The 54,641-nt window shown below is 67.6% G+C and carries 56 protein-coding genes and 4 tRNA genes (1 of these 60 running past the window's edge); 28 read left to right on the top strand and 32 right to left on the bottom strand.

Annotated elements, in window-relative coordinates; translation table 11 throughout:
* Positions 1-10, top strand: the 3' portion of a protein-coding gene (gene gloA / locus ACIPRI_RS19445) for a lactoylglutathione lyase (RefSeq protein ID WP_446623120.1). 401 nt of this gene lie to the left of the window's left edge; 10 of the gene's 411 nt are visible here — the last part of the coding sequence; its start codon lies beyond the left edge, outside the window; the stop codon is at positions 8-10.
* A gap of 447 nt (positions 11-457) precedes the next feature.
* On the opposite strand, the gene ACIPRI_RS19440 is transcribed toward gloA, so the two are convergent.
* The 4 genes from ACIPRI_RS19440 to ACIPRI_RS19425 form a co-directional block, all read right to left on the bottom strand.
* Positions 458-1,198: a haloacid dehalogenase type II gene (locus ACIPRI_RS19440; protein ID WP_446623119.1), complete on the bottom strand. Its 741-nt coding sequence runs from the start codon at positions 1,196-1,198 to the stop codon at positions 458-460.
* A gap of 21 nt (positions 1,199-1,219) precedes the next feature.
* Positions 1,220-1,879, bottom strand: a complete 660-nt coding sequence (gene eda / locus ACIPRI_RS19435) for a bifunctional 4-hydroxy-2-oxoglutarate aldolase/2-dehydro-3-deoxy-phosphogluconate aldolase (protein ID WP_446623118.1) — start codon at positions 1,877-1,879, stop codon at positions 1,220-1,222.
* Positions 1,870-3,705: a phosphogluconate dehydratase gene (gene edd, locus ACIPRI_RS19430; protein ID WP_446623117.1), complete on the bottom strand. Its 1,836-nt coding sequence runs from the start codon at positions 3,703-3,705 to the stop codon at positions 1,870-1,872. Before edd ends, eda begins: the two co-directional genes overlap by 10 nt.
* A gap of 158 nt (positions 3,706-3,863) precedes the next feature.
* Positions 3,864-4,427: an OmpA family protein gene (locus tag ACIPRI_RS19425; protein WP_446623116.1), complete on the bottom strand. Its 564-nt coding sequence runs from the start codon at positions 4,425-4,427 to the stop codon at positions 3,864-3,866.
* Positions 4,428-4,547: 120 nt separating this feature from the next.
* On the opposite strand from ACIPRI_RS19425, the gene ACIPRI_RS19420 reads away from it, so the two are divergent.
* Positions 4,548-5,222, top strand: a complete 675-nt coding sequence (locus tag ACIPRI_RS19420; protein ID WP_446623115.1) for a gamma-glutamylcyclotransferase — start codon at positions 4,548-4,550, stop codon at positions 5,220-5,222.
* A complete protein-coding gene (locus ACIPRI_RS19415; protein ID WP_446623114.1) occupies positions 5,219-5,764 on the top strand; it encodes a superoxide dismutase family protein in 546 nt (181 codons plus the stop codon). The genes ACIPRI_RS19420 and ACIPRI_RS19415 overlap by 4 nt, the downstream gene beginning before the upstream one ends.
* Here ACIPRI_RS19415 and ACIPRI_RS19410 read toward each other — a convergent pair.
* Positions 5,751-6,317: a nucleotidyltransferase family protein gene (locus ACIPRI_RS19410; RefSeq protein WP_446623113.1), complete on the bottom strand. Its 567-nt coding sequence runs from the start codon at positions 6,315-6,317 to the stop codon at positions 5,751-5,753. The two genes, ACIPRI_RS19415 and ACIPRI_RS19410, sit on opposite strands and share 14 nt — an antisense overlap.
* Before the next feature lie 38 nt (positions 6,318-6,355).
* On the opposite strand from ACIPRI_RS19410, the gene pdxH reads away from it, so the two are divergent.
* Positions 6,356-7,003 (top strand): pyridoxamine 5'-phosphate oxidase, encoded by a 648-nt coding sequence (gene pdxH, locus ACIPRI_RS19405; RefSeq protein WP_446623112.1) that lies wholly within the window; start codon positions 6,356-6,358, stop codon positions 7,001-7,003.
* A gap of 4 nt (positions 7,004-7,007) precedes the next feature.
* Here the strand turns inward: pdxH and ACIPRI_RS19400 are convergent, their stop codons facing one another.
* From ACIPRI_RS19400 to ACIPRI_RS19380, 5 genes are all read right to left on the bottom strand, one after another.
* Positions 7,008-7,856: an isocitrate lyase/PEP mutase family protein gene (locus ACIPRI_RS19400; protein ID WP_446623111.1), complete on the bottom strand. Its 849-nt coding sequence runs from the start codon at positions 7,854-7,856 to the stop codon at positions 7,008-7,010.
* 52 nt (positions 7,857-7,908) lie between these two features.
* A complete protein-coding gene (locus tag ACIPRI_RS19395; protein ID WP_446623110.1) occupies positions 7,909-8,544 on the bottom strand; it encodes a TetR/AcrR family transcriptional regulator in 636 nt (211 codons plus the stop codon).
* Positions 8,545-8,573: 29 nt separating this feature from the next.
* The gene (locus tag ACIPRI_RS19390; protein WP_446623109.1) at positions 8,574-9,035 is read right to left on the bottom strand and encodes a phasin family protein; all 462 of its coding nucleotides are present in this window, start codon (positions 9,033-9,035) and stop codon (positions 8,574-8,576) included.
* Positions 9,036-9,137: 102 nt separating this feature from the next.
* Complete coding sequence (locus ACIPRI_RS19385; protein ID WP_446623108.1) at positions 9,138-9,686, bottom strand: hypothetical protein; 549 nt, start codon at positions 9,684-9,686, stop codon at positions 9,138-9,140.
* A 110-nt stretch (positions 9,687-9,796) separates the two neighbouring features.
* The gene (locus ACIPRI_RS19380) at positions 9,797-10,747 is read right to left on the bottom strand and encodes an AEC family transporter (RefSeq protein ID WP_446623329.1); all 951 of its coding nucleotides are present in this window, start codon (positions 10,745-10,747) and stop codon (positions 9,797-9,799) included.
* A gap of 162 nt (positions 10,748-10,909) precedes the next feature.
* Between ACIPRI_RS19380 and ACIPRI_RS19375 the strand changes: the two genes are divergently transcribed.
* The 6 genes from ACIPRI_RS19375 to ACIPRI_RS19350 are packed head-to-tail and all read left to right on the top strand — an operon-like array spanning position 10,910 to position 18,525.
* Positions 10,910-11,602 (top strand): TetR/AcrR family transcriptional regulator, encoded by a 693-nt coding sequence (locus ACIPRI_RS19375; RefSeq protein WP_446623107.1) that lies wholly within the window; start codon positions 10,910-10,912, stop codon positions 11,600-11,602.
* Positions 11,599-12,759, top strand: a complete 1,161-nt coding sequence (locus ACIPRI_RS19370; protein ID WP_446623106.1) for an efflux RND transporter periplasmic adaptor subunit — start codon at positions 11,599-11,601, stop codon at positions 12,757-12,759. Before ACIPRI_RS19375 ends, ACIPRI_RS19370 begins: the two co-directional genes overlap by 4 nt.
* 16 nt (positions 12,760-12,775) lie before the next feature.
* Complete coding sequence (locus ACIPRI_RS19365) at positions 12,776-15,973, top strand: efflux RND transporter permease subunit (protein WP_446623105.1); 3,198 nt, start codon at positions 12,776-12,778, stop codon at positions 15,971-15,973.
* A 31-nt stretch (positions 15,974-16,004) separates the two neighbouring features.
* Complete coding sequence (locus tag ACIPRI_RS19360) at positions 16,005-16,676, top strand: protein-L-isoaspartate O-methyltransferase family protein (protein WP_446623104.1); 672 nt, start codon at positions 16,005-16,007, stop codon at positions 16,674-16,676.
* A gap of 5 nt (positions 16,677-16,681) precedes the next feature.
* Positions 16,682-17,020 carry a rhodanese-like domain-containing protein gene (locus ACIPRI_RS19355; RefSeq protein ID WP_446623103.1) on the top strand — a complete coding sequence of 113 codons (339 nt, stop codon included), beginning with the start codon at positions 16,682-16,684 and terminating at the stop codon, positions 17,018-17,020.
* Positions 17,021-17,043: 23 nt separating this feature from the next.
* Positions 17,044-18,525, top strand: coding sequence for a TolC family outer membrane protein (locus ACIPRI_RS19350; protein WP_446623102.1), 1,482 nt, complete (start codon positions 17,044-17,046; stop codon positions 18,523-18,525).
* On the opposite strand, the gene ACIPRI_RS19345 is transcribed toward ACIPRI_RS19350, so the two are convergent.
* Positions 18,488-19,843, bottom strand: coding sequence for a 3-deoxy-D-manno-octulosonic acid transferase (locus ACIPRI_RS19345; RefSeq protein ID WP_446623101.1), 1,356 nt, complete (start codon positions 19,841-19,843; stop codon positions 18,488-18,490). The genes ACIPRI_RS19350 and ACIPRI_RS19345 overlap by 38 nt on opposite strands.
* Entirely contained in the window at positions 19,843-21,225 is a 1,383-nt protein-coding gene (locus ACIPRI_RS19340) for a phosphomannomutase/phosphoglucomutase (RefSeq protein WP_446623100.1), read from the bottom strand. The genes ACIPRI_RS19345 and ACIPRI_RS19340 overlap by 1 nt, the downstream gene beginning before the upstream one ends.
* Before the next feature lie 112 nt (positions 21,226-21,337).
* Here ACIPRI_RS19340 and ACIPRI_RS19335 point away from each other — a divergent pair, with 112 nt between their 5' ends.
* Genes ACIPRI_RS19335 through ACIPRI_RS19315 form a run of 5 tightly spaced genes read left to right on the top strand, consistent with a single transcriptional unit; the run spans position 21,338 to position 26,457 of the window.
* Entirely contained in the window at positions 21,338-22,885 is a 1,548-nt protein-coding gene (locus ACIPRI_RS19335) for a DNA-3-methyladenine glycosylase 2 family protein (protein WP_446623099.1), read from the top strand.
* Positions 22,886-22,901: 16 nt separating this feature from the next.
* A complete protein-coding gene (locus ACIPRI_RS19330; protein ID WP_446623098.1) occupies positions 22,902-23,408 on the top strand; it encodes a methylated-DNA--[protein]-cysteine S-methyltransferase in 507 nt (168 codons plus the stop codon).
* On the top strand, positions 23,405-24,391 hold the full coding sequence (locus ACIPRI_RS19325; protein ID WP_446623097.1) for a DMT family transporter: 987 nt from the start codon (positions 23,405-23,407) through the stop codon (positions 24,389-24,391). Before ACIPRI_RS19330 ends, ACIPRI_RS19325 begins: the two co-directional genes overlap by 4 nt.
* A 49-nt stretch (positions 24,392-24,440) precedes the next feature.
* The gene (locus ACIPRI_RS19320) at positions 24,441-25,172 is read left to right on the top strand and encodes a c-type cytochrome (RefSeq protein WP_446623096.1); all 732 of its coding nucleotides are present in this window, start codon (positions 24,441-24,443) and stop codon (positions 25,170-25,172) included.
* Positions 25,173-25,185: 13 nt separating this feature from the next.
* The gene (locus ACIPRI_RS19315) at positions 25,186-26,457 is read left to right on the top strand and encodes a c-type cytochrome (protein ID WP_446623095.1); all 1,272 of its coding nucleotides are present in this window, start codon (positions 25,186-25,188) and stop codon (positions 26,455-26,457) included.
* A 24-nt stretch (positions 26,458-26,481) separates the two neighbouring features.
* On the opposite strand, the gene ACIPRI_RS19310 is transcribed toward ACIPRI_RS19315, so the two are convergent.
* The 15 genes from ACIPRI_RS19310 to folC form a co-directional block, all read right to left on the bottom strand.
* Complete coding sequence (locus ACIPRI_RS19310) at positions 26,482-27,402, bottom strand: JmjC domain-containing protein (protein WP_446623094.1); 921 nt, start codon at positions 27,400-27,402, stop codon at positions 26,482-26,484.
* A 92-nt stretch (positions 27,403-27,494) separates the two neighbouring features.
* Positions 27,495-27,917 carry an arsenate reductase (glutaredoxin) gene (gene arsC, locus ACIPRI_RS19305; protein WP_446623093.1) on the bottom strand — a complete coding sequence of 141 codons (423 nt, stop codon included), beginning with the start codon at positions 27,915-27,917 and terminating at the stop codon, positions 27,495-27,497.
* Positions 27,910-28,623, bottom strand: a complete 714-nt coding sequence (locus tag ACIPRI_RS19300; RefSeq protein ID WP_446623092.1) for an aquaporin — start codon at positions 28,621-28,623, stop codon at positions 27,910-27,912. The genes arsC and ACIPRI_RS19300 overlap by 8 nt, the downstream gene beginning before the upstream one ends.
* Positions 28,624-28,651: 28 nt before the next feature.
* Entirely contained in the window at positions 28,652-29,146 is a 495-nt protein-coding gene (locus ACIPRI_RS19295; protein ID WP_446623091.1) for an arsenate reductase ArsC, read from the bottom strand.
* Positions 29,147-29,160: 14 nt separating this feature from the next.
* Positions 29,161-29,637, bottom strand: a complete 477-nt coding sequence (locus ACIPRI_RS19290; protein ID WP_446623090.1) for an ArsI/CadI family heavy metal resistance metalloenzyme — start codon at positions 29,635-29,637, stop codon at positions 29,161-29,163.
* 23 nt (positions 29,638-29,660) lie between these two features.
* Positions 29,661-29,990 (bottom strand): ArsR/SmtB family transcription factor, encoded by a 330-nt coding sequence (locus ACIPRI_RS19285; protein WP_446623089.1) that lies wholly within the window; start codon positions 29,988-29,990, stop codon positions 29,661-29,663.
* A gap of 142 nt (positions 29,991-30,132) precedes the next feature.
* A tRNA-Asp gene (locus ACIPRI_RS19280) sits at positions 30,133-30,209 on the bottom strand.
* 69 nt (positions 30,210-30,278) lie between these two features.
* A tRNA-Glu gene (locus tag ACIPRI_RS19275) sits at positions 30,279-30,354 on the bottom strand.
* Positions 30,355-30,419: 65 nt separating this feature from the next.
* Positions 30,420-30,495: transfer RNA gene (locus ACIPRI_RS19270), tRNA-Ala, on the bottom strand.
* A 33-nt stretch (positions 30,496-30,528) separates the two neighbouring features.
* A complete protein-coding gene (gene gltX / locus ACIPRI_RS19265) occupies positions 30,529-31,923 on the bottom strand; it encodes a glutamate--tRNA ligase (RefSeq protein ID WP_446623088.1) in 1,395 nt (464 codons plus the stop codon).
* Positions 31,920-33,134, bottom strand: coding sequence for an O-succinylhomoserine sulfhydrylase (locus ACIPRI_RS19260; protein WP_446623087.1), 1,215 nt, complete (start codon positions 33,132-33,134; stop codon positions 31,920-31,922). Before ACIPRI_RS19260 ends, gltX begins: the two co-directional genes overlap by 4 nt.
* Before the next feature lie 4 nt (positions 33,135-33,138).
* A complete protein-coding gene (gene purF, locus ACIPRI_RS19255) occupies positions 33,139-34,662 on the bottom strand; it encodes an amidophosphoribosyltransferase (RefSeq protein WP_446623086.1) in 1,524 nt (507 codons plus the stop codon).
* A 27-nt stretch (positions 34,663-34,689) separates the two neighbouring features.
* On the bottom strand, positions 34,690-35,187 hold the full coding sequence (locus ACIPRI_RS19250) for a CvpA family protein (protein WP_446623085.1): 498 nt from the start codon (positions 35,185-35,187) through the stop codon (positions 34,690-34,692).
* 4 nt (positions 35,188-35,191) lie between these two features.
* Positions 35,192-36,001, bottom strand: coding sequence for an SPOR domain-containing protein (locus ACIPRI_RS19245; RefSeq protein ID WP_446623084.1), 810 nt, complete (start codon positions 35,999-36,001; stop codon positions 35,192-35,194).
* A gap of 75 nt (positions 36,002-36,076) precedes the next feature.
* Positions 36,077-37,372, bottom strand: a complete 1,296-nt coding sequence (gene folC / locus ACIPRI_RS19240; RefSeq protein ID WP_446623083.1) for a bifunctional tetrahydrofolate synthase/dihydrofolate synthase — start codon at positions 37,370-37,372, stop codon at positions 36,077-36,079.
* Positions 37,373-37,419: 47 nt separating this feature from the next.
* Between folC and ACIPRI_RS19235 the strand changes: the two genes are divergently transcribed.
* The 3 genes from ACIPRI_RS19235 to ppnP are packed head-to-tail and all read left to right on the top strand — an operon-like array spanning position 37,420 to position 38,834.
* Positions 37,420-37,800 carry an arsenate reductase gene (locus tag ACIPRI_RS19235; protein ID WP_446623082.1) on the top strand — a complete coding sequence of 127 codons (381 nt, stop codon included), beginning with the start codon at positions 37,420-37,422 and terminating at the stop codon, positions 37,798-37,800.
* A gap of 49 nt (positions 37,801-37,849) precedes the next feature.
* Positions 37,850-38,464 carry a hypothetical protein gene (locus ACIPRI_RS19230; protein WP_446623081.1) on the top strand — a complete coding sequence of 205 codons (615 nt, stop codon included), beginning with the start codon at positions 37,850-37,852 and terminating at the stop codon, positions 38,462-38,464.
* Between the two features lie 34 nt (positions 38,465-38,498).
* Positions 38,499-38,834: a pyrimidine/purine nucleoside phosphorylase gene (gene ppnP, locus ACIPRI_RS19225; protein WP_446623080.1), complete on the top strand. Its 336-nt coding sequence runs from the start codon at positions 38,499-38,501 to the stop codon at positions 38,832-38,834.
* A 10-nt stretch (positions 38,835-38,844) separates the two neighbouring features.
* On the opposite strand, the gene murB is transcribed toward ppnP, so the two are convergent.
* On the bottom strand, positions 38,845-39,897 hold the full coding sequence (gene murB / locus ACIPRI_RS19220; RefSeq protein WP_446623079.1) for a UDP-N-acetylmuramate dehydrogenase: 1,053 nt from the start codon (positions 39,895-39,897) through the stop codon (positions 38,845-38,847).
* Between the two features lie 53 nt (positions 39,898-39,950).
* Here murB and ACIPRI_RS19215 point away from each other — a divergent pair, with 53 nt between their 5' ends.
* Positions 39,951-40,436, top strand: coding sequence for a YajQ family cyclic di-GMP-binding protein (locus ACIPRI_RS19215; RefSeq protein ID WP_446623078.1), 486 nt, complete (start codon positions 39,951-39,953; stop codon positions 40,434-40,436).
* 16 nt (positions 40,437-40,452) lie between these two features.
* Entirely contained in the window at positions 40,453-41,103 is a 651-nt protein-coding gene (locus tag ACIPRI_RS19210; protein WP_446623077.1) for a TIGR02281 family clan AA aspartic protease, read from the top strand.
* A 24-nt stretch (positions 41,104-41,127) separates the two neighbouring features.
* Here ACIPRI_RS19210 and ACIPRI_RS19205 read toward each other — a convergent pair whose 3' ends face one another.
* From ACIPRI_RS19205 to ACIPRI_RS19190, 4 genes are read right to left on the bottom strand one after another with little or no spacing between them, the layout of a single operon-like run.
* The gene (locus tag ACIPRI_RS19205; protein WP_446623076.1) at positions 41,128-41,484 is read right to left on the bottom strand and encodes a RidA family protein; all 357 of its coding nucleotides are present in this window, start codon (positions 41,482-41,484) and stop codon (positions 41,128-41,130) included.
* Positions 41,485-41,486: 2 nt separating this feature from the next.
* Positions 41,487-42,143, bottom strand: a complete 657-nt coding sequence (plsY, locus tag ACIPRI_RS19200; protein ID WP_446623075.1) for a glycerol-3-phosphate 1-O-acyltransferase PlsY — start codon at positions 42,141-42,143, stop codon at positions 41,487-41,489.
* Positions 42,144-42,177: 34 nt separating this feature from the next.
* On the bottom strand, positions 42,178-42,672 hold the full coding sequence (locus tag ACIPRI_RS19195) for an aminoacyl-tRNA deacylase (protein WP_446623074.1): 495 nt from the start codon (positions 42,670-42,672) through the stop codon (positions 42,178-42,180).
* 13 nt (positions 42,673-42,685) lie between these two features.
* Positions 42,686-43,759: an aldo/keto reductase gene (locus ACIPRI_RS19190; protein ID WP_446623073.1), complete on the bottom strand. Its 1,074-nt coding sequence runs from the start codon at positions 43,757-43,759 to the stop codon at positions 42,686-42,688.
* A gap of 57 nt (positions 43,760-43,816) precedes the next feature.
* Between ACIPRI_RS19190 and ACIPRI_RS19185 the strand changes: the two genes are divergently transcribed.
* The 8 genes from ACIPRI_RS19185 to ACIPRI_RS19150 all read left to right on the top strand — a co-directional run bounded on the left by ACIPRI_RS19185 (position 43,817) and on the right by ACIPRI_RS19150 (position 54,515).
* Positions 43,817-44,734: an alpha/beta fold hydrolase gene (locus ACIPRI_RS19185; RefSeq protein WP_446623072.1), complete on the top strand. Its 918-nt coding sequence runs from the start codon at positions 43,817-43,819 to the stop codon at positions 44,732-44,734.
* Positions 44,735-44,792: 58 nt separating this feature from the next.
* Positions 44,793-45,314, top strand: coding sequence for a hypothetical protein (locus tag ACIPRI_RS19180; RefSeq protein ID WP_446623071.1), 522 nt, complete (start codon positions 44,793-44,795; stop codon positions 45,312-45,314).
* A gap of 81 nt (positions 45,315-45,395) precedes the next feature.
* Positions 45,396-46,500, top strand: a protein-coding gene (prfB, locus tag ACIPRI_RS19175) for a peptide chain release factor 2 (RefSeq protein ID WP_446623070.1) whose coding sequence is annotated in 2 segments (ribosomal slippage) — positions 45,396-45,476 and positions 45,478-46,500 — 1,104 coding nt in all. Because the reading frame shifts where the segments join, the coding sequence is not laid out codon by codon here.
* Positions 46,501-46,573: 73 nt separating this feature from the next.
* Positions 46,574-49,234 (top strand): aminopeptidase N, encoded by a 2,661-nt coding sequence (pepN, locus tag ACIPRI_RS19170; RefSeq protein ID WP_446623069.1) that lies wholly within the window; start codon positions 46,574-46,576, stop codon positions 49,232-49,234.
* 19 nt (positions 49,235-49,253) lie between these two features.
* Complete coding sequence (locus tag ACIPRI_RS19165; protein ID WP_446623068.1) at positions 49,254-50,267, top strand: class 1 fructose-bisphosphatase; 1,014 nt, start codon at positions 49,254-49,256, stop codon at positions 50,265-50,267.
* Positions 50,268-50,278: 11 nt separating this feature from the next.
* Positions 50,279-50,354 (top strand) — tRNA-Thr (locus tag ACIPRI_RS19160).
* A gap of 283 nt (positions 50,355-50,637) precedes the next feature.
* Positions 50,638-51,720, top strand: a complete 1,083-nt coding sequence (locus ACIPRI_RS19155; protein WP_446623067.1) for an OmpA family protein — start codon at positions 50,638-50,640, stop codon at positions 51,718-51,720.
* 125 nt (positions 51,721-51,845) lie between these two features.
* Positions 51,846-54,515, top strand: coding sequence for an autotransporter family protein (locus ACIPRI_RS19150; RefSeq protein WP_446623066.1), 2,670 nt, complete (start codon positions 51,846-51,848; stop codon positions 54,513-54,515).
* Positions 54,516-54,641 lie beyond the last annotated feature (126 nt).

The raw sequence follows: 54,641 nt of genomic DNA, 5'->3' as shown, positions 1-54,641 counted from the left end.
CTTGCGCTGAGGCTCGGACGCCGCTTGTTGAGCGCCGGGGCGCGTCGGCGGGCGGTGTGTGCCGCGGGCCTTCGCTGTGTCGGCTCCCGACACACACCGCCCGCCGACGTGACAAGTTGGGGCTGAACGCTCCCCTCAACGGTCGCGGCAAGCGCGGTCGTTGATCACCCCCGGAGCCCGGCATGCGCTGCCCGCTGGCGGCCGCCTCTGTGGCGCCGAGCAGCGCAGTGGGCCCGGCCCGCACGCGTGCCGAAGGACACGCGTGCTTCAACATCTAGCTTGCGGCAGCTGTTTGAACGGAGCGAGCGAAGCTCGCGCAGTGAGTTCTGCCGCAGGGCCGGGCTCGCGAGCAGCGCAGGGCAGTCGCGAAGCGACCGGCACAGCGAAGGCCGACAGCGGGCAGCGCATGCCGGGCGGACGCCCCAGCAACAACGCGTCAACACGTCAACGCAACAACTCAACAGCCCAGCTGATCCGCCAGCGCGCCAATGTCCCGCGCATGAAAAGTGTTGGCCGGATCCGGCGACACATCCTTCAAGTGATCGGGCCCGAGTTCTTGAGGCCGCTCGATGTACGCCGTGCGCAAGCCGCAACCGCGCGCAGCGGCCAAGTCGTCCTGGTGCGCGGCCACCAGCATCAGCTGGCCGGGCGGCACCGCGAACACGCCGGCGGCGCCAAGGTAGACGCGCGGGTCGGGCTTGTAGGCCTTGAACACCTCGGCCGAGAGAATGCAATCCCAGGGCAGTCCGGCGCGCTTGGCCATCTCGGTCAGCAAACCGATGTTGCCGTTCGACAGCGTACAGATGGTGTATTTGGCCTTCAGACGCGTCAGCCCTTGCACCGCGTCCGGCCAGGCCGGCAGCCGGTGCCAGGCGGTGTTGAGCTCGCGCTTGCCTTCGCGGTCGAGCTTGTCTTCCAGGCCGAAGTCGCGCAGCACTTCGTCCAGGATGTGCAGGTGCAGTTCGTCGACCAGGGTGAAGCCGCCCTCGCCCGCTGCAATGCGCTCCATCACCGCGCGCATCGCCGGCTGGTAGCCGGCGCGCCAGGCCAGGGCGAAGGCGCTGCCGTCCACACCGGGCAGCATGCGCTGCGCTTCCGCGCGGATGCCGCCATGCCAGTCGACCACCGTGCCGAAGATGTCGAAGGCAATGACCTTCAGTTCGATCGCGTCATCTTGCTGCTCCAGCTGCGGCGCCATCGTCGCCTCCTCTTGCCTTGATCAGCGCGGCAGCTGGCTCGCGGCGCGCGCCAGCTCGGTGACCCGCGCCCAGTCGCCCGCTTGCACGGCGTCGTTGGGCACGATCCAGGAGCCGCCCACGCAAGCCACGTTGGCCAGCGCCAGGAATTCGTGCGCGTTGCCCGCATGGATGCCGCCGGTCGGGCAGAAGGTGATGTCGCCAAAAGGCCCTTGCCAGGCCTTGAGCATGGCCACGCCGCCGGCTTGCAGGGCCGGGAAGAATTTCAGTTCGGTGATGCCGTCTTCCTGCGCCATCATGATCTCGCTGCCGGTGGCCACGCCCGGCAGCAGCGGCAGGCCGATGTCGTGGCAAGCCTTGCCCACCGCGCGGGTGTAGCCGGGGCTGACGCCGAAGCGCGCGCCGGCCAGGGCCGCGGCCTGCGCATCGGCGGCGCTGCGGATGGTGCCGGCGCCGGCCACGGCGTCGGGCACTTCCTTGGCGATCAGCTCGATGCATTGCAGCGCCTCGGGCGTGCGCAGGGTCACTTCCAGCATGCGGATGCCGCCGGCCACCAGCGCGCGCGCCAACGGCACGGCATGCGCGACGTCGTTCAGCACGATCACAGGGATCACCGGCGCGTCGCGCATCACGTCGAGTGCGCTCAGTTGTCGTTGTTTGTTGGGCGTTGTGTTCACAGCCATGTGCAGGCTCCTTCTTCGGCAGTCAGTGCATTGCGGCGCATGCCGGCGAACAGTTCGCGGCCCAGGCCGTGGCCGTCGGCCATGCGTTGCTCGTCGGTCATCTGCGCGGCTTCGCGCGCGTCCCATTCGTCTTGCGGAAGCAGCACCTGCAAGGTGCCGTTCACCGAATCCAGGCGGATCAGGTCGCCGTCGCGCACCTTGGCGATGGCGCCGCCGGCCGCGCCCTCGGGCGACAGGTGGATGGCCGCCGGCACCTTGCCGGACGCGCCGCTCATGCGGCCATCGGTCACCAGCGCCACCTTGAAGCCCTTGCCCTGCAGCACCGACAGCGGCGGCGTCAGCTTGTGCAGCTCGGGCATGCCGTTGGCCTGCGGGCCCTGCCAGCGCACCACGCAGACCACGTCGCGATCCAGCTCGCCCGCGGCAAAGGCCTTTTGCAGCGCCGACTGCGAATCGAACACGCGGGCCGGCGCCTCCACCACATGGCGGTCGTCGGGCACCGAAGACACCTTTATCACGCTGCGCCCCAGGTTGCCGGTGAGCAGCTTCAGGCCGCCGGTGGTGCTGAAGGGCTTGGCCGCCGGGCGCGCCACCGCCTCGTTCTTCGAAGGCGCGGCCGGCTGCCACTTCAGCTGGCCGGGGGCGCCGTCGGTCTGCAGGACCGGAATGCCGGCGTATTCGGCGATGCCGCCGGCGCGCACAGTGGCCACGTCGGCGTGCATCAGGCCGGCGCCGACCAGCTCGCCGATCACGAAGCCGGGCCCGCCGGCGCTCTGGAACTCGTTGACGTCGGCACTGCCGTTGGGATAGACGCGCGTCAGCAGCGGCACCACTTCAGACAGCTGGGCGAAATCGTTCCAGTCGATCAGGATGCCGGCGGCGCGCGCCACCGCCACCCAGTGGATCAGGTGATTGGTGGACCCGCCGGTGGCCAGCAGCGCGGACATGGCGTTGACGATGGCCCGCTCGTCCACCATCTCGCCGATCGGCGGCGTGGCGTAGGGCTTGTCGCCGGCACGCCCGAGCACCGTGCGCACCGCCTCGCGCGTGAGCGCCTCGCGCATCGCGTCGCCTGGCTGGATGAAGGCGGTGCCGGGCACATGCAGGCCCATGGCCTCCAGCAGCATCTGGTTGCTGTTGGCGGTGCCGTAGAAGGTGCAGGTGCCTTGCGCATGGTAGGCGCCCATCTCGGCCTCGAGCAGGCCTTGGCGCCCGACCAGGCCCTGCGCCGCCTGCTCGCGCACCTTGGCCTTGGCAGTGTTCGACAGGCCCGAAGGCATCGGCCCGGCCGGCACGAAGACGGTGGGCAGGTGGCCGAAGTGCAGCGCGCCGATCAGGAGGCCCGGCACGATCTTGTCGCACACGCCCAGCAGCAGGGCGGCGTCGAACATGTCGTGCGTCAGCGCCACGGCGGTGCCCATGGCGATCACGTCGCGGCTGAACAGGCTCAGCTCCATGCCCGGCGTGCCCTGGGTCACGCCGTCGCACATGGCGGGCACGCCGCCGGCCACCTGGGCGGTGGCGCCGAGCTGGCGCGCCTCGTTCTTGATGATGTCGGGATAGCCCTGGTAAGGCGCGTGCGCCGACAGCATGTCGTTGTAGGCGGTGACGATGCCGATGTTGGGTGCACGCTCGGCCACGATCTTGAGCTTGTCGTTGGCCGGCACGCCGGCCACTGCGTGCGCCACGTTGGCGCAGCCCATGCGGTCGGAACCGCGGTCGCGCTGGCGCGTCTGGGCCAGGCGCTGCAGGTAGGCCTCGCGCGAGCCGCGGCTGCGCTCGCGGATGCGATCGGTCACGTCGCGTACGGTGGGGTGTGTGCTCATGGGGGTCGTGGGTGTCGCTCTTGTCCCTGGATGCCGCGACGGCGCCGCGGCGCGAAGGAGGTCCATGGTAGCAAGGTCATATGAATAAGCCCGGCATGGCCGGGCTTATCCAACTGGCGCACTGCGGATAGACGCAGATTAGGGCCTGTTAATAGGCCCTAGTCGATCAGCGTGACCTCGACCCGGCGTGCCTGCACATTGCTGCCGCTGCCGGTGGTGGCCTCGGGCTTCTTCAATGCCACCTGGCCGGGCGGCACGCCCAGGCCCAGCAGCACCTCGCGCACGGTCTGGGCACGGCGCTCCGCCAGCTCGGCATTGACCGCCGCGTCGCCGGTGGCGTCGTGAAAGCCCGAGATCTGCGCCTTCTTGCCGGCGCCCACGCCCTGGATCACGGCCGCCAGCGCCTCGGCGGCGCCCGGTGCCAGGTCGGCGCTGCCGGTGGCGAAGTAGAACTTCACCACGCCGCCCTCCACCCGGATGCTGGCGCCCTCGGGCACCACCACGACCACCGATTCGGTGACGACGGCAGCGGCCGGTGCGCCCTGCACGGGTGCGGCCGAGGTGACCGACACGGTGGTCGGAAACGGCCCCTGCGCCGGCCGGGCATCGCCGCCCTTGTGGATCGCCACGCCCACCACCAGCAGGATCACCAGGGCAATGATGCCCACGGCGAGTCCCAGGATGAAGTAGGTCTGGCTGTCGTCTTCGGTGCTGGCTGCCATCGGGCGAACTCCTTGAATGGAAATGGGCCGGTGAATAATGGGGTCGTGAACCATGACCGCGAAATTGTAGGCGCCGGGTTTTTGCAGCACGCCGACCCGGGACCGCCGGGCCTCGACCCCATGCCCCGCCCCCTGCGCGATCCGCAGCCCCTGCTGGACCGGGCCATCCACGAGTGGGGCGGACACGAAGACCTCTGGGTGTTCGGCTACGGTTCGCTGATCTGGCGGCCGGAATTCGACTTCAGTGAACGCCGGTCGGCACATCTGCATGGCTGGCACCGGGCGCTGAAGATGTGGAGCCGGGTCAACCGCGGCACGCCGCAATGCCCAGGCCTGGTGTTCGGGCTGCTCTCGGGCGGCAGTTGCCGCGGCATGGTGTTTCGCATTCCGCAGGCCGACGGCCTGGAGACACTGGGCCGGCTGTGGCTGCGCGAGATGCCGACCGGCGTCTACGACCCGCGCTGGCTCGACTGCGTGACGCCCCATGGCCGCGTGCGGGCCCTGGCCTTCACCCTGTCGCGGCGCAGCCCCAACTTCACCGGTGAGCTGAGCGACGCGCGCTACCGCGAGATCTTCTCCAGTGCCTGCGGCCGCTACGGCACCTCGCTCGACTACGCGCGCCTGACCTTTCACGAGTTGCAGCGCCACGGCATCCACGACGCCGCGTTGGCCCGCCTGGTGCGGCTGGCGGAAGAAGAGATGTCGGCCGGCGCTGATTGCGGCGCCGCACCGGGTGGGCTATACCAGACTTCGCATTCCTCCCCTCCAACCAACAAGCAACAGGAGAATTCATGAACCATCGCCTTGCGGCCCTGTCCCTTCTTCTGGCGACGGCCGGCCTGCTTTCCGCCTGCAGCGGCATGCGCATGGGCCCCGGCAAGCCGGGCGCAACCGCCAGCCTGGTGCCCACCGCGGCGATTTCGCCGAACCCGACGGTCGGCAACGTGAGCTTCACCGCGCTGGACCATGGCGTGCGCGTGGCCGGCGAGGTGCGCGGCCTGCCGCCGAACACCGAGCATGGCTTTCACATTCACGAGAAAGGCGATTGCGGCGACAACGGCAACGCCTCCGGCGGCCACTTCAACCCTGCCGGCGGCCAGCATGGCAAGTTCGGCGCGCCCGGCGCCCATGCCGGCGAACTGCCCAGCCTGGTGGCCGATGCGAATGGCACGGCGCGCTTCAGCGTCGACAACCATGCCATCTCGCTCAACACGGGTGCCGCCAACAACGTGATCGGACGGGCACTTGTCGTGCACCGCGATCGCGACGACTTCACCACGCAGCCGGCCGGCAATTCGGGCCCGCGCGTTGCCTGCGCGGTGATCACGAAGAGCTGAGCGAACTCAAGAGCTGCGCCTGCGCGCGGGCCAGGTCGGCCAGCGTGTCGATGTCGGCGAGGATGCCGGCATCGTCCACATCCAGCTCGACCACGGCGCCGACCTCGCGCAGCGCGCGCAGCACCGGCGCCGCGCCGAGCGGCCCCGACAGGGCAGTCAGCGCCGCCGCATTCTTTGCGCCAAAGCCGACCGGATGGCCGCGCTGCCCTTGGTAGACAGGCTGCGCGGCACGCGCCCCTTCTGCCAGCGCCTGCGCCACTGCTCGCAAGGTGGCCGGCTTCACCAGCGGCAGATCGGCCGGCAGGATCAGCCAGCCCGCCGCATTGGCGGTGGCGCGCACCCCGGCCGCAATGGAGTCGCCCATGCCGGCATGACCGGTGTCTTCCAGGTGCCACGGCAGGCCGCTGGCGCGCACCGCTTCCAGCGTGTGCTCCAGCACCGGCTTGCCAAGCAGCAGCGCCTTGAGCTTGGAGCCGCTGCCGCCGGACGCCACGAAACGCTCGCCGCGCCCGGAGGCCAGCACGATCACCGTCGCTTCGATCTGGGTTGCCATGCGACGCAGTATGGCGCGCCTTGCAAGACAATGAGGCCATGACCCTTTCCAATGAATCATTGGCAGCGCTTCGCAAGAGCTACGAGCGCGCAGAGCTCGACGAGGCGCGCAGCGAGCCCGATCCCCTGCGCCAGTTCGAGCGCTGGATGAACGAAGCCATCGAGGCACAGCTGCCCGAACCGAATGCCATGACCCTGGCCACCGTCGGCCCCGACCTGCGCCCGTCGACGCGCATCGTGCTGATCAAGGGCTACGACGAGCGCGGCATCGTCTGGTACACCAATTTCCAGAGCCGCAAGGGCCGCGAGCTGGCCGGCAACCCCTACGCGGCGCTGCAGTTCCACTGGGTCGAACTGGAGCGCGTGGTGCGCATCGAAGGCCGGGTCGAGCAGGTCGAGGCAGCGCTGAGCGACGCCTACTTCGCCAGCCGCCCGCTCGACTCGCGCATCGGCGCCTGGGCCAGCCCGCAAAGCCAGGTCATCAGCGGGCGCGACGTGCTGGTGAAGAACGCGGCCGCCGCGGCCGCCCGGCACCTGCTGTCGCCGCCGCGCCCGCCGCACTGGGGCGGCTTCCGCCTGCTGCCCGAGAGCTGGGAGTTCTGGCAAGGCCGCAAGAGCCGCCTGCACGACCGGCTGCGCTACCGGCGTGAAGACGGGCAGTGGATTCGCGAGCGGCTCGCGCCCTGAAGCACTAGGACAGCTTGCCGGTGCGAAAGAAATCGTTGAGCACCTGCCCGGATGCCGCGTCGGCAAACGCCGTGTCGAAGCGGCCGTCCTGCGCGATGGCGCGGGCAGCCTTGGTGAAGCCACCCCAGGCCGAGCGGGCCAGCGCTCCGCCCACGCTGATGCGCCGCACGCCCAGTGCGGCAACCTGCTGCACCGACAGCGGGCTGGACCAGCCGATCAGCAGGTTGACCGGCTTGGGCGCCACTGCCGCCACCACTGCCGCGATCTGCTCGGGCGTGCGCAGGCCCGGCGCATAGAGGCAGTCGGCGCCAGCGTCGGCATAGGCCTTCAGGCGCGCCACGGTGTCGGCCATGTCGTCGACACCCCAGAGCAGGTTTTCCGCCCGCCCGATCAGCAGCACGTCCCCGCCGGCCGCATCGATGGCACGGCGCGCGGCGCGAATGCGCGCAATGGCGGCATCGACGTCGCGGATGGGCTGGCTTGCATCGCCGCTTGCGTCCTCGATCGACAGCCCCGCCACGCCGGTTTCGATGGCCAGGCGCACGTTCTCGACCACGCCCTGGGCATCGGATGCATAGCCGCTCTCGAAATCGGCGTTGATCGGCAGATCCGTGGCGGCGACCAGCATGCGCAGGTGCTCCAGCACCTCATCGAGCGAGCCGGCGCCATCGGGCTTGCCGCAGGACCAGGCATAGCCCGAGCTGGTGGTGGCCAGCGCCTTGAAGCCCAGGCCCTGCAGGTAGCGCGCGCTGCCCACGTCCCAGGGGTTGGGAATGACAAAGCAGCCGGACGCATGCAGTGCCTTGAATGCCTGCCGGCGCGCGGCAATGCTGGACGACGAAACAGGACTCATCGAATCAACCTCGAGAGGTGCGTACGAAAGACGCGGGGCGCCTTTGTAGCACTCAACCGAGGTACTTGCTTCGCAGGTAATCGAGGTAGGCACGCGACTCGCGCGAGACGTAGGGCGAGACCAGGTTCAGCGTGACGAAGGCGGCGAAGCCGGGGTCGGCCTGCGTCAATGCCTCGCGCCCGGGCAGCAGGCGCTCGAAGCTGAGCCAGCAGGTGGTGGCAAAGACCATCTGCACCGCCAGCATCTGCGCATCCTGCGGGCGCGCATCGAGCACGCCGGCGGCCACCAGCGACTCGCACAGCGATCGCGCCGCCAGCACGTTGCGCGCCGTCAGGGCCTGCGCGCGCTGGCCCAGTTGCGGGTACTCGGCAGCCAGGTAGGCCATGTCGCGATAGACGAAGCGATAGGCGTCGATGGCCTCGAAGCGCAGGTGCAGCGCCAGCCACAGGTCGTCCACCGCCTTCACCGTGCCGGAGGAGGCGTTGAGCAGGTCCAGCCGGTCTTCGAAGCGGCGAAACAGCCGCTCGACGATCAGTTCCTTGGCCTTGTAGTGGTAGTGCAGATTGCCCGAGCTGATCTCCAGCTCGGCGGCGATGCGGTGCGTGGAAACGGCGGCCAGGCCCTGCGCATTGAACAGCTGCAGGCTGGTGGCCAGGATGCGATCGCGTGTATGGGAGCCGGTGGCCACGAAACGTGCGGTCTTGCTCGCGGCGGGATTCAGCGCTTGCGGCGCGCCGTGGGCGCTGCCTTGGGCGGGGATGGCGGGGATGTCTGAAGCGCTTCGAGCTGCGCGCGCAAGCGCTTCACTTCTTCCTGCAAAGCCTTGAATTCTTCGGCACTCGGTAGGCCCAGGTGCTGCAAGGACGTGGCGACGCGCTGGTCGAACACATCCTCGAACTTGCGGATACCGAAAGGATCGAGCGCCTTCAGGCCGCGCGGCAGCACACCCTTGGGGTCGGCCTTGCCGGGCTTGCCGGGCTTGCCGGACGTAATGCCCAGCAGGCTGTCGATCACGTTGTTCTGGCGCATGACGACGTCGTCCCGCACGCTGCCCAGCGCCTTCAGGCCCGCATGCAGAAGGCTCTTGGCGCTGGCGGGCGTTGGCATTGGCGCCGGGTTTGGCGCTGCGGCCGGGGCCTTGGCAGCCGCCTTCTTGCGGGGAACGGGCGGCTTCTTCACGGTCTTCCCAGCCTTGTCAGATACGTTCTGGCGACTCGCCATGCGCTTGTCTCCGGCCATCAGAAAAAGTCAGGAGTATGCGGCCGCCCGCCGCTTGCGGACTCAGGCTGCCTTGCGCGCGGTGCGGCGGCGGGCCGGCTTGGCTTCGGCTTCGACACCTTCGGCTTCTGCGACTTCTTCGCCCTGCTGTGCACCGGCCACGCGGGTTTCGATCTTCTTGGCGCCGGCGGCGACCTTGTCGGCGATCTTCACCGAGATCTTGGCCACGGGCGCCTGGATGTCGCTGATCTTGTTCAGCACGGTGGTGCCCAGGGGCGACTCGACGCGCTCGGCCAGCTTGGCCACGGATTCGATGCCGCTGGTGGTGGTGGTGGCAACGCGGTCCATCAGGTTGACGACGCGGCTGGTGTCGATGTCCAGGCGCTTGGCCAGGAAGCCGTGGGCCTTCTCCTGCGTGTCGATCAGGCGGGCCTTGATGCCTTCGGTCACCAGGGGGAGGCTTCGGCCTTCCAGGAAGCCGGCGTAGCGCGTGCCGGCGCTGGCCAGCAGGCGGTGCATGCCGGTACGGTAGGCGCTCACCAGGGTCTTGGCAGCGTCGTTGTACTGGCCGACGATGTGAACGGCGGCGGTGGAGATGTCTTGGGTGGTCATGCGAAGTCCTTGAATTGCGGTGGGTGGATGGGCTCCATCATCGCCAGCGGGCCTAGGCATGAAAAGCTAGTTCGGTTGGAAAGTTAGGGCAGTTGCCCCAGGCCTTCCATTCAATACAACTTTGCCGCCAGCGCCATCACGACGGTCACCGTGACGAGCCCCAGCGCCGTGGAAACCGCCACGCTGGCCGTCACCAGTTCTTCCGAGGTGCGGTAGCGCTGCGAGAACAGGAACACATTGGCCCCCATCGGCAGCGCGGCCGCCACCACCATCACCGCCAGCGGCAGCCCGCGCACGCCCAGCAGCCAGGCGATGGCGGCCACCAGCACCGGGTGCAGCAGGTTCTTCACCAGCGCCTGGGTCAGGGCGCCGCGCCAATGGCTGCCGATCGGCGTCGAAGCCAGGGTGATGCCCACCATCACCAGGGCCACCGGCCCGAAGGCCTGGCCCAGAAGGGCCAGCGGCTTGTCGACCCAGGCCGGCATCGCGAGACCGGTCTGCGCAAACAAGAGGCCGGCAATGATCGGGATCGGCACCGGATGAATGATGGCGTTGCGCACGGCCCGCAGCACGGTCCTGGCCATCGAGTGGCGCGCGCCGCTGCTGCTGCGCGCCTGCTCGTGCGCCACCGCCAGTTCCAGCACCACGGTGGCGCTGGTCAGAAGCACCACCGAATGCAGCGAGATCAGTGTGAGCAGCACCACCATGCCCTCGGCCCCATAGGCCAGGCCGATCAGCGGAATGCCGATCATCACGCTGTTGCTGTAGGTGTTGGCCAGCGCCAGCACCGCGGCCTGGCGGTTGAAGCCGCGCAAGGCCATGGTGAGGCAAAACAGCAGGCCCGACCCGATGAAGTAGGCCGACACTGCCTTGAAGCGCAGCTGCCCCACGTCCACCGTGCTCATGGCGCGAAACAGCAGGGCCGGCGCCAACAGCAGGAAGATGAGATTGGACAGGTCCTTCACCGAGCCGGGCTGGATCCAGCGGCGCCGGCCGGCGAGATAACCAGCCGCGATCAGGAGAACAACGGGCAGCAGCGCACCGGCAACAGAATCGTTCAACACCACGGGGCACTCGTCAGCTCTTCTCGAGTTGTTCGGGGGCGGACGGTGTCATGGGCGCGGGCTCCTGATGGCAGTGTTGCAAAAGCGTGGGGCGCCATTGTGGCGGCTTGACGCTGCGCACGCCCCTGACTACATTAATAACCCGCCAGTCATTAACCTATGCCCTCCTCCGGATTCTTCAGCAACAAGCTCCGCGCCGTGCGCGCGCCCAAGCGCGAGCGGCGCAAGGAAGCGCGCCCCGGTGAGCTGCTGGATGCCGCACTGGACCTGTTCGTCGAAAAAGGCTTTGCCGCCACCCGCTCGGAAGAGGTGGCGGCGCGCGCCGGCGTCTCCAAGGGCACGCTCTTTCTCTACTTTCCCAGCAAGGAAGAGCTGTTCAAGGCGGTGATCAGCGAGAACCTGTCGGGCCGCTTTGCGCAGTGGAACGCGCAGTTCGAAGCCTTCGAGGGCAGCACGCCCGACATGCTGCGCTACTGCATGCGCATCTGGTGGGAGAGCGTGGGCTCGACCAAGGTGTCGGGCATCACCAAGCTGATGCTCAGCGAAGGCCGCAATTTCCCCGAGCTGGCCGAGTTCTACCAGCAGGAGTTCGTGCTGCCGGCACACGAGTTGCTTCGCCGCATCCTGCGCCGCGGCGTGGAGCGCGGCGAGTTCGCCCCGATCGACATCGACCTGGCCATCTACACCGTGCTCGCCCCCATGGTCTTTCTCATGCTCACGCAACACTCCGCCTGCTTCGGCGCCAAGGGCAATGAAGCGCCCGATCCCGAAAAGTACCTCGCGCTGCAGATCGAGACGCTGCTGAACGGCCTTTGCGCACAGCCGCCGGCGGCCGGGCGGGCACTGCCATGAAGCGCTGGATTTCCTGGACGATCGCCGTGGTGGCGATCGCGCTGGTGGCGGGCGGCGCACTGCGCGCCGTCAAGGCACGCAAGGTGGCTCAAGGCCTGGCGGCAAGCGCCCCGGCCGAAAGCACCGTCACCCTGCTTCCCGCCGACGTGCTGCGCGCCACCACCCGCGAGATCGCGCAGACCCTGCCGGTTTCCGGCACCTTGCGCGCCGTCGAATCCGCGGTGGTCAAGGCCAGGGTGGCGGGCGAACTCGCCGGCCTCACGGTGCGCGAAGGCGATACGGTGAAGGCGGGCCAGCTCATCGCCCGCATCGAATCCATCGAGTATGCGCAGCGCGTGCGCCAGGCGCAGGAGCAGGCCGACTCGGCCGCCGCCCAGGCCGAGGTGGCGCAGCGCAGCTACGACAACAACAAGGCGCTGGTGGACCAGGGCTTCATCTCGCGCACCGCGCTCGACACCTCGCTGTCCAACCTCAACGCAGGCCGGGCCACGCACCGCGCCGCCCTGGCCGGCGTCGAGGTGGCGCGCAAGGCGCTCAACGACACCGTGGTGCGCAGCCCCATCGACGGCCAGGTGGCGGCGCGCCTGGCTCAGCCCGGCGAGCGGGTGGCGGTCGATGCCAAGCTGATCGAGGTGGTGGACCTGCGCCGCATCGAGCTGGAAGCCACCATCTCGGCCGCCGATTCGGTGGCGGTGCGGGTCGGCCAGCGGGCCAGCCTGCAAGTGGAGAGCAATGGCGGCCTGGAGGCGGGCAAGGGCGAGCGCAGAGTCGACGCCACGGTGGCCCGCATCAACCCCAGTGCGCAGGCCGGCAGCCGCAGCGTGCTGGTCTACCTGGCGCTGGACCGCAGCGACGGCTTCCGCCAGGGCCTGTTCGCCCAGGGCCGGCTCGAGATCGGCCGCGCAAAGGAACTCGCGCTGCCCCTGGCCGCCGTGCGTGTCGACAAGCCCGAGCCTTACGTGCAACTGGTGGTCGACGGCCGCGTCGCGCACAAGGGCGTGCAAACCGGCTGGCGCGGCCAGGTCGACGGCCAGACCTTCGTCACCGTGAGCGGCATCCAGGAAGGCGCCGTGGTGCTGGCCGGCACGGTCGGCACCATGCGCGACGGCACGGCCGTGCGCCTGGCATCCGCCAGCGCTGCGCGCCCGGCGCCCTGAACCCGCGCGAACGGCCATGTGGTTCACCCGCGTCAGCCTGAAGAATCCGGTCTTCGCGACCATGGTGATGCTCGCCCTGGTGGTGCTGGGCATCTTTTCCTATCAACGCCTGCAGGTCGACCAGTTCCCCAACATCGACTTCCCGGTGGTGGTGGTCATCACCGACTATCCCGGCGCCTCGCCCGAGATCGTGGAGAGCGAAGTCACGAAGAAGGTGGAGGAAGGCGTCAACTCGATCGCCGGCATCAACGCCCTCACCTCGCGCAGCTACGAGGGCCAGTCGGTCGTCATCATCGAGTTCCAGCTCTACGTGGACGGGCGCAAGGCGGCCGACGACGTGCGCGAGAAGGTGTCGGCCGTGCGTCCGCTGTTCCGCGACGAGGTGAAGGAGCCGCGCGTGCTGCGCTTCGACCCGGCCTCGCGGCCAGTATGGTCGGTCGCGGTGCTTCCGGACGGCGGCAAGGACACGCGCCAGCCCAGCGCGGTGGAGCTCACCAACTGGGCTGACCAGGTGCTGAAGAAGCGCCTGGAGAACGTGCGCGGCGTCGGCTCGGTGACGCTGGTGGGCGGCACCAAGCGGGAGATCAACGTCTACCTGAACCCGCAGGCCATGGAGGCCTTCGGCATCAGCGCCGACCAGGTGGTGGCGGCCGTGCGCAACGAGAACCAGGCGCTGCCGGTGGGCGCGGTGCGCTCGCTCACGCAGGAGCGGGTGGTGCAGATCGACGCCCGCATGGAGCGGCCGGAAGACTTCGGCAAGATCATCGTGGCGCGCAAGAACGGCGCGCCGATCCGCGTCGACCAGGTCGCCCGGGTGCAGGACGGCGCCCAGGAAATCGACAGCCTGGCGCTCTACAACGGCCAGCGCACCCTGCTCTTGTCGGTGCAGAAGGCGCAGGACGAGAACACCATCGGCGTGGTCGATGGCCTGAACGCCGCGCTGAAGGACATGAAGGCGCAGTTGCCGCCCGGCGTGACGCTGGAGCCCATCGGCGATGCCTCGCGGCCGATCCGCGTGGCGGTGAAGAACGTGCGCCAGACCCTGATCGAGGGCGCCCTGCTCACGGTGCTGATCGTGTTCCTGTTCCTCAACTCCTGGCGCTCCACCGTCATCACCGGCCTGACCCTGCCGATCGCGCTGATCGGCACCTTCTGGTTCATGCAGATGTTCGGCTTCACCATCAACATGGTGACCCTGATGGCGCTCTCGCTGTGCGTGGGCCTGTTGATCGACGACGCCATCGTGGTGCGCGAGAACATCGTGCGCCACGTGCAGATGGGCAAGGCGCCCTACACGGCCGCGCTGGAGGGCACGCAGGAGATCGGCCTGGCGGTGCTGGCCACCACCTTGTCGATCGTGGCGGTGTTCATGCCGATCGGCTTCATGGGCGGCATCATCGGCAAGTTCTTCCATGAGTTCGGCATCACCATCGTGGCGGCGGTGCTGATCTCGATGTTCGTGAGCTTCACGCTCGACCCGATGCTGTCCAGCATCTGGCACGACCCGGCCATCGACCAGCACGGCAGGCCCAAGGGCCCGCCGCAAGGTTTCTACGACAAGACCATCGGCCGCGTCACCGGCTGGTTCGACACGGCCACGGAGAAGATGGCCGATGGCTACCAGGCCATCCTGCGCTGGTCGCTGGCGCACAAGCTGGCCACCCTGCTGGCTTCGGTCGCCATCTTCGTCGGCAGTATCTTCATGGTGCCGCTGCTGGGCACCGAGTTCGTGCCCAAGGCCGATTACTCGGAGACGGCGATCAACTTCTACACCCCGGTCGGCTCCTCGCTGGAAGTGACCGAGTCGCGCGCCAGGCAGGTCGAGGCGGTGCTGCGCGAGATGCCCGAGGTGCGCTACACCCTGGCCACGATCAACAGCGGCGACGCCCAGGGCAAGATCTACGCAAGCATCTACGTGCGCCTGGTCGACCGCAAGGCACGCAGCCGCAGCGTGGACCAGTTGTCGGTGGTGCTGCGCGACAAGCTCAAGACCATCCCCGGCATCACGGTGACGCACGTCGGCCTGCGCGATTCGGTGGGTGGCAACAAGCCCGTCGAGTTCTCGCTGCAGGGCCCCGACCTGAAGGAGCTGGAGCGCCTGACGCGCGAGGTCAGCGAGAAGATCCGCGGCATTCCCGGCCTGGTCGACCTCGATTCCAGCCTCAAGCCCGACAAGCCGACGGTCAGCGTGGTGATGCGGCGCGATGCCGCCTCCGACCTGGGCCTGGGCGTGGCGCCGGTGGCCGCCGCCCTGCGCACCCTGGTGGCCGGCACCACGGTGGGCAACTGGCGCGCGCCGGACGACCAGACCTACGACGTCAACGTGCGCCTGGCACCCGAGGTGCGCAACGCGCCGGCCGACCTGGCCCGCCTGCCCTTCCTGAGCACCGCCATGGGCGCCAATGCCGACGGGTCGAGCCGCATCGTGCGGCTGTCGCAGGTGGCCGAGGTGCGCGAATCGACGGGGCCGAACCAGATCAACCGCCGCTCGCTGGCGCGCGAAGTGGCGATCAATGCCAACGTCGACCGCCGCTCGGCCGGCGAGGTCTCGGCCGACCTGCGCAAGGCGCTGGATGGCATCGCCTTCCCGCCGGGCTACAGCTACCAGTTCAGCGGCTCGACCAAGAACATGCAGGAGTCCTTCGGTTACGCCGTGTCGGCGCTGGCGCTGGCGGTGATCTTCATCTACATGATCCTGGCCAGCCAGTTCAAGAGCTTCCTGCAGCCGCTGGCGCTGATGACCGCGCTGCCGCTGACCCTGATCGGCGTGGTGCTGGCGCTGCTCGGCTTCGGCTCCACCTTGTCGATGTTCTCCATCATCGGCGTGGTGATGCTGATGGGCCTGGTGACCAAGAACGCCATCCTGCTGGTGGACTTCGCCATCCGGGCACGCGAGGGCGAGCATCCGCTGCCGCGCGAAGAAGCCCTGCTGATGGCCGCGCGAGTGCGCCTGCGCCCGATCCTGATGACCACGCTGGCCATGATCTTCGGCATGGTGCCGCTGGCCTTTGCCTTGAGCGAAGGCGCGGAGCAGCGCGCACCGATGGGCCAGGCGGTGATCGGCGGCGTCATCACCTCGTCGCTGCTGACCCTGGTGGTGGTGCCGGTCGTGTATTGCTACATGGACGACCTCGCCAACTGGGCCAAGCGCCGCTTTGCCCGCGCGAAACCGGTTCCGTCGCCCGCCTTGCCTAGAATTGAAGGTTTGCCTTGAGTCCCGACTTTCGGAAAGGAAGCCATTCATCATGACCCCCACCAACGACCTGGAGCGCCTGCGCTTCAACATGATCGAGCAACAGATCCGTCCCTGGGACGTGCTCGACTTTGAAATCCTCGAATTGCTGGGCAGCATCCGGCGCGAGAACTACGTGCCGCCGGCACACCGCGGCCTGGCCTTCTTCGACATGGAAATCCCCCTGGGCGACGGTCCCGGCCAGGTGATGCTGTCGCCCAAGGTCGAGGCCCGCATGCTGCAGGATCTGCACATCGGCAAGCACGAGTCCGTGCTGGAAATCGGAACCGGCTGCGGCTTCATGGCCGCCATGCTGGCCCACCGCGCAGCCCACGTGCTGAGCCTGGAGATCGATCCGCAGCTGGCCGCCACGGCTGCCCAGAACCTGCGCGACAACGGCGTGAGCAACGTGGAAGTGCGCGTGGCCGACGGCGCCAAGCCGCTGCCCAGCGGCCCCAGCTTCGACGTGATCGTGCTCAGCGGCTCGGTGGCCCGCGTGCCGCAGAACCTGCTCGGCTCGCTGAAGATCGGCGGCCGGCTGGCGGCCATCGTGGGCGACGAGCCGATGATGCGCGCCCACTTCATCACCCGCGTGAGCGAAGGCCAGTGGAACACCATCCAGCCCTGGGACACGGTGGCGCCGCGCCTGCTGAACTTCCCCGAGCCGTCGCGCTTCAACTTCTGAACGCAATGATCGATCAAGTTCTTCCCGCTGACCTGGCTGCCTGGTTTGCACGCGACGCCAGCGCCAAGGCGCTGCTGCTGGACGTGCGCGAACCCTGGGAGGTGCAGACCGCCAGCGTGACGCCGCGCGGCTATGCCTTGCTGGCGATTCCCATGAACCAGATTCCCTCGCGCCTGCCAGAACTGGGCGGCTACGACCGCATCGCCTGCCTGTGCCATCACGGCGCGCGCAGCCAGCATGTGGCGGCCTACCTGAGCCAGCACGGCTTCAACGACCTGGCCAACGTGGCCGGCGGCATCGATGCCTGGGCCCGGCAGTTCGACCCGGCAGTGCCGCGCTACTGATTTCACACTCCCAAGGACCCTTCATGCTGCCCAGGCTCCGGCTTGCACCCCTCAGCTGCGCGTTGACCGCGACCCTCGCCGCCTTTGCGCTGCCAGTCCACGCCCAGAGCCTGATCGAACTCTACGACGCCGCCCGCGCCTACGACGCCACCTACCAGAGCGCGCGCTCGACCTACGACGCCAACATCGCGCGCGCCGCCCAGGCCAAGGCGGGGCTGCTGCCCTCCGTGGGGCTGTCGGCCAGCGCGGCGCACACGCGGCAGGATCTGCGGCTCGAGAACTTCGGAACGACCAGCCGCGACGTCCCGCAGGAAAGCGCCGGCATCAACGCCACGCAGCCGCTGTACCGGCCGGCCAACTGGGCCACCTACGAGCAGAGCAAGCGCCAGCTCGACATCGCGCAGGCGCAGCTCACCATCGCCGAGCAGGACCTGATCGTGCGCGTGAGCCAGGCCTACTTCGACGTGCTGTCCAGCCAGGACTCGCTGGCGCTGGTGCGGGCCCAGAAGGCCGCCACCGAAGAGCAGCTGGCCTTTGCCAAGCGCAACTTCGAGGTGGGCACGACCACCATCACCGATACGCGCGAAGCGCAGGCCCGCTTCGACCTGGTGGTGGCCCAGGAGATCGCGGCAGAGAACGACCTGCAGATCAAGAAGATCGCGCTCGACCAACTGGTGGGCCGCGTCAACGCCGTGCCGACCCCGCTCGCCGCGCCGGTGGTGCTGCCGCCCCCGCCGACCAACATGGAGCAGTGGGTGCGCCAGGCCGAAGACGGGCATCCCTCCATCGTCCAGGCACAGCGCAACCTGGAAGTGGCAACGCTGGAAATCGACAAGGCGCGCGCCGGCCACAAGCCGACGCTGGACGCGCAACTGGGCTACAACGTCACCAACAACCCGCAGGGCACCGCCACCAGCACCTCGCTGCAGGGCGTGCGGGTCAACGCCGCCAGCATCGGCGTGGTGTTCAACATGCCGCTTTTTGCCGGCTTCGCCACCGAGAACCGGGTGAGGGAAACGCTGGCCCTGGAAGACCAGTCGCGCTCGACATTGGAAGCTGCCCGACGCAACGTGACCCAGGCCACGCGCTCGGCCTACCTGGGCCTGGTCGCCGGTGCCGGCCAGGTGAAGGCGCTGGAGGCCGCCGAGGCCTCGAGCCAGAGCGCGCTGGATGCCAACCGCCTGGGCTACCAGGTCGGCGTGCGCATCAACATCGACGTGCTCAATTCCCAGAGCCAGCTGTTTCAGACGCGGCGCGACCTGGCACAGGCACGCTACAACGTGCTCTTGGGCAATCTGCGCCTGCGCCAGGCCAATGGCAGCCTGACCGAGGTCGACCTGCAACCCATCAACGGCTCGCTGGCGGCGCCCGGCAGTGCCGGGGCCAGCGCCTCGCCGGACCAGCCTTCGGCCGCCACGCGCAGCCCAATCCAGCCGCAGCCGGCACAGGTCGCGCCACCGGCGGGCGCTACGCCAGCGCCGCCGGTTCGCCCGTCGACTCGCTGATGCGCAACAGCAGGTTGCCGATCGCTGCCGCGGTGCGCGCCGCGGCGCCGCGGTGGGCCGACGAGAAGGTCAAGGCGGCCTGCACCATGCCGTTCTGGCGCACCGGGTCGGCCATCAGCGTCAGTGCGCTGACCACCGCCTGCTCCATGTCCTCCACCCGCAGCGAGGCGCCGGCTTCCAATGAAAGCTCCGACGCCTCGGCAAAGTTGAAGGTGGACGGCCCCATGATCACCGGACAGCCGCAGGCGGCCGCCTCGATCAGGTTCTGCCCGCCCAGCGGCTCGAAGCTGCCGCCCAGCAAGGCGACATCGGCCAGACCGTAGTACATCGCCATTTCGCCGAGCGAATCGCCCAGCCAGATTTCGGCATCCTCGCCGGCTGCCGCCGCAGGGGCGCTGCGGCGCGCCACCACGAAGCCCTTGGATTCGATCAGCTGCGCCACTTCGTCGAAACGCTGCGGATGGCGCGGCACGATCATCCATTGCACGTCCTGCATCGGCAGGTGCACCTTCTTGCCGGCCGCGGGCGACCAGCCGACCGGTGGCGCATGCCGAAAGCGCTGCAGCACGTCGAGCAGCAGCGCTTCCTCGCCATCGCGCGAGCTGGCAAACACCACCACCGGCCTGGGCAGCTTCTCGCGCAGGCGAGCGGCGCGGCCCAGTTGCAGCGAATCGGGCGTGGCGTCGAACTTGAGGTTGCCGAACACGCCGTCGACCTTGGCGCCGGCCGCCACCAGGCGGTGCGAATCGGCCTCGGTCTGCGCCCACACCGCGGCCAGCGAGGCATAGGTGGGGCGCGACAGCCAGGCCAGGCGCTTGGCCGAGGCCAGCGATTTCTCATTGAGCCGCGCATTGGCCAGCACCAGCGGAATACCACGGTCAGCGCAAGCGGCGGTGAGCACCGGCCAGATCTCGGTTTCCATCAGGATGCCGATGCGCGGCCTGAAGCGATCCAGGAAGCGCTCGACCACCTCGGGCGTGTCCCAGGGCTGCCAGACCTGCAGGTCGTCGGGGCCCAGCAGGCGCGCGCCCTCTTCCCGCCCGGTGGCGGTGCCGTTGGTGAGCAGCACGCGCAAGGACGGGTCCTGGTGGCGCAGCGCATCGATGAGGATGCCGGCAGCCCGGGTCTCGCCCAGCGACACCGCATGGATCCAGACCCAGCCGGTGCCACTCATGGCTTCGTCATAGCGGCCGAAGCGCTCCTCGACCGCGAAGGCGTAGCCCGGCTCGGCCACGGCGCGGCGGCGCAGCTTGCGCCGCAGCATCGGCTGCAGCAGCCAGGTGGCGCCGCCGTAAAGACGCAACAACAGTGAATGCACTAGTGGGCGGCCGCGGCCAGCTTGGCGTCGGGTTTGACGGATCTGAGCAGCGCCAGCATGTCGTGCTCGATGCGCTCCAGTGCGGCCTGGGTATGGCCCTCGAAGCGCAGCACCAGCACCGGCGTGGTGTTGGAGGCGCGGATGAGGCCGAAGCCATCGGGCCAGTCGACCCGCACGCCGTCGATGGTCAGCACCTTGGCCGGGGCCGCGAAGTCGGCCTTGCGCGTGAGCGCTTCCACCACCTTGTGCGGCTCGCCCTCGGCGCAGGCCACGTTCAGTTCGGGCGTCGAGAAGCTGGTGGGCAGGGCGTTGAGCACGTCGCTGGAATTGGGACTCTTGGAAAGAATCTCGAGCAGGCGGCAGCCGGCATAGGTGCCGTCGTCGAAGCCGAACCAGCGCTCCTTGAAGAAGATGTGGCCGCTCATCTCGCCGCCCAGGGGCGAGTCGACTTCCTTCATCTTCGCCTTGATGAGCGAATGGCCGGTCTTGTAGATCATGGCCTTACCGCCGGCCGCCTCGATGGCGGGCGCCAGGCGCTGCGAGCACTTCACGTCGTAGATGATGGTGCCGCCGGGCACGCGCGAGAGCACGTCCTGGGCGAACAGCATCATCTGGCGGTCCGGGTAGATGTTCTGGCCGTCCTTGGTGACGATGCCCAGGCGGTCGCCGTCGCCGTCAAAGGCCAGGCCCAGTTCGGCGTCGCCGGCTTGCAGGGCGGCGATCAGGTCCTTGAGGTTCTCCGGCTTGCTCGGATCGGGATGGTGGTTCGGGAATTCGCCATCGACCTCGCTGAACAGCTCGGTCACTTCGCAGCCCAGGGCGCGGAAGATGGCGGGTGCCGAGGCACCGGCGATGCCGTTGCCGCAGTCGACCACGATCTTGAGCGGACGGGCGAGCTTGACGTCGCCGACGATGCGCTGGGTGTAGTCGGCCAGCACGTCCACCTTGCGCACGCTGCCGCCGGTAGCCAGCGGGGCGCTGTCGTCTTCCATCACCTGGCGCAGGCCCTGGATCTCGTCGCCGTAGATGGCGCGGCCGGCCAGCACCATCTTGAAGCCGTTGTAGTCCTTCGGGTTGTGGCTGCCGGTGACCTGGATGCCGCTCGTGCACAGGGTGCTGGCGGCGAAATAAAGCATGGGCGTGGTGACGGCGCCCACGTCGATCACCTCGACGCCGGTGGCGGCCAGGCCGCGGATCAGCGCCTCGCTGATGGCGGGGCCGGACAGCCGGCCATCGCGCCCGACGGCCACGCTCTTCTCGCCGGCGGCACGCGCAGCCGCGCCAAAGGCCTTGCCGAGCGCCTCGGCCACCTCGGTGTCGAGCGTGGTTGGCACCACGCCGCGAATGTCGTAGGCCTTGAAAATGGAGGGGCTGAACTTCATGGTCACCCTGCTTCTTGGAGTCAAAAAAGGACGGCCATTGTAGGCGTCGAGTGATGGACTCACATGTCCGAAAATGGCTAGTCTTTGCGTGGGCCAAACCTACCATTGCCCCATGACCCTCCCAGAACTCGAAAGCGATGCCTGCTACCTGGCCCTGAAGGCGCACGATGCGCGCTTCGACGGCAGCTTCTTCACGGCAGTCACCTCGACCGGCATCTACTGCCGGCCGGTGTGCCGGGTGAAGACGCCGCGGCGCGAGAACTGCCGATTCTTCCGGCACGCGGCCCAGGCCGAGGCGGCGGGCTTCCGGCCTTGCCTGCGCTGCCGGCCCGAGCTGGCGCCGCGCGCCGCCAGCTGGACGACGCAGGATGCCTCGCGCATCCTGGCGCTGCAGGCCGCCCGCCTGATCGACGAGCCCGATGCCTGGCCCGATGCCGCCGAGGGCGAAGCGCCAGGCGCGGCCCGCATCGCGCAGCGCCTGGGCGTGAGCGACCGGCACCTGCGGCGCATCTTCGAGACGCAGTTCGGCGTCTCGCCCCTGCAATATCTGCAGACGCGCCGTTTGCTGGCGGCCAAGCAGCTGATCGCCGACACCCAGCTGCCGATGACGCAGGTGGCGCTGGCCAGCGGCTTTGCCAGCGTGCGCCGCTTCAATGCCGCCTTCATCGAGCACTACGGGCTCAACCCGAGCGCCTTGCGCCGTGCCGGCGAGAAAGCGCCGGCACGGGGCGGCCAGCCGATCGAGGTGCGCATCGGATTCAGGCCACCCTACGACCATGCGGCCATGCTCGCCTTCTTCGGACGGCGCGCCCTGCGCGGCGTCGAAGCCTCGACGCAGGACGCAAGCGCTTCGTATGCGCGCACCTTGCGCGTGACGCATGGCGCCAGCACGCAAGTGGGCTGGCTGCGCGTGGAACTCGATGGCGAGCGCCAGCAGGCCTTGCTCCAAGTGAGCGAATCGCTGGCCGGCGCCTTGCCGATCGTGATCAGCCGGGTGCGCGCCATGTTCGACCTGGACGCCGAACCGATGGCCATCAATGCCGCGCTGCACGGCAGCTTTCCCCACGGCGACGGCATCCGGGTGCCGGGCACGGTGGACGGCTTCGAGCTCGCGGTGCGGGCCGTGCTGGGCCAGCAGATCACGGTGGCGGCGGCGCGCACCCTGGGCTCGCGCCTGGTCGAGGCGCTGGGCGAGCCGATCGAGACGCCGATCGAAGGCCTGACGCGGCTCTTCCCCACCCCGGCCGCGCTGGCCGCCGCCGACGGCGACACCCTGGGCCGCCTGGGCATCGTGCGCCAGCGCCAGGCCGCCCTGCACGCCCTGGCGCGCGAGGCGGCGGCGGGACGACTGCCTTTGCATGCGGGCGCCGACGTGCCCGCCACCCTGGCCGCACTGCAGGCCCTGCCCGGCATCGGCGACTGGACGGCGCAATACATCGCCATGCGGGCACTGCGCTGGCCCGATGCCTTCCCGTCCGGCGACATCGCGCTGCAGAAGGCGCTGGGCGTGAGCGGCGCCAAGGCAGCCGCCCAGGCCTCGCAAGCCTGGCAGCCCTGGCGCAGCTATGCGGTGCTGCGCGCCTGGCACAGCCCGCCGGCGGCGCCATCATCTTTCAACCCTCATGACGCGCCGGCTCTTCAAGCCGCCGTCATGCCCTGAGCGGAGAATGCACATCATGAAGTTCAGCAAGTCAGTTCCCATCTACACCCTGCACGTCACGAGCGCGCTGGGTGGCATCACGCTGGCGGCGACCGACCGCGGCCTGGCCGGCGTCTGGTTCGACGCGCAGCGCCATGCGCCCGACACCAGCGGCTGGATCGAAGCGCCGGAGCATTCGGTGCTCAAGCAGGCGGAGGCGCAGCTCCAGGCCTATTTCGCCGGCCAGCGCGATCACTTCGACATGCCACTCGATCTGTCGCACGGCACCGACTTCCAGCAGGCCGTGTGGCAGGCCCTGCTGCGCATCCCGCGCGGCGGCACCACCAGCTACGGGCGCCTGGGCGCCGACATCGGCAAGCCGGCGGCGGTGCGCGCGGTGGGCGCAGCCGTGGGGCGCAACCCGATCAGCGTGGTCGTGCCCTGCCACCGCGTGCTGGGCTCGGACGGCTCGCTCACCGGCTATGCCGGCGGACTGGAGCGCAAGTCGCACCTGTTGCAACTGGAAGGCGCGGTGAACGAATGAGTGAAGGCGAATGCACGGCCCGCGCTGAAGTGGAAGCCCTGACCACCCCCGCGCCTGTGGCGCCAGCCAAGCCGGCCAAGGCGCCGGCCTGGCTGTTCGATCTGGTGCTGCTGGGCGCGCTGTGGGGCGCGTCCTTCCTTTTCATGCGCATCGGCGCGGCCGAATTCGGCGCCATTCCGACGGCCGGGGTGCGCGTGATGATCGCCATGCTGGTGCTGCTGCCGGTCATGGCGCTGCGCGGCCAATCCGGCGATTTCGCGCGCCACTGGAAAGCCACCCTGGCCATCGGCGTCACCAACTCGGGCCTGCCCTTCGTGCTGTTCGCCTTCGCGCTGCTGACCATCAACAGCGGCCTGGCGGCGGTGCTGAATGCCACGGTGCCGATGTTCGGCGCCCTGATCGCCTGGGCCTGGTTTCGCGAACGGCCGGACAACTCGCGGCTGGCGGGGCTGGTGATCGGCTTCGTTGGCGTGGCTCTGCTGGCCGGGCACAGCGCCGGCTTCAAGGCCGGCAGCGGCGGCGTCTCGCCGATCTGGGCCGTGCTGGCCTGCCTGGGCGCATGCCTGAGCTACGGCGTTTCAGCCAATGCCACGCGCCGCTATCTCACCGGCGTGCCGGCCTTCGCCACGGCAGCCGGCAGCCAGGTGGGTGCCAGCCTGGCGCTGGCCCTGCCCACCTGGTGGTACTGGCCGGCGCAGATGCCCAGCATGCAGGCCTGGATGGCCTTGCTTGCAGTGGGTGTGGCCTGCACGGGCCTGGCCTACGTGCTGTTCTTCCGGCTCATTGCCAATGCCGGGCCGCAGCGCGCGCTGACCGTGACCTTCATCGTGCCGGTGTTCGCCGTGTTCTACGGCGCGCTGTTCCTGGGCGAGGAGATCACGTCCTGGATGCTGATGTGCGCGGTGGTGATCGTCTGCGGCGTGGCGCTGTCCACCGGCCTGGTGAAACTGGGCCGCAAGAAGCAGCCGGTGCCGGTGCCCTGAGACAAATTGCCCCGTTGCGCCGGCGGGCGGTTGTGGTCGAATCGGGCCAATGACGACCACGCCCGTCCGTCGCAAGCTGCTCGCCGGCATCGGCCCCACCCTGACGCTGGCGTTGACGCTGACGTTGGCAGGCGCGTGCGCAGCGGCCGCCACCGTGCCCGACACCATCGAGCAACGCGTGGCCGCCTGCATCGCCTGCCATGGCCGCGAAGGCTCCGCCAGCAACGCCGGCTACTTTCCGCGGCTGTCGGGCAAGCCGGCCGGCTACCTGTTCAACCAGCTGCAGAGCTTTCGCGACGGCCGGCGCTTCCACAGCGACATGGTCTACATGACGCGACACCTGTCGGACGCCTACTTGCGCGAGATGGCCGAGTACTTCGCCCAAGTGGATCTGCCCTACCCCCGCGTGAATCCCGCCACCGATGCCAGCGCAGACGTGCTGAAACATGGGCAGGCGCTGGCGCTGGCGGGCGACGCGGCGCGCGGCATTCCGGCCTGCGTGGCCTGCCACGGCAAGGCGCTGATGGGCGTGGCGCCAGGCGTTCCACCACTGCTGGGCCTGCCACGGCTGTACATCGCCTCTCAGTTGGGCGCCTGGCTCACCGATGACCGCCACGCGCTGCCGCCCGACTGCATGACCGATGTGGGCCGCAAGCTCAACAGCGCCGACATCAACGCAGTGGCCAGCTGGCTGGCCATTCAACCGGTGCCCGCCAACACCAAGCCGGCCACGTCGCTGCCGGCGCCGCTGCCGGTCAAGTGCAGCGCCATGCCCAACTGAGGAAAAAAAGTCCATGTGGCGACGCATCGTCTTCGTTCTCTTTGGCATCGCCCTCGCGCTGGCGGTGGTGGGCCTGGTGCTCATCGCGCTCAACTTGCGCGGCGAAGCCAAGCTGCCGGCCTCGCCCACGCCCTTCGAAAGCAGCCAGGCGCTGGTCGAGCGCGGGCGCTACCTGGCCCGGGCCGGCCATTGCGCCGGCTGCCATACGGTGCGCGGCGGCGCGGCCTATGCGGGCGGGCTGGGCATCAGCACGCCCTTCGGCACCATCTACTCGAGCAATCTCACGCCGCATGAAACGAACGGCATCGGCGGATGGAGCGTCGATCACTTCTGGCGGGCCATGCACAACGGCCGCTCGAAGGACGGCCACCTGCTTTACCCGGCCTTCCCCTACCCCAGCTTCACCCGGCTGACGCGCGAGGATTCGGACGCGCTGTATGCCTACCTGCGCACAGTGCCGCCCGCGGACCAGCCCAACACGGCGCATGCACTGCGCTTTCCCTACAACACGCAGCTGGCGCTGGCGGTGTGGCGGGCACTGTCGTTCGAGCCGGGCGTGTTCGAGCCCGACGCTGCCAAGAGCGCGCAATGGAACCGCGGCGCCTACCTGGTGGAAGGCCCGGGGCACTGCATCGCCTGCCACGGCGCACGCAATTCGCTGGGTGCCACGCAGGACCTGCGCGGCCTGTCCGGCGGCTTGATTCCGGGCGACAACTGGTACGCGCCGGCCCTCAATGCGCCGCACGAAGCCGGCGTGGCCGACTGGACACCCGAGCAGATCGTGGCACTGCTCAAAAGTGGCACCTCGGCGCGCGGCTCCGTGATGGGCCCGATGGCCGACGTGGTGTGGGGCAGCACCCAGCACCTGAGCGAAGCCGATCTCGAAGCGATCGCGCAGTACCTGCGGCAGCTGCCGCAGGAAGCGCCGCCGGCCGCTCCGCCCGGCCCGCTGGCGCGCGATCGCACCGTGATGGCGCGCGGCGCCGCCATCTACGACCAGCGCTGCGCCTACTGCCATGGCGACAAGGGCGAAGGCGCGCCAGGCGCCTATCCGCCGCTGGCCGGCAACCGGTCGGTGAACATGGAGTCGAGTGCGAACCTGGTGCAGATCCTGCGCCATGGCGGCTACCTGCCGGCCACGGCCGGCAACCCTCGGCCCTACGGCATGCCACCTTTCGGCCACGTGCTGGACGACCAGGACATCGCGGCCGTGCTGACCTACGTGCGCGGCTCCTGGGGCAATGACGCGCCGACGGTGAGCATGGCCGAGGCGATGCGGCGCTAGCGCTCGCCAGGGCTGGCGTTCAGCTCAGTACGAGCCCGGCGGCGGCGTTGCGCCAAGCCGGCGATAGCGCACCGCCGCCAGCCAGCGGCCCATCGGCGCCTTGAAAGAATCGGCGGCAGCCGACTGGCCGGGGAAACTCGGCGTCATGCCCAGACGCCGCAGCACGCGGTTGAACTGGTGGACGCGCGCCGTGCGCCGGGTCACCGAGGTGTAGAAATTGATGCCCAGCGAAACGGAAATGCCGTCGCCTGGCGTCACCCAGCCGGTGTCGGTCCGGGTCATGTGCGGCGACGTGCTGGGAAAGTAGACGCCATCGCCCGGCCCGGTGTCGAACTCGCGGCTGCGCCCACGAAAAGCTTCCTGGAAGGGCACCTGGACGCCGCCCGCGATGAAATCTTCGACCACGGTTGCAGGCACCACTTCGCGGTCGGTGTTGTCCCACACATTCATGGTCTTGCGCCCGCGCAGCTGCAGCCAGAAGTTGTTCTCCCGGTCGATGTGGAAGGGCGTGACCGAAGGCGGCGCCGAGATGAAGATGAAGCCGGTGACCAGGAAGATGCCCGGCTGCTCGCGCTCGACCAGCGGGCGCAGGTCGTCCACGATGCGTTCCAGCGCGGCGCGATAACGCGCATCGGTCTGCACGTTGTAAAGGGCCAGCCAGGAGCCGGGCTCCTCCATGCGGGCAAATACTTCGTCGATCGACAGGCCCTGCGGATGCTCTGGATCGTGAGAGAAGGCCGAGCCCTGCGTCGTGCCCGGCTTCAGGAAGCGGCACTGGCCGGAGGACATCAGTGAATTGGCAAGCGCCTGCAATGCATCCAGCTGGAACAGCGGGTGCTGGTCGATGCTGTGCGCGAGCGGGCTCATGCGCCGAGTCGAGAAGCTCGCGGGATCGGCGGGCCAGACGCGGTAAGCGGAATGGTCCGGTTTCAGCTCTTTGCTCATCGACGCCTGCTCCTTGGCTTGCTGTACTTAGTTCCAAAGTATCACATCGGATACTCGAAACACGCAAGGAGCACCCGGTTGCCACGCCCGGATCAGCTTGTGCGTCTCCCGCTGTCGATCACCGTCTCGCCATCTTCTTTGGTGAAGGGCGGCAGCTGCGGCACCGGAAGAATTTCCAGCACCGCCTCGGAAGGCCGGCACAGCCGGGTGCCCAGCTCGGTAACGACGATCGGGCGGTTGAGCAGAATCGGGTGCTGCCCCAGAAAATCGAGCAGCTCGGCGTCGCTCCACTTGGGATCGTCCAGCTGCAGCTCGGCGAAGGGCGTGCCCTTTTCCCGCAGCAGTGCGCGTACCGAGCCGCCGGTGGCCTGCACCAGTTGCTCGAGTTGCTCACGCGAAGGCGGCGTCTTCAGGTATTCGACGACGGTCGGCTCGATGCCTGCGTGGCGGATGAGCGCCAGGGTGTTGCGCGAGGTGCCGCAGGCCGGGTTGTGATAGATGGTGATGTCAGGCATGAAGGGACGGTGAAGAGTCGGAGGGTTTGGCGCTGGGCTCGGCCGGCGCATTGCTGTTGCTGCTGCCGAGCAGCCGGTTCGCCAGCAAGGCCAGCGCGGCACCAAGCAGTTGCGCCAGCACGAAGCCCGGCACGCTGGAAGGCGCAATGCCGGCAAAACTATCGGAGAACATGCGCCCGAAGGCCGCCGCCGGATTGGCGAAGGAAGTGGACGCGGTGAACCAGTAGGCGGCGCCGATGTAGGCCGCCACCATGGCAGCCACACGTCCCGGCGGCGCGCGCAGGATGACCAGCAGCAACCCGAAGGTGGCCACGGCCTCCGCGATCCACTGCCCGGTGCCGGTGCGCGTCTTGCCGGAAAACTGCAGGATGGCCAGATCGAACATGGCATGCGCCAGCCAGGCGCCCAGCATGGCTCCCAACAACTGCGCGAGCACGTAAGACGGCAGCAGGCTGCGCGGCAGTTCGCCGCGAATCGCCATGGCCAGCGAGACGGCCGGATTGAAATGGGCGCCGCTCACCGGGCCGAAGACTTCGATCAGGATGTAGAGCCCGCCCACGGTGGCCAAGGTGTTGGCCAGCAATGCAATGGCCACATTGCCGCCGGCCAGGCGCTCGCCCATGATGCCGGAGCCGATCACCACGGCCAGCAGCAGTGCGGTGCCCAGCGTTTCGGCCAGCAACTTGCGGGAAATGGAAGCGGACATCGGGTGCAAATGCAGCGTGCGCAAGGGCTCAGCGCTGGCCGATATGCTGCATTTCGCCGTGGACCGCCAGCTTTTCCAGCCGATCCAGCGGCAGGGCCAGCATCAGTTCGAGACGGCGCCGGATGGTGACGGCTGTTTCCCTGAAGGCCTTGCGCTTGTCCTCGTCCGAACCCCCCACCGCGGCCGGATCGGGCATGCCCCAATGGGCGCTGACCGGCTGGCCGGGCCACAGCGGACAGACCTCGCCGGCGGCGTCGTCGCAGACGGTGAAGATGAAGTCCATCTGCGGCGCATCGGGCCGCGCGAACTCTTCCCAGCTCTTGCTGCGCAGACCGTCGAAGGAAATGTGCATGGATTGCAGTTCCTTGATCGCAAAGGGATTGACCTGCCCTTTCGGATCGCTGCCGGCCGAGTAAGCCCTGAAGCGGCCGCCGCCCATTTCATTGAGCAAAGCTTCCGCCAGGATGGAGCGGGCCGAGTTGCCGGTGCAGATGAACAGGACGTTGTAGGTCTTGGAGGCCATGGTGCACCGTCCTTTCAGCAGCAGGAGCGCGCAGCTTCGACCGGAACACCGACTGCCCGCGGGGCGGTGCCAGGCGCAACGCAGCAGGCCGAAGCCTTGTCGGCCGGCGCTGCCTTCTCGCTGAAGACCGCAACCTGACCCAGGGTATGAAAGTGCTCCCATGCGATGCCTTGCGGATCGACCACCCAGTGCTTGTCGCTGCGCGCATAGCAGCATGTGGTCTCTCCCTGGTCCAGCAGCGCCATGTCGGCAGCCTGTGCCTGTGCCCGCATCTCGGCCAGGTCTTCTTCGGTATCGGCCTGGATGCCCAGATGGTCGACGCCCAGCTTGTCGCCGCGCGTCGAGATGGCGAAATTGATGCGCGGGTCTTCCAGCATCCATTTCGCGTAGTCGCTCTCGACGCGAGCAGGCTCGGCGCCAAAGAGCTTGGAATAGAAGACGATGCTCTCCTGCAGGTCGGCAACGTGGGCGTGGACGTGGAATCGCTTCATGGGTTTCTCCTGGAAGAAAGGAATCAGCACGGGCAGGCAGAGACCGCCGTCGGCTCGAGCGCACACGCTTCGCCCTGGCAGCAGTTCTGGGTGAGATAGGCGAGCAGATCGTTCATGTGGCTGAAGGCCGCCCGGTAGATGATGTTGCGGCTGGCACGCTCTTGCGTGACCAGGCCCGCGTGCGTCAGCTCCTTGAGATGGAAGGACAGCGTGTTGGCCGGAATGCCCAGTCCTTCCGCCATGGCGCCAGGCGTGAGGCCCGATTCGCCGCACACGACCAGGGCGCGAAACACCTTCAGCCGGACTGGCTGCGCGAGGGCGGCGAGGGATTTGACGACGACTGATTCATCCATATTTCGATGATAGTCGAACTATTTGATTGCGCCAATCCTTTCCAAGCGCGCGGCTGCGGAAGTCGGCATCGTTTCGGTTGGATAAGGAGGCCGAAAAGAGAAAAGGGTTAGCAGACAATTACCTGCTAACCCTCATCAATCTTGGCGGAGTGGACGGGACTCGAACCCGCGACCCCCGGCGTGACAGGCCGGTATTCTAACCAACTGAACTACCACTCCTGGTAGACAACGTTCACTCCTTGCGGAGCCAAGTGTTGACCACTTGTGCCGGTTTCACTTGCGTGAAACTGGCGACCCTACGGGGATTCGAACCCCGGTAGCCACCGTGAAAGGGTGGTGTCCTAGGCCTCTAGACGATAGGGTCATAACCTTAGGAACCGCACTGCGATCAGTGCTTATTACCTTCTTCTCGACACCCACCAAAAACCTTGGTGGAGGTAAGCGGGATCGAACCGCTGACCTCTTGCATGCCATGCAAGCGCTCTCCCAGCTGAGCTATACCCCCGTTGGTGTCGAGCCTCAAATTATAGCCCGAAATTCACGCTGTTTTCAATCGCTCAATAACTTTTTCGCGAGAGAAGGTGGCGAGCACCGCATCGAGCGAAGGTGTCTGGGGTGTACCCATCACCAGCACTCGCACCGGCATCGCCAGGGCGGGCATTTTCAGGCCGTGTTCCGCGAGGACTTCCTTGATCGCCGAAGCGATCGATGTCTTGTCCCACGCAACAGAGGCGAGTTTAGCAGCAAGCGACACGATCGCCGGCCGCACGGCATCAGAAATATGCTGTGCGCGATCGGCTTCGCTGGGCGTGATGTCCGCATAAAAAGCGGCCGCCCAATTGGCCAGCGCGACGGTCGTGTCGCAACGGTCCTTGAACAGTCCGCAGATGGCCACGAGGCGCTCGTCGGCCACGATGCCGCGCTTGGCCAACTGCTCTGCAACGAGCGGCGCAAGTGCATCGTCGCCCATTGCCTTGAGGTGTTGCGCATTGACCCAACGCAGCTTGGCTTCATCGAACTGCGCAGCGCTGCGGCCCAGGTGATCGAGGTTGAACCACTCGAGGAATTGCGCGCGCGAGAAGATCTCGTCGTCGCCGTGGCTCCAGCCCAGGCGCGCCAGGTAGTTGACCATCGCGTCGGGCAGGAAGCCCTCTTCGCGAAACTGCGTGACCGGCTTGGCGCCGTTGCGCTTGCTCATCTTCTCGCCCTGCTCGTTGAGCACGGTGGGCAGGTGTGCATACACCGGCGGCTCCTTGTCGAGCGCGCGAAAGATGTTGATCTGGCGCGGCGTGTTGTTGACGTGATCGTCGCCCCGGATCACGTGCGTGATGCTCATGTCGATGTCGTCGACCACCACGCAGAAGTTGTAGGTGGGCGTGCCATCGGGACGCGCAATCACCAGATCGTCGAGCTCTTCGTTGCTGACCTCGACGCGGCCCTTGACCTTGTCGTCCCAGGCGACCACGCCGGTCTGCGGGTTGCGAAAGCGCAGCACCGGCTTCACGCCTTCGGGAACGGGCGGCAGCGCCTTGCCCGGCTCGGGCCGCCAGGTGCCGTCGTAGCGGGGTTTTTGCTTGGCGGCCATCTGCTTCTCGCGCAGCGCGTCCAGCGCTTCCACACTCATGTAGCAGGGATAGGCCAGGTCTTGCTGCTGCATCTGCGCCAGCACTTCCTTGTAGCGGTCCATGCGCTGCATTTGATAGAACGGGCCTTCGTCGTGATCGAGGCCCAGCCACGCCATGCTTTCGAGGATGACGTCGACGGCGGCCTGCGTGGAACGCTCCACGTCGGTGTCCTCGATGCGCAGGATGAAGTCGCCGCCGGTCGAGCGGGCAAAGGCCCAGGGGTAGAGGGCCGAGCGGATGTTGCCCAGGTGGATGAAGCCGGTCGGCGAAGGCGCGAAACGGGTGCGGGTCTTGGTGCTTGTTGTCATTGGGTCAGGCTGCCCAGGCCGCGCAGCAAGTCGTCCTGGACATCTTCGGGATGCTCCAGCCCCACGGCCACGCGGATCGTGCCCTGGCTGATGCCGGCGCCCTGGCGCTGCGCCTCGGTGAGGCGGCCGTGCGAGGTGGTGGCCGGGTGGCTGATGATGGTCTTGGTGTCGCCGAGATTGGTCGCGATGCTCAGCACGCGGCAGCTGTCGATCACATGGAAGGCCTTGGCGCGCGCGGCCTCGGGGCTGTCGCCCCTCAGCTCGAAGGACAGCACGCCGCCGCCCAGGCCGTTCTGCTGGCGCATCGCCAATTCATGTTGCGGATGGGAAGGCAGGCCGGGATAGAAGACGCGCGCCACCTGCGGCTGCGCCTCCAGCCAGCGCGCCACCGTCAGCGCGTTGTCGCATTGCGCCTTGACGCGCACGCCCAGCGTTTCCATGCCCTTGAGCACCACCCACGCATTGAAGGGCGACAGCACCATGCCGGCCGTGCGCACGATGGGCGCGAACTTCTCGGTGACGAGTTGCTGGCTTGCGCACAGCGCGCCGGCCATCACGCGGCCCTGCCCGTCCAGGTACTTGGTGCCTGAATGCATGACGATGTCGGCGCCCAGTTCGACCGGCCGTTGCAGCAAGGGCGTGGCAAAGGCGTTGTCCACCGCCAGCAGTGCGCCAGCGGCGTGGGCAATCTCAGCGAGCGCCGCGATGTCGCACACCTCGGTCAGCGGATTGGTCGGCGTCTCGGCGAACAGCAGGCGGGTGTTCGGACGCACGGCGGCGCGCCACTCGTCCACGTCGGTCTGCGAGACGAAGGTGGTCTCGACGCCGAACTTGCCGAACTCCTTGCCGAACAGGTTCAGGGTCGAGCCGAACATGGAGCGCGACAAGATGACATGGTCGCCCGACTTGAGCAGCCCCATGATCATCATCAGGATCGCGCCCATGCCGCTGGCCGCGCCGATGGCGGCTTCGGTGCCTTCCAGTGCCGCCAGGCGCTTCTCGAAGCTGGTGACGGTGGGGTTGGACGTGCGCGCGTAGGTGTAGCCCTCGCCGCTGGCGAAGCGCTCGGCCGAGGTGGCCGCATCGGGCTGCACGAAGCCGCTGGTGAGGTACAGCGCCTCGGAATGCTCGCCGTACTGGCTGCGCTCGATGGCGACGCGCACCGCCAGGGTTTCGGGGCGCAAGCCACTGGGCAGGGAATCGTCCTTCATCGGCTCAACTCAGGTTGGGCAGCGCCAGGCGCGAGGAATCCTCTTCGGTTTCCTCGATGCGCGGCCGGTTGTCGTTCATGCGCGAGATGGCTTCAATGTCGATGTCGCCGGTGATGTAGACACCGTCGAAGCAGGACGCATCAAAGCCGTCCAGCTTCGGGTGCTTGGCATCCGGCGTGGCCTGCGCGGCCTTCATCACGGCGCGCTTCATGGCGTCCACGTCCTGGTAGATCAGTGCATCGGCGCCGATCAGTTCGCGAATCTCCTCGACCGTGCGGTCGTGCGCCACCAGCTCGTCCTTGGTCGGCATGTCGATGCCGTAGACGTTGGGATAGCGCACCGGCGGCGCGGCGCTGGCCAGGTAGACCTTGCGGGCGCCGGCTTCGCGCGCCATCTGCACGATCTCGCGGCTGGTGGTGCCGCGCACGATGGAATCGTCCACCAGCAGCACGTTGCGGCCCTTGAACTCGCTGGCGATCACGTTGAGCTTCTGGCGCACCGACTTCTTGCGCACGCCCTGCCCCGGCATGATGAAGGTGCGGCCCACGTAGCGGTTCTTCACGAAGCCTTCGCGGTACGGCACGCCCAAGAGATGCGCCAGCTGCGTGGCGCTCGGACGGCTCGACTCGGGGATCGGGATGATCACGTCGATGTCGCTCGGCGGCACGGTGGAGACCACGCGCTTGGCCAAGGTCTCGCCCAGGTTCAGGCGCGCCTGGTAGACGGAAATGCCGTCCATCGTCGAGTCGGGACGCGCCAGGTAGACGAACTCGAAGATGCAGGGATTGAGCGTCGCGCCTTCAGCGCACTGCATCGAATGCACCTGTCCCTGCAGGTCAATGAAGACGGCTTCGCCCGGAGCAACGTTGCGCTCGAAGGCAAAGCCCGAGCCTTCCAGCGCCACCGATTCGCTGGCCAGCATCCAGGTGCCGTCAGCGCTGCGGCCCAGGCACAGCGGACGGATGCCGTAGGGATCGCGGAAGGCCAGCAGGCCGTGGCCGGCAATCAGCGAGATCACCGCGTAGGAGCCGCGCACCCGCTTGTGCACGTTGCGCACCGCCTCGAAGACCTCGTTCGAATGCAGCGGCACGCCGCGGGTGGAGCGCTCCAGTTCATGCGCCAGCACGTTGAGCAGCACCTCCGAGTCGCTCTCGGTGTTGGTGTGGCGATGGTCGGTCGAGAACAGCTCGGCGCGCAGCGCATGCGCATTGGTGAGGTTGCCGTTGTGCACCAGCACCAGGCCGAAGGGCGCGTTCACGTAGAAAGGCTGCGCCTCTTCCTCGCTGTAGGCATTGCCTGCGGTGGGATAGCGCACCTGGCCCAGGCCGATGTTGCCCGGCAGCGCACGCATGTTGCGCGTGCGGAACACGTCGCGCACCATGCCCTTGGCCTTGTGCATGAAGAACTTGCGCTCCAGCAGGGTGACGATGCCGGCCGCGTCCTGGCCGCGGTGCTGCAGGAGCAGCATCGCGTCATAGAGCAACTGGTTCACTGGGGCGCTGCTGACAACACCGACGATTCCACACATGAGGCGTTCCTTCAGGACCAAATAGTCTTAGGGCAAATAGCTTGCCAGTTTCTCGGGCAGCGCGGGCTTGGCGCTCTGCAATGTCGTATCAAGAACAGTGGCGCTGTAGGCCTCGCGCCACCAGTCGCTTTCGCTCAAAGAAAAAAGATGCACCACGACGGCGGCAACCAGCATGGCCAGCGCGCCACGCGCCAGTCCGAACACGCCGCCCAGCGTCCGGTCCACCGGCCGCAGGCCCACCACCTTGATCAGGCTGCGCACCAGGCTGGCCACCAGGCCAACACCGAAGGCGACCGCCACGAAGATCAGCACAAAGGCCGCCGCATAGCGCCAGGGCGCGTCCGGCGCGCCCAGCGGCAGCCATGCCGCCACCTCGGGTGAAAACCACTGGGCCAGCACAAATGCGGCGACCCAGCCCACGAGCGAAATCACTTCGAACAACAGTCCCCGCCAGACGCCGATCAGCATCGAAACGCCCAGCACGGCAGCAACGATCCAGTCGAGCAGGGCCACGGCCGAAGGCACCGCTCTACAACGTCAGCACGGCCGCCGGCAACGACAGATCCTTGACCTTGCCCGCCGCCTTGTCGGCGTCGGCGCGCGTGGCGAAGGGGCCGACACGCACGCGCGTGCGATCGCCGTCGGATGTCTTCGCCACGTTGGTATAGGTCTTGAGGCCCGCTTTTTCCAGCTTCTGGCGCACTTCGCGCGCCTTGGCAGCGTCGGCAAAAGCGCCGACCTGCACCACGAAACGGGCGCCGTTCTCGGCGGCGGCGGCCTGGCTCGCGGAACCGCCCTCGAGCAAGGCGCGGGCACGGGCGCTGTCTTCGCTGGCTGCCGGCTTGGGGGCGGGCTGCTTGGATTCGGCCTTCGCCTCGGGCTTGGGTTCCGGCTTGGGTTCGGGTTTAGGCTCCGGCTTGGGATCCGGCCTGGGTTCGGGCTTGTGCTCAGGCTTGGCGGACGGCGTGCTGATCTCGCTGCCGTCGGCTCGCTCGGTGATCACGCCGGCCGCAGACGCCACGCGGCGGCTGCTGTCGCTGTCGGGCTTGGCCGCGGCTTCAGGCTTGGGTGCAGCCGGCGCGGGCGGCACAGCCAGGGGCTTGGCCTTGTTGCGGTCCGGAATCTCGATGGGGATGTCGGCCGACACCGGCCGCGGCTGGGTGTCGAACAGAAGCGGAAAGCCGATCACGCCGACCAGCACCAGCACGGCCGCGCCCAGCAGGCGATGACGTGCCCGGCGGCGCATCGTTTCGACGCTCTCGGCCGGGGCCGCTGCCGCAGGTGCACTGCGCGCTTCGTTGCCCTGTTGACCAGCCGAGCGAAACTTGAAAAACGCCATGAACGTCGATCCTGAAGGTGCAGCGAGATGTGGGGTCGAGGGCCGAAACTCAAGGACCGCTCAGTCAAGGACCGGTCAGGCGTCCGGCAGCAGGTGTCTGGCTTGCAGACGGGGCGTTCCGTGCTGGAGCACGCCACCTACCGTGAAGAACGATCCGAAGACCACGATTCTATCAGCGGGGTCTGCAGCGGCGACGGCTGCGTCCAGGGCGGCCTGTGGCGATGCGTGGGTACTTCCGGCCACGTCGGTGCGGGTGTTCTGGGCCCGCCAGGCGGCGGCCAGGTCGCCGGCGCTGGCCGCGCGCGGCGTGGGCAGGTCGCAGAAGTACCAGCGGTCGACCAGCGGCCCGATGCGCGCCAGGATCGGCGCCAGGTCCTTGTCCGCCATCACGCCGAACACGGCGTGGGTGGTGGGATAGAAGCCCATGGCATCCAGATTCTCGGCCAGCGCGGCCACGGCGTGCGCGTTGTGCGCCACGTCCAGCACCAGCGTCGGCTGGCCCGGCACGATCTGGAAGCGCCCCGGCAGCTCGACCAGGCTCAAGCCCACGCGCACCGCCTGCGCGGTGATGGGCAGCTTCTGGCGCAGCGATTCCAGTGCCGCCAGCACGCCGGCCGCGTTGATCAACTGGTTGGCACCGCGCAGCGCCGGATAGGCCAGCCCGCTGTAGCGGCGCCCGCGGCCGGCCCAGCCCCATTGCTGCTTGTCGCCCGCCACGTTGAAGTCGTGCCCGAAGCGCCAGAGCTCGGCGCCGATCTCCGTGGCCCGCGCCAGCACGCTGGCTGGCGGCACCGGGTCGCTGACGATGACCGGGCGGCCGGTGCGCATGATGCCGGCCTTCTCGTAGCCGATGGCCTCGCGGTCCGAGCCGAGAAAGTCCATGTGGTCCAGATCGATGCTGGTGATGACGGCGCAATCGGGATCGATGATGTTCACCGCGTCCAGCCGCCCGCCCAGGCCCACTTCCAGGATCGCCACGTCGAGCTTTTGCGCCGCCATGCAGTGCAGGATGGCCAGGGTGGTGAACTCGAAATAGGTCAGGGACACCTCGCCGCGCGCGGCCTCCACGGCCTCGAAATGCGGCACCAGCGCCTGGCCGTCGACCGGCTGGCCCGACAGGCGCAGCCGCTCTTCGAAATGCACCAGGTGCGGCGAGCTGTAGACGCCGGTGCGGTAGCCGGCGTTCATCAGGATCGATTCCAGCATGGCGCAGGTCGAGCCCTTGCCATTGGTGCCGGCCACGGTGATCACCGGGCAGGCGAAAGCCAGGCCGAGGCGCTGCGCCACCAGGCGCACCCGATCCAGGCCCAGTTCGATGTTCTTGGTGTGCAGTCGCTCGGCGTGAGCGAGCCATTCGCTAAGGGTTTGCATGAGCCTTCGATTGTCGCCGACCACGGGCGACGGCATGATTCGCAGCCATGAGCACCACCGCGAACACCACCGTCTACGGCATCAGCAATTGCGACACCGTCAAGCGCGCCCGCGCCTGGCTCAGCGAGCACGGCGTTGACTACACCTTTCACGACTTCAAGAAGCTGGGCGTGCCCGAGCCCGAGTTGGACAACTGGCTGGCCGCGGCCGGCTGGGAGACGCTGCTCAATCGGCGCGGCACCATGTGGCGCGGGCTGGATGACGCCACCCGTGACGCGGTGGTCGATACGGCATCGGCACGCCAGGCGCTGCTCGCCTACCCCAGCCTGATCAAGCGGCCGGTGGTGCAATGGCCGGGGCGGCCGCAGGTTAGCGTTGGCTTCGACGCGCAGGCCTGGGAGGCGCTGGCCGTGAAGGTAAAAGGGTGAACCCGGCGTTCGAAATCGTGTCGAACCTCGCATACGAGGAGATTCAGCGATGACCACCACCACCAACAACAAACTTTCTCTGCGCAAGCTGCTCGGCGCCTCCCTGCTGGCCGCACTCGCGGGCAGCCCGGCAGCCTGGGCGCAACAGGAACAGGGGCGCGTGATCTCGAGCACCCCGATCCGCACGGGCGACGGCGTGGCCGGCTATTCCGTCACCTACGAATACGCCGGCCGCCAGTACAGCACCCGCACCGACAGCCCGCCCGGCGATTTCATTGCGGTGCAGGTAACGCCGATGGGCGTGATGACTTCTCAGCAGCAGCAAGAGCAACAGCCGCAATACGAGGCCGAAGCGCCCGCTGCCAACAATTCGTCGTCCGAGCCCTGGCGCAACGTGACGCCGGAACCCGGCGTGGTGATTTCCGGCGGCAGCGTGACGCCGGCGCCCATTCCCGCACCGCAGGTGGTCTACCAGGGCGCGCCGGCGGTGGTCTACGCGGCACCGCCTCCTGTCTACGTGGCACCCGGTTACGGCTACGGCGGCTACGGCGGCTACGGCTATGGCTATCCCGCCTATGGCTACGGCTACCCGCCGATCGGGCTGTCGCTCAATTTCGGCTACAGCTACTCGCGCGGATATCGCGGCTATCGCGGCTGGCGCTGAATCTAGGCTAGCGCTGAATCTAGAATCGCCCGCCATGAGCAGCACCAACACCCCGCAAGCCACCCTTGGCAACGTGAGCGTCGCCACCAAGGCCAACGTCTATTTCGACGGCAAGTGCGTGAGCCACAACCTCACCCTGGCCGACGGCACGAAGAAGTCCGTCGGCGTGATCCTGCCCTCTACCCTCACCTTCAGCACCGGCGCGCCGGAAATCATGGAAGGCGCGGGCGGCAGTTGCGAATACCTGCTGGCGGGCAGCTCGGAGTGGGTGCGCTCGGGCGCGGGCGAGAAGTTCAGCGTGCCGGGCAACTCCAGCTTCCAGATCCGGGTGACGGGCGAGCCTTACAGCTACATCTGCCACTTCGGCTGAGCCGCCTCGCTCACACCACCACCGGCTCCGGCTCGAGCCGGATGCCGAAGCGCTCGTACACGCTGGTCTGGATGGCCTTGGCCAGGGTCATGACCTCGCCGCCGGTGACCGGGTTCTGGGCGCCGCCGCGATTGACCAGCACCAGCGCCTGCTTCTCGTAGACACCGGCATTGCCCACCGACTTGCCCTTCCAGCCGCAGGCATCGATCAGCCAGCCGGCCGCCAGCTTGATGCTGCCGTCGTCCATCGGGTAGTGCACGATCTTCGGGTCGCGCGCGATGATGTCGGCGCACTGCTCGGGCGTCACGGTCGGGTTCTTGAAGAAACTGCCCGCATTGCCCAGCACCCGCCAATCCGGCAGCTTGGCGCGGCGGATGGCGCAGATCCAGTCGAAGATGTCCTGGGCGCTGGGCGAGGCATTGCCGGTCTCGGCCATCTTGCGCTCCAGGTCGAGGTAGCCCAGCACCGGCTTCCACGGCCGCGGCAGCCGGAAGCGCACGCGGGTGATCAGCGCCCTGCCCGCCAGGCCGAAATCGTTCGGGCCGCTCGCCAGGTGCTTGAACACCGAGTCGCGGTAGCCGAAGGCGCACTGCGCGGCGTCCAGTGTGAAAGTCTGGCCGGTCTGCAGGTCGATGCCGTCCAGCGATTCGAAGCGGTCCTGCAGCTCGACCCCATAGGCGCCGATGTTCTGCACCGGCGCGCCGCCCACGGTACCGGGGATCAGCGCCATGTTTTCCAGGCCCGGGAAGCCCTGCGCCAGGCTCCACCGCACCGTGTCGTGCCAGATCTCGCCGGCGCCCACCTCGACGATCCAGGCCCGGTCATTGGCCTCGACCAGGCGGCGGCCCATGATCTCGACCTTGAGCACCAGCGCCTTGACGTCGCCTGTCAGCACGATGTTGCTGCCCCCGCCCAGCACGAATTTGGGTGCGTGATGCCACGCCGGGTCGGCCAGCACCGCCGCCACATCGGCCTCGTCGTGCACGCGCACCAGGTGCTGCGCGCGCGCGACGATGCCAAAGCTGTTGTAGGGTTGCAGTGCGACGTTTTGCTCCACGATCATGGGAGAATTGTCTCATTCACTCTTGCCACCCGCGCATCCCTGGAGAGCCTGCCATGCCGTCATTCGATACCGTCTGCGAACCCGACCTGCCGGAGGTCAAGAATGCCGTGGAGAACACGGCCAAGGAAATCGCGACCCGCTTTGATTTCAAGGGCACGGCGGCCGCGGTCGAGCTGAAGGAAAAAGAAATCACCCTGATCGGCGACGCCGACTTCCAGCTGGTGCAGATCGAGGACATCCTTCGCAACAAGATGACCAAGCGCAATGTCGACGTGCGCTTTCTCGAGAAGGGCAACGTCCAGAAGATCGGCGGCGACAAGGTCAAGCAGGTGTTCAAGGTCAAGAGCGGCATCGAGTCCGAGCAGGCCAAGAAGATCACCCGCATCATCAAGGACAGCAAGCTCAAGGTGCAGGCCGCCATCCAGGGCGATGCGGTGCGCATCACCGGCGCCAAGCGCGACGACCTGCAGGCCGCCATGGCCCTGATCAAGAAGGACGTGCCGGACATGCCGCTGTCCTTCAACAACTTCCGCGACTGATCAAAAAACCGCCCTCATGAAAACATCCCGCCTGCCAGTGGCCGCCCTCCTCCCCTTGGCGCTGGCAGCGGGCCTCGCGCGGGCCGAGTCGGTGATGCTCACCGGCACCATCGGCAGCCGCGCCATCCTGATGGTCGACGGCGGCGCGCCGCGCACCGTGGCGCCTGGCGAGAAGCTGGGCAATGTGCGGCTGGTGTCGGTGCAGGGCGACCAGGCCGTGGTCGAGGTCAGCGGCCAGCGCAGCACCTTGCGCATGGATACGCCTGTGAGCGTGGGCGGCGGTGGCGGCGGCCTCAATGGCACGCGCATCGTGCTGCCGGCCAACAGCGGCGGGCATTTCCTGACGCCCGGCAGCATCAACGGCCGTACCGTCAACTTCATGGTCGACACCGGCGCCACCCTGGTGGCGATTTCCGCCGCCGACGCCTTGCGCATCGGGCTCGAGTACAAGAAGCTGCAGCCGGTCAGGATCAACACCGCCAATGGCATCGGCCAGGCCTACCGGGTCAAGCTCACCGCCGTGCGCATCGGCGACGTCGAGATCTACGACGTCGACGGGCTCGTTTCGGAGCAGCCCATGCCCTATGTGCTGCTGGGCAACAGCTTCATCAACCGCTTTTCGATGACGCGGGACAGCGACCAGATGGTGCTGCAGAAGCGCTACTGAAAGCGCCTATGAGGCCTGTGCGGCCTACGCGGCCTGCGCTGCCGTGACCACGATCTCGATCCGGTAGCCGTCCTTGACCATCAGCGCCTGCACCGTGGCGCGCGGCGGCGTGTTGCCGGCCGGAATCCAGGCATCCCACACCTCGTTCATGGCGCCGATCTCGCTGATGTCTTTCAGGAAGATCTGCGTCATCAGGATGCGCGACTTGTCGCTGCCCGCCTCGAGCAACAGGCGTTCCACCATGCCCAGGACCTCGGCGGTCTGGCCCTTGATGTCTTTCGTGAGGTCGTCCGGCACCTGGCCGGCCAGGTAGACCGTGCCGTTGTGCACTGCCGTCTCCGACAGGCGCGGACCGACGTGAAAGCGCTGGATGCTGCCCATGTTCATTTCCCTTCAGCGTTCTTGGGCGCGGACTTGGCGCCCAGTTTGGATTCGGTGCCGGCCATGAGCCGGCGGACGTTCTCGCGGTGCCGCCAGACCAGCAGCAGGCTCATGACCACCAGGGCCAGCAGTGCCACGGCGCTCAGCGGCCAGGCGATGCCACCGCCCATCAGGTAGTAGGCCGGCGCAAAGAAGGCAGCGGCCAGCGAAGCCAGCGACGAGTAGCGAAAGAAGACCGCGACGATCAGCCAGGTGAGGCCAGTCGCCAGGCCCAGCAACGGCGCGACGCCCACCAGCACACCGGCCGCAGTCGCAACGCCCTTGCCGCCCTGGAAGCGGAAGAACACCGGATACAGATGGCCGAGGAAGGCGGCGAGGCCAGCGAGTGCCGCAGTGTCCAGTCCCATGCCATGCGCGGCGCCGAACTGCACGATCAGGAACACCGGCAGCCAGCCCTTGAGGGCGTCCAGCAGCAAGGTGGCCAGCGCCGCGCCCTTGCGGCCGGAACGCAGCACGTTGGTGGCGCCTGGATTCTTGCTGCCGTAGCTGCGCGGGTCCGCCATGCCGAGCACCTTGCTCACGATCACCGCAAAAGAGAGCGAACCCACGAGGTAGGACGCCGCGATGGCAAGCAGGGACAAGGGATTGAGAAAGCTCAAGGACGCGCTCCGGGCCGTAACAGGATGAAGCGGGCTATTCTGCCAGCGCGCATTGCACCGGCTTGGCGCCCAGCAACTGCACGCACGCCTGCGGCTCGATGCCCACCAGATAGCCGCGGCGCCCGCCGTTGATGACGATGCGCGGCAGCGTCAGGATGCTGGATTCGATGTACACCGGCATCGCGCGCCGCGTGCCGAACGGCGAGGTGCCGCCCACCAGGTAGCCGCTGTGCCGCTGCGCCACCTCGGGCTTGCAAGGCTCGACCGACTTGGCGCCAATCTGCCGCGCCAGGTTCTTGGTCGATACGGTGCGGTTGCCGTGCATCAGCACGATGAGGGGCTTGGCGTCCTGGTCCTGCATCACCAGCGTCTTGACGACGGTGAAAGGGTCGAAGCCCAGCACCTGCGCACTGTGCTGCGCCCCGCCGTGCTCCAGATACTCGTAGGGGTGCTCGGTGAACGCGACCTGGTTCGCCCGGAGCATCTGCGTCGCCGGAGTTTCCGAGACATGCGCCGACTTCTTGCTCATGCGGCCCTTAGGCTCAGAAAGCGGGATCGCGGATCTCCCAGCGGATCTTGTCGATCTCGGCCAGCAGTTCGGGCGACAGCGTGGTGCCCCAGGCATCCAGGTTCTCGTCGAGCTGCGCCAGACCGGTCACGCCGATGATGGTGCTGGCCACGCGCCAGTTGGTGTAGCAAAAGGCCAGCGCCATTTGGGCGGGCGTCAGGCCATGCTCGCGGGCCAGCGCGTTGTAGCGGCGTGCTGCCTTGAGTGCGTCGGCGCGGCCCCAGCGCTGCTTGCGCACCGATTCGTAGCGGGCGATGCGCGCATCCTTGGGTGCATCGGGGCCTTCGATGCCGCCCTGATCGTACTTGCCGGTGAGCAGGCCGAAGCCCATCGGCGAATAGGGAATCGCGGACACGCCCAGGCGGTGCATGCTTTCGTCCAGGCCGTTCTCGGGCCAGCGATTCAGCAGGCAGTAGGCGTTCTGCACCGTGGCCACGCGCGGCAGGCCGTGCTGCTCGGCCAGGCGCACGAACTCGTGCACGCCGTAGGGCGTTTCGTTCGACAGGCCGATGGCGCGCACCTTGCCGGCCTTCACCAGGCTGCCCAGGGCTTCCAGCTGCGCAAGGATCGGCGTGGCGGAGCGCTCTTGCTTGGGGTCGTAGACCATCGAGCCGAAGGCCGGCACGTGGCGCTCGGGCCAATGGATCTGGTAGAGGTCGATCACGTCGGTCTGCAGGCGCTTCAGGCTGGCGTTGCATGACGCCACGATGTCCTCGGCCGTCATGCCGTCGCCCTCGCGCACCCAGGGCATGCCGCGCGATGGGCCGGCCACCTTGGTGGCCAGCACCACCTTGGCACGTGCGCCGGGGTTGCTGGCGAACCAGTTGCCGATGATGGTCTCGGTGGCGCCGAAGGTCTCCGCGCGCGTCGGCACGGCGTACACCTCGGCCGTGTCGATGAAGTTGACGCCGCGCTCGAGCGCGCGGCCAAGAATGGCGTGGGCCGCGGCCTCGCTCACTTGCTCGCCGAAGGTCATGGTGCCCAGGCAGATGGGGGTGACGCGCAGATCGCTCTGGCCGAGTTGGACGTTGGGGCTGAAGGTGCTCATGGCCCGCGATTCTAGGAAGGCATGGGCAATCGTGCCGGCTGCTTATGATTGCCCCGCATGTACCAGCCACGCCGCATCAGCCGCAGTGAATTCGTGCCCTTGCGAGGCCTTGAGCACCATGTGCGCATCTGGGGCGATCTCGCATCCGGATTGCCGCCCATCGTCATGCTGCATGGCTGGATGGATGTCGGCGCCTCCTTCCAGTTCGTGGTCGACGCACTGGCCGGCAACCGGCCGGTGATCGCGCCCGACTGGCGGGGCTTCGGCCTGACGGATGCGCGCGGCACCGACAACTTCTGGTTTCCCGACTACCTGGCCGACCTGGACGGCCTGCTCGATCACTACCTGGCCGACCAGCCGGCCGACATCGTGGGCCACAGCATGGGCGGCAACGTGTCCATGTTCTATGCCGGCGCGCGGCCGGCGCGGGTGCGGCGCCTGGTCAACCTCGAAGGCTTCGGCATGCCGCGCACCCAGCCCGAGCAGGCGCCGGCGCGCTACAGCAAGTGGATGGACGAGCTCAAATCCCACGCGCGCGGCGAGATGAACTTGCAGACCTACCCGGAGCTCGCGGGCGTGGCGCGGCGGCTGATGCGCACCAACCCGCGCCTTTCGCAGGACAAGGCCGACTGGCTGGCGTCGCATTGGGCCGCCCAGCGCACACGCGAGGACGGCAGCACGGCCTGGGCCATCCTGGGGGATGCCTCCCACAAGATCGTCAACGCCAATCTCTACCGCGTGGACGAGGCGGTCGAGTTGTACAAGGCCATCAGCGCGCCGGTGCTGGCGGTGGAAGCTGCCGATGGCGTGCTCAAGACCTGGAAGGCGCGCGGCATCGAAGACGACATGCTCTCGCGCCTGCGCCAGGTGCCGCGCATCGAGTTCGTGCGGCTCGAGGACGCCGGCCACATGATGCACCACGACCAGCCGGAGAAGGTCGCCGCCCTGATCGCGGCGTTCATCGACCGTTCATGAAGCGCACTTGCACGTCTGCGAAAATGCGCGGCTCTTGAATCGAGCCATACAAAGAAGAATGAAGTTTGCCTTCCTTGGCCGCACATTCCGCGCATCCCGCGCATGCGGCCTGGCCCTCGGCCTGCTCTTCACTGCCCAGGCGCCGGTTGCCAATGCTCAGGATGCGGACCTGGGCGCGCCCTTCGATGGCTGGGAGATGACGTTCTCGCCCTTCACCTACCACTTCAGCCGCGAGTGGCACACCGACGTCTTCCTTGTCGGCCTCGAGAAGCATCGCGAGGACAACTGGCTGTGGGGCGGCGCCCTGTTCCGCAACTCCTTCAGCCAGCCATCGGGCACCGTGTACGTCGGCTACCAGTGGAACAATCTGTTCGGCATGCCGGCCTTGTATTTCAAGCTGGTGGGCGGCGTCATGTACGGCTACGTGGACGAGTACGAGGACAAGGTGCCCTTCAACCACAACGGCTTCTCGCCGATCATCCTGCCGGGCATCGGGTATCGCCTCACGCCCAAGGACGCGCTGCAGGTCATTGCGCTGGGCGGCAACGCCATCATGTTCTCCTACAACCGCCGCTTCTGACGCGCCGGTCGTCATGCCTTCAGGGCCTTTGCCCGCCATGCGAAAATGCCCGGTTTCTCCAAACACCGGCAGGACACTCACATGGATGCAGAACAAATCAACCAGATCGGCGCCACCCTGGCAGACCTGAGCCAGCGCACGGTGGATCTCCGGAGGTATCTTTGACGCCGATGCCAAAGCTGAACGGCTGCGCACGGTAAACGCCTCGCTGGAAGATCCGGCGGTCTGGAACGACCCCAAGAAGGCCCAGGAACTGGGCAAGGAAAAGAAGGCGCTCGACAGCGTCGTGCTGGTGCTCGACGCCCTGGGCAGCGAACTGGCCGACAACACCGAACTGTTCGAGATGTCCAAGGCCGACGAGGACTTCGACGGCCTGCAGGCCATTGCCGACGACGCGGCCCGCATTGCGCAAGAGATCGAGAAGCTCGAGTTCCGCCGCATGTTCAACAACCCAGCCGACCCGTGCAACGCCTTCCTGGACATCCAGGCCGGCGCCGGCGGCACCGAGGCCTGCGACTGGGCCAGCATGCTCTTGCGCCAGTACCTGCGCTATGCCGAGCGCAAGGGCTTCAAGACCCAGATCGAGGATGAAACGCCCGGCGACACCGCCGGCATCAAGGGCGCGACCATCAAGATCGAGGGCGAATACGCCTACGGCCTCTTGCGCACCGAAACTGGCGTGCACCGCCTGGTGCGCAAGTCGCCTTTCGACTCGTCCGGCGGGCGCCACACCAGCTTTGCCAGCGTCTTCGTCTACCCGGAAATCGACGACTCGATCGAGATCGAGATCAACCCGGCCGACGTGCGCACCGACACCTACCGCGCGTCCGGCGCCGGCGGCCAGCACATCAACAAGACCGATTCGGCGGTGCGCCTGACGCACATGCCCACCGGCATCGTGGTGCAGTGCCAGGACAGCCGCAGCCAGCACAGCAATCGCGACGTCGCCTGGCGACGCCTGCGCTCGCGCCTGTACGACCACGAGATGCGCAAGCGCCAGGAAGAGCAGCAGAAGCTGGAAGACAGCAAGACCGACGTCGGCTGGGGCCACCAGATCCGCAGCTACGTGCTCGATCAGAGCCGTATCAAGGACCTGCGCACCAGCCACGAGACCTCTGCCACCCAGAAGGTGCTGGACGGCGACCTCGACCCCTTCATCGAGGCCTCGCTCAAGCAAGGCGTTTAGAGTCCGGGGCGCGCGTGTGTGTGCGCGCGCCGTACAAGAACAACAACCACACGTGTTTATCTGGAGACACCCGATGCAATTTCGTGATGCTCAAGGCCAAGCTGTGGCCATTCGCCGCGAGGATTACGCCGCGCCCGCCTACTGGATCGACACGGTCGAGCTCACCTTCGACCTCGACCCCGCCAAGACCCGCGTGCTCAACCGCATGCGCCTGCGCCGCAATCCCGACGTAGAAATGCAACCCCTGCGCCTGGATGGCGACGAGCTGAACCTGGCCCGCGTGCTGGTCGACGGCCAGGGCGCGTCTTTCCGCATGGAAGGCGAGCAACTGGTGCTGGACAACCTGCCCGACGCCTTCGAGCTCGAAGTGTTCACCACCTGCCAGCCGGCGAAGAACACCAAGCTGATGGGCCTGTTCGTCAGCGAGGACACCTTCTTCACCCAGTGCGAGGCCGAGGGCTTTCGCCGCATCACCTACTTCCTGGACCGCCCGGACGTGATGGCCAGCTACTCGGTGCTGATCCGCGCCAGCAAGGCCGATTACCCGGTGCTGCTGTCCAACGGCAACCTGGTGGAGCAAGGCGATCTGCCCGAGGGCCGCCACTTCGCCAAGTGGATCGACCCCTTCAAGAAGCCCTGCTACCTGTTCGCGCTGGTGGCCGGCAAGCTGGTGGCGCGCGAGCAGCGCATCCAGGCGCGCAGCGGCAAGGAGCACCTGCTGCAGGTCTACGTGCGCGCCGGCGACCTGGACAAGACCGAGCACGCCATGAACTCGCTGATCCGCTCCATCGTCTGGGACGAGGCGCGCTTCGGCCTGCCGCTGGACCTGGAGCGCTTCATGATCGTCGCCACCAGCGACTTCAACATGGGCGCCATGGAGAACAAGGGCCTGAACATCTTCAACACGAAGTACGTTCTGGCGAACCAGGCCACCGCCACCGACGCCGACTACGGAAACATCGAAAGCGTGGTGGGCCACGAGTACTTCCACAACTGGACCGGCGACCGCGTCACCTGCCGCGACTGGTTCCAGCTGTCGCTGAAGGAAGGGCTCACGGTCTTTCGCGACCAGGAGTTCTCGCAGGACCTGTGCGCCGACGCGTCGGCGCGCGCCGTCAAGCGCATCGAAGATGTGCGCGTGCTGCGCACCGCGCAGTTCCCGGAAGACGCCGGCCCGATGGCGCATCCTGTGCGGCCCGACAGCTACGTCGAGATCAGCAACTTCTACACCGTCACCATCTACGAAAAGGGTGCCGAGGTGGTGCGGATGATGCAGACCCTGGTGGGCCGCGACGGCTTCGCCCGCGGCATGACCTTGTATTTCGAGCGCCATGACGGCCAGGCCGTGACCTGCGACGACTTCGCCCAGGCCATTGCCGACGCCAACCCGCATTCCGACCTGGCGCGCCTCTTGCCCCAGTTCAAGCGCTGGTACAGCCAGGCCGGCACGCCGCGCCTGGCCGCGCGCGGCGTCTACGACGCGGCGGAGCGCAGCTACACCCTGCACTTCGAGCAAAGTTGCGCGCCCACGCCAGGCCAGCCGGAGAAGGAGCCCTTCGTGATCCCGGTGAACGTCGGCCTGATCGGCCAGGACGGCCGCGAGCTGGCGCCGACGCAAACGCTGGTGGTGACGCAGGCCAGCGAGACCTTCACCTTCACCGACATCGACAGCGAGCCCGTGCCCTCGATCCTGCGGGCTTTTAGCGCGCCGGTGATCCTGGACCACGACTACAGCGACGCGCAGCTGCTTGGCTTGATGGCGCACGACACCGACCCCTTCAACCGCTGGGAAGCCGGCCAGCGCCTGGCGCTGCGCGCGGCCATTGCCGCGATCACCGCGCCGCCGGCCGAAGGCCCGGCCGCCACCCTGAACGACGCCTACGTCGACGCCATGCGCCGCCTGCTGCGCGACCCGTCGCTGGACGCCGCCTTCAAGGAACTGGTGCTCACCCTGCCCTCGGAGACCTACATCGCCGAGCAGCTGGACGTGGTGGACCCGCAGCGCGTGCATGCGGTGCGCGAAGCCATGCGCAGGCGCATGGCCACCGCGCTGCAGCCCGAATGGCAGCTGGCCTATGAAGAGAACCGCGACACCGGCGCCTACGCCCCCGACCCGACGTCGTCCGGCCGGCGCGCGCTGGCCGGCATGGCGCTGGCGCACCTGTGCCTGGCGGCGCACGAAAGCGGCGACACCCTGTGGCCCGGCAAGACGCTGCAGCGCTTCAAGGACGCCGGCAACATGACCGACCGCTTCAATGCACTGTCCGCCTTGGTCTCTTCGGGCCATGCGCTGGCGGCGCAGGCGCTGGCCAGCTTCCACGCCATCTTCAAGGACGAGGCGCTGGTCATCGACAAGTGGTTCTCGCTGCAGGCCGGCGCGCCGGACCGTGGCGGCGACATCCTGCCGCTGGTGCGCCAGCTGATGAAGCACCCGGACTTCTCCATCAAGAACCCGAACCGGGCGCGCAGCGTGATCTTCAGCTTCTGCAATGCCAACCCGGGCGCCTTCCACCGCCCGGATGCGGCGGGGTACGTGTTCTGGAGCGACCGCGTGATGGAGCTGGACGCCATCAACCCGCAGGTGGCGGCGCGCCTGGCGCGTGCACTGGACCGCTGGAGCAAGCTGGCCGAGCCTTACCGCAGCGCCGCGCGCGAAGCCATCGCACGCGTGGCCGCCAAACCCGACCTGAGCAAGGACACGCAGGAAGTCGTGACCCGCGCCCTGGGCAACTGAACCCCTTCACATTGATTCGATGAACCAAAAGATTTCCCTCACCCGCTACCTCGTCGAGCAGCAGCGCGAAGACGGATCGATTCCCGCGCAGCTGCGCCTTCTGCTCGAAGTGGTGGCGCGCGCCTGCAAGAGCATCAGCCAGGCCGTCAACAAAGGCGCGCTGGGCGGCGTGCTCGGCAGCGCCGAATCCGAGAACGTGCAGGGCGAAGTCCAGAAGAAGCTGGACATCATCGCCAACGAGGTGCTGATCGAGGCCAACGAGTGGGGCGGCCACCTGGCGGCCATGGCCAGCGAGGAAATGGACAGCATCCACCTGGTGCCCAACCGCTATCCGCAGGGCGAGTACCTGCTGCTGTTCGATCCGCTCGATGGCTCCTCCAATATCGACGTCAACGTCAGCATCGGCACCATCTTCAGCGTGCTGCGCAAGCCCGAGAACGGCCACGGCCAGGGCGTGCAGGAATCCGACTTCCTGCAGGCCGGCAGCAAGCAGGTGGCGGCGGGCTACTGCATCTACGGCCCACAGACCACGCTGGTGCTCACCGTGGGCAATGGCGTGGCCATGTTCACGCTGGACCGCGAGCAGGGTTCTTTCGTGCTGACGCAGGAAAACATCCAGATCCCGGCGGACACCAAGGAATTCGCGATCAACATGAGCAACCAGCGCCACTGGGACGCGCCGGTCAAGCGCTACATCGACGAATGCCTGGCGGGGAAAGATGGCCCGCGCGGCAAGGACTTCAACATGCGCTGGATCGCCAGCATGGTGGCCGACGTGCACCGCATCCTGATGCGCGGCGGCATCTTCATGTACCCCTGGGACAAGCGCGAGCCCGAGAAGGCCGGCAAGCTGCGCCTGATGTACGAAGCCAACCCCATGAGCTGGATCGTCGAACAGGCCGGCGGCGCCTCCACCAACGGCCGCCAACGCATCCTGGACATCCCGCCCGGCAAGCTGCACGAGCGAGTCGCGGTGGTGCTCGGCTCAAAAAATGAGGTCGAGCGCGTAACGAGCTATCACGAGCCGCTATAATTGAAGGCTTAGCCGGTGTAGCTCAGTCGGTAGAGCAGCTCATTCGTAATGAGAAGGTCGGGTGTTCGATTCATCTCTCCGGCACCAAGTACAGCAAGGAAAGTCCGCTATCAAGTTTGGTAGCGGACTTTTTTGCTTTCTGGCCGTGACTGCCCGCGACAAGCAGATGAGCCGGTGCTTCCACGTTGCCGCCGCGTCACACCCGCAAGCGGCCGACTGAAAGAATCGAAACCGCAGGTGCTCGCTCCCGCCTTGCAGCGACACACTTCGTTGCGCCTACGCCGGACAGCGCGCCCGGCCGAACTATCTTTCGCTTTCGTTTTGGCTTCGGCTGAGGCCCTCAACAACTCCACCAGTCAGTGAGGCTTCCATGTTCGACCGACGCACCCTCGTGGCCTGCTGCGTGCTTGCCGCTCCGTATGCTGCCTGCCTCGCGCAGCCCGCCTACACATCGGACCAGTACTTCGACAACCGCTGGTACATCACCCCGTTCGGCACCTACATCAATTCGGATAACAGCCGCCTGGCCGACGACGGCTGGGGCGGAGGCTTGGCCATCGGCAAGCCGATCAGCCCCAACTGGAACCTCGAGCTGCGCACCCAGTACGAGGAGCTCGATGCCGCATTGGGCGGCCCGGGCAAGTACAAGAACTGGAGCGCCTCGCTCGACGCGCAGTGGTTCTTCATGGGCCGCCAGGGCTTTCGCATGTGGCAGGCGGGCAGCGTGCAGCCCTATCTCGTGGGCGGCATCGGCGCCATCGACGACAAGATCAGCGGGCCGCAGGGCAGCGCCAGCAAGACCAGCTTCATGGCCAACCTCGGCGCGGGCGTCGTCTGGCCGTTTTCCACCTGGGGTCGCCTGGTGGCCGACGCACGCTATCGCTATGACGACAACCACAGCAATCTGGCCAGCGGCGGCCACATGGACGACTGGCTGTTCTCGGTGGGGCTGCAGATCCCCTTCGGCCCCGCCCCGCGCGTAGCGCAGGCGCCCCCACCACCGCCGCCCCCGGCACCGGCGATGGCTCCGCCGCCGCCACCACCTCCAGTAGCCCGCAGCGTCAGTGTCGCGGCGGACGGCACCTTCGCATTCAACAAGGCAGAGTTGACGCCCGCCGGCCGCAGCCGCATCGACAACGCGCTTCAGGAATTCAGGTCCGCGGGCTTCCAGCTGCGCTCGGTCGTCATCGTCGGCTACACCGACCCGCTCGGCCGTGACGACTACAACCAGCGGCTGTCGCAGGCTCGGGCCAACGCCGTGCGCGACCACATGGTGCGCCAGGGCGTGCCGGCCAACGTGATCCAGACCGAAGGCCGCGGCGAGGCGGACCTGAAAATCACCGAAGCCGAATGCAGGAGCCAGGGCAAGGCGAGGACGCGCACCGCCCTCATTGCCTGCCTGGAGCCGGACCGCCGCGTGGAGATCCGCGCCCAGGGCGAGCAGATGCAATAGCGCTAGCGTGGCCGCGATCCGAGCCGCCCCTTTTTGCATCGGGCGGGTTGCAGGCCAACTGCAGGCTCCTGAATAATGGCCGCCGCCGGCCAAACCCCCGCGGCCGTTCATCAGGAACAACAAGAATGCCTTTTGAAACAGTGCAGACCTCCTGGCGTCCGCGCGCACCCCACGCATCCTTTTCCCCACTCGCCACCGCCATCGCCGGATTGGCCAGCCTGATCGCCACCGCGGGCCATGCCGCGTGCGTGCCGACCTCGACCCCCGCCACCGGCGCCACCGTCGTCTGCGACGGCGTCAACACCGGGTCGACCAGCGTGATCGCCCAGCCGGGCAGCACCAACGTGACCATCACGGTGAACAGCGGCGCCACGCTGACCACCAACGCCACGCAGGCGCTGCTGGTGCAGGACGCCAGCACCATCACCAACAACGGGCAGATCACGGTGTCGGGCGGCTCGGGCAGCACGCGCTTCGCCATCGGCGGCTCGGGCAACAGCAACACCCTGATCAACAACGGCGGCATTCGCACCACCAGCGCCGGCACGGCCGGCATTTCAATCGCGGTGGGCGGCAGCAGTTCCGGCGCGCAAATCCAGAACAACGGCAGCATCACCACCACGGGCGGCAGCTCGCACGGCATCGTCACCTTCGGGCCCGGCAACACCGTCACCAACAGCGGCACCATCACGACCAGCGGAACAGCCGCCAAGGGCGTGTTCCTGCAAGGCGGCAACCTGGTGACGAACGTGCTGATCAACACCGGCACCATTAGCGCCACAGGCGCCAACACCTCGGCCACGAGCGGGTTCGCCGATGGGGTGCATGCCAACACGACAGGCGCCTCGACCTTTTTCTCGCGCGTCGAGAACCGCGCGGGCGGCATCGTCACCAGCGCCAGTTCGTACGCGCTGCGCGGACAGAACGGCAATGACACCTTCATCAATGCCGGCTTGCTCGAAGGCCACGGTGGCGCAAGCGGTGACGGCGCCATCTTCATGGGTTCGCTCGGCACCGGCACCCTGATCCTGCAAACGGGCTCCGTCATCAAGGGTGTGGCCGACGGTGGCGTCAACAAGCCCAGCAACACCTTTCTGGAAGGCAGCGGAACCGTCGACAACGTGTTCCGCAACTTCCAGAACCTGACGATGCGCGGCAGCGCCTGGTCGTGGCTGACCGATGCCAGCTTCTCCGAAAGCATCCAGGTGCAGACGGGCACCTTCACGTTGACCAGCAAGCTGACCAGCCCCGTCATCAACGTGCTGCCGGGCACCACCGTGGCCGGCACCGGCACCTTCGCCGGCAACGTGAGCAACCAGGGCACCTGGCTGCCCGGCCCAGGCAACGGCACCGGCTACGGCGCGCTGACGGTGCAAGGCAACTACACTGGCAGCAACGCGCTGCTGCAAGTCAACTCCGCGCTCGGCAACGACAGTTCGCCGGCCGACAAGCTCGTCATCGACGGCGGCGCGGCGTCCGGCAACACCGGCATCCGGGTCGTCAACCGCGGCGGCACTGGCGCGCTGACCGCTGCCGATGGCATCCTGCTGGTGCAGGCCGCCAACGGCGGAACGACCGCGGCCAATGCCTTCGCGCTGACGCAGCCCGTCGAGGCAGGCGCCTACAGCTATCGGCTGTTCCGTGGCGGCGCGACCGGCGGCAACGCCGACAACTGGTACCTGCGCTCGAACGCCTTTGTCGTCGCGGGCGTCGTCGTCGGCTCGGCGGCCGAGGCGGCGGCGGTGGTCGCGGCCTTGCAACCGCCTCCGGCACCGGGTGCACCGCCGCCAGCGCCGGGTGCGCCGCCCGCCGTCCCGATCCCCATCGAACAGGTCAATCTGTACCGTCCCGAGGTCGCGCTCTACAGCGCCGTGCCGCAGGTGGTGCGCCGCGCCAGTCTGCTGCAGTTGGGGACCTTTCATGAACGGCAGGGCGATCAGCAGCTGATGGCCAGCGGCGAAAAGGCGCAGGCCTCGTGGGGCCGGGTGTTCGGCCAGAACGTCGACCAGACCCTGCGCGGCGATGCCGATCCGCACTTCGACGGCACCGTGAGCGGCCTGCAACTGGGCCACGACTTCCATGTCGGCATGAGTGACTCGGGCGCGCGCGACCGCATCGGCTTGCTGGGCGGCTATACGCGTGCCAGCGGCGACGTGAGCGGGCTGGCCGGCGGCATGCGGGACACGGCGGTCGGCAGCCTCACGATCGAAGGCTATGGGCTGGGCGCCTACTGGACCCATATCGGCAGCAGCGGCTGGTACACCGACACGGTGTTGATGGCCGGCCGGTACGAGACCGATGCACGCTCCACGCTCGGCCGCGGCGGGAAGCCGGATGCCAAGACCTTGACGGCATCGTTCGAGGCCGGCTATCCGCTGGCGCTGACCGAACAGCTGGCGCTTGAGCCGCAAGGGCAGCTGATCTGGCAGCGCAGCACCTTCGACAGCTTCGACGACGGCGTCTCCGCCGTCGACATCCGGAACGACAACGCCGTGACCGGGCGCATTGGCGCGCGGCTGCAGGGCAACTTCAGCGGCACGGGCGGCACGTGGAGGCCGTACCTGAAGGCAAACCTCTGGCACACCTTCAGCGGCAGCAGCGAAGTCGTGTTCGGCTTTGGCGACACCATCGGCACGCGTCGCAATTCGACTGCGCTGGAAGTGGGCGTGGGGGTTACCGGGCAACTGAGCCGCGCCTTCGCGGTGTACGGCGGCCTGGCCTACACCCGGGACATCGACAGCACCGAACAGCGCGACACGCAGGGCCAGGTGGGGATGCGCTACACGTGGTGGTGAGCTAGGAGCCTGCGCGGCAGAGAGCGGGGTCCGCGCCGGGGCGATTTGCGGCGCCAGCCTAGGCGCCGGCGAGGCCGTGTGGCTGGCCACACAACGAGCCGGCAACAACGGATGGCGCCGCAAATC

The sequence above is a fragment of the Variovorax sp. LARHSF232 genome (assembly GCF_052871435.1).
Note: the sequence above shows the minus strand (reverse complement) of the source record. Positions and strands in the feature narration are given on the sequence as shown.

What these genes read in the sequence shown, in the direction of transcription:
- ACIPRI_RS19440 (WP_446623119.1), bottom strand. Translation starts at nt 1,198, where the DNA reads ATGGCGCCGCAGCTGGAGCAGCAAGATGACGCGATCGAACTGAAGGTC.
- eda (WP_446623118.1), bottom strand. Translation starts at nt 1,879, where the DNA reads ATGGCTGTGAACACAACGCCCAACAAACAACGACAACTGAGCGCACTC.
- edd (WP_446623117.1), bottom strand. Translation starts at nt 3,705, where the DNA reads ATGAGCACACACCCCACCGTACGCGACGTGACCGATCGCATCCGCGAG.
- ACIPRI_RS19425 (WP_446623116.1), bottom strand. Translation starts at nt 4,427, where the DNA reads ATGGCAGCCAGCACCGAAGACGACAGCCAGACCTACTTCATCCTGGGA.
- ACIPRI_RS19420 (WP_446623115.1), top strand. Translation starts at nt 4,548, where the DNA reads ATGCCCCGCCCCCTGCGCGATCCGCAGCCCCTGCTGGACCGGGCCATC.
- ACIPRI_RS19415 (WP_446623114.1), top strand. Translation starts at nt 5,219, where the DNA reads ATGAACCATCGCCTTGCGGCCCTGTCCCTTCTTCTGGCGACGGCCGGC.
- ACIPRI_RS19410 (WP_446623113.1), bottom strand. Translation starts at nt 6,317, where the DNA reads ATGGCAACCCAGATCGAAGCGACGGTGATCGTGCTGGCCTCCGGGCGC.
- pdxH (WP_446623112.1), top strand. Translation starts at nt 6,356, where the DNA reads ATGACCCTTTCCAATGAATCATTGGCAGCGCTTCGCAAGAGCTACGAG.
- ACIPRI_RS19400 (WP_446623111.1), bottom strand. Translation starts at nt 7,856, where the DNA reads ATGAGTCCTGTTTCGTCGTCCAGCATTGCCGCGCGCCGGCAGGCATTC.
- ACIPRI_RS19385 (WP_446623108.1), bottom strand. Translation starts at nt 9,686, where the DNA reads ATGACCACCCAAGACATCTCCACCGCCGCCGTTCACATCGTCGGCCAG.
- ACIPRI_RS19375 (WP_446623107.1), top strand. Translation starts at nt 10,910, where the DNA reads ATGCCCTCCTCCGGATTCTTCAGCAACAAGCTCCGCGCCGTGCGCGCG.
- ACIPRI_RS19370 (WP_446623106.1), top strand. Translation starts at nt 11,599, where the DNA reads ATGAAGCGCTGGATTTCCTGGACGATCGCCGTGGTGGCGATCGCGCTG.
- ACIPRI_RS19365 (WP_446623105.1), top strand. Translation starts at nt 12,776, where the DNA reads ATGTGGTTCACCCGCGTCAGCCTGAAGAATCCGGTCTTCGCGACCATG.
- ACIPRI_RS19360 (WP_446623104.1), top strand. Translation starts at nt 16,005, where the DNA reads ATGACCCCCACCAACGACCTGGAGCGCCTGCGCTTCAACATGATCGAG.
- ACIPRI_RS19355 (WP_446623103.1), top strand. Translation starts at nt 16,682, where the DNA reads ATGATCGATCAAGTTCTTCCCGCTGACCTGGCTGCCTGGTTTGCACGC.
- ACIPRI_RS19350 (WP_446623102.1), top strand. Translation starts at nt 17,044, where the DNA reads ATGCTGCCCAGGCTCCGGCTTGCACCCCTCAGCTGCGCGTTGACCGCG.
- ACIPRI_RS19340 (WP_446623100.1), bottom strand. Translation starts at nt 21,225, where the DNA reads ATGAAGTTCAGCCCCTCCATTTTCAAGGCCTACGACATTCGCGGCGTG.
- ACIPRI_RS19335 (WP_446623099.1), top strand. Translation starts at nt 21,338, where the DNA reads ATGACCCTCCCAGAACTCGAAAGCGATGCCTGCTACCTGGCCCTGAAG.
- ACIPRI_RS19330 (WP_446623098.1), top strand. Translation starts at nt 22,902, where the DNA reads ATGAAGTTCAGCAAGTCAGTTCCCATCTACACCCTGCACGTCACGAGC.
- ACIPRI_RS19325 (WP_446623097.1), top strand. Translation starts at nt 23,405, where the DNA reads ATGAGTGAAGGCGAATGCACGGCCCGCGCTGAAGTGGAAGCCCTGACC.
- ACIPRI_RS19320 (WP_446623096.1), top strand. Translation starts at nt 24,441, where the DNA reads ATGACGACCACGCCCGTCCGTCGCAAGCTGCTCGCCGGCATCGGCCCC.
- ACIPRI_RS19315 (WP_446623095.1), top strand. Translation starts at nt 25,186, where the DNA reads ATGTGGCGACGCATCGTCTTCGTTCTCTTTGGCATCGCCCTCGCGCTG.
- ACIPRI_RS19310 (WP_446623094.1), bottom strand. Translation starts at nt 27,402, where the DNA reads ATGAGCAAAGAGCTGAAACCGGACCATTCCGCTTACCGCGTCTGGCCC.
- arsC (WP_446623093.1), bottom strand. Translation starts at nt 27,917, where the DNA reads ATGCCTGACATCACCATCTATCACAACCCGGCCTGCGGCACCTCGCGC.
- ACIPRI_RS19300 (WP_446623092.1), bottom strand. Translation starts at nt 28,623, where the DNA reads ATGTCCGCTTCCATTTCCCGCAAGTTGCTGGCCGAAACGCTGGGCACC.
- ACIPRI_RS19295 (WP_446623091.1), bottom strand. Translation starts at nt 29,146, where the DNA reads ATGGCCTCCAAGACCTACAACGTCCTGTTCATCTGCACCGGCAACTCG.
- ACIPRI_RS19290 (WP_446623090.1), bottom strand. Translation starts at nt 29,637, where the DNA reads ATGAAGCGATTCCACGTCCACGCCCACGTTGCCGACCTGCAGGAGAGC.
- ACIPRI_RS19285 (WP_446623089.1), bottom strand. Translation starts at nt 29,990, where the DNA reads ATGGATGAATCAGTCGTCGTCAAATCCCTCGCCGCCCTCGCGCAGCCA.
- gltX (WP_446623088.1), bottom strand. Translation starts at nt 31,923, where the DNA reads ATGACAACAAGCACCAAGACCCGCACCCGTTTCGCGCCTTCGCCGACC.
- ACIPRI_RS19260 (WP_446623087.1), bottom strand. Translation starts at nt 33,134, where the DNA reads ATGAAGGACGATTCCCTGCCCAGTGGCTTGCGCCCCGAAACCCTGGCG.
- purF (WP_446623086.1), bottom strand. Translation starts at nt 34,662, where the DNA reads ATGTGTGGAATCGTCGGTGTTGTCAGCAGCGCCCCAGTGAACCAGTTG.
- ACIPRI_RS19245 (WP_446623084.1), bottom strand. Translation starts at nt 36,001, where the DNA reads ATGGCGTTTTTCAAGTTTCGCTCGGCTGGTCAACAGGGCAACGAAGCG.
- folC (WP_446623083.1), bottom strand. Translation starts at nt 37,372, where the DNA reads ATGCAAACCCTTAGCGAATGGCTCGCTCACGCCGAGCGACTGCACACC.
- ACIPRI_RS19235 (WP_446623082.1), top strand. Translation starts at nt 37,420, where the DNA reads ATGAGCACCACCGCGAACACCACCGTCTACGGCATCAGCAATTGCGAC.
- ACIPRI_RS19230 (WP_446623081.1), top strand. Translation starts at nt 37,850, where the DNA reads ATGACCACCACCACCAACAACAAACTTTCTCTGCGCAAGCTGCTCGGC.
- ppnP (WP_446623080.1), top strand. Translation starts at nt 38,499, where the DNA reads ATGAGCAGCACCAACACCCCGCAAGCCACCCTTGGCAACGTGAGCGTC.
- murB (WP_446623079.1), bottom strand. Translation starts at nt 39,897, where the DNA reads ATGATCGTGGAGCAAAACGTCGCACTGCAACCCTACAACAGCTTTGGC.
- ACIPRI_RS19215 (WP_446623078.1), top strand. Translation starts at nt 39,951, where the DNA reads ATGCCGTCATTCGATACCGTCTGCGAACCCGACCTGCCGGAGGTCAAG.
- ACIPRI_RS19210 (WP_446623077.1), top strand. Translation starts at nt 40,453, where the DNA reads ATGAAAACATCCCGCCTGCCAGTGGCCGCCCTCCTCCCCTTGGCGCTG.
- ACIPRI_RS19205 (WP_446623076.1), bottom strand. Translation starts at nt 41,484, where the DNA reads ATGGGCAGCATCCAGCGCTTTCACGTCGGTCCGCGCCTGTCGGAGACG.
- ACIPRI_RS19195 (WP_446623074.1), bottom strand. Translation starts at nt 42,672, where the DNA reads ATGAGCAAGAAGTCGGCGCATGTCTCGGAAACTCCGGCGACGCAGATG.
- ACIPRI_RS19190 (WP_446623073.1), bottom strand. Translation starts at nt 43,759, where the DNA reads ATGAGCACCTTCAGCCCCAACGTCCAACTCGGCCAGAGCGATCTGCGC.
- ACIPRI_RS19185 (WP_446623072.1), top strand. Translation starts at nt 43,817, where the DNA reads ATGTACCAGCCACGCCGCATCAGCCGCAGTGAATTCGTGCCCTTGCGA.
- ACIPRI_RS19180 (WP_446623071.1), top strand. Translation starts at nt 44,793, where the DNA reads ATGAAGTTTGCCTTCCTTGGCCGCACATTCCGCGCATCCCGCGCATGC.
- pepN (WP_446623069.1), top strand. Translation starts at nt 46,574, where the DNA reads ATGCAATTTCGTGATGCTCAAGGCCAAGCTGTGGCCATTCGCCGCGAG.
- ACIPRI_RS19165 (WP_446623068.1), top strand. Translation starts at nt 49,254, where the DNA reads ATGAACCAAAAGATTTCCCTCACCCGCTACCTCGTCGAGCAGCAGCGC.
- ACIPRI_RS19155 (WP_446623067.1), top strand. Translation starts at nt 50,638, where the DNA reads ATGTTCGACCGACGCACCCTCGTGGCCTGCTGCGTGCTTGCCGCTCCG.
- ACIPRI_RS19150 (WP_446623066.1), top strand. Translation starts at nt 51,846, where the DNA reads ATGCCTTTTGAAACAGTGCAGACCTCCTGGCGTCCGCGCGCACCCCAC.